This window comes from Enterococcus camelliae, assembly GCF_042685105.1.
Lineage (GTDB): Bacteria > Bacillota > Bacilli > Lactobacillales > Enterococcaceae > Enterococcus_G > Enterococcus_G camelliae.
This window is the reverse complement of the sequence record NZ_JBHUMO010000033.1, coordinates 1-57,671: the sequence shown is the minus strand read 5'-3', so window position 1 is coordinate 57,671 and position 57,671 is coordinate 1. Positions and strand designations below refer to the sequence as shown.

The following is a 57,671-nucleotide window of genomic DNA, read 5'->3' as shown; positions in this document are numbered from 1 at the left end:
TGAGCATCAAATGATACTTTGCTTACTTTTGAATTGGCAAGTTTCTCCATTTCTTCCTCTGGGAATCTTTGATTGAACCAATCTCTTACATAATTGGAAAGTGGCCCACCTTTTAATCCTTCTGGTGTTTTCTGTGGAATTCCTACTAGCAGAATATCAATAACTGCTCCTAGAATACCTGCTGCGGCACAAATAGTAATATCTATTTTATCAAGCTTATGAATGTTATTGTAATCGGCATTCAATGCACGCAGTGCAGCTTGATTCATTCTCAATTCTTCATACGTAAAAAGGGATTCTAAATCTGTTGTTGAACCAACTTTCTGTTCAGCTTGATTGCACAATTCTTCCCACGTAGGAACAACCATAACCCTATTAGGTGTAGGGTTAACTACTTTAGGCAAATTCTCTGTAGAAATGCCTAATTCCTTCAGCAGTGCTTCGCTTTCAGAAATGCAAGCTTCAGCAGACGCCATATCAGGTCTTTTAATCGAGCTTAATTCTTTTGACTGATGATTCAAAACATTATTAAATTGTTGTTCTGCTTCAGTGTATTTGAATTTGCTCATGCCACCTTACCCAAATCCTTCTTTAAATCCTTTATTGCTTGCGTAAGAAGAATATTTAAGCTCTGTAAATAATCAAGACGCTCTTTATCAACATCAGCCTCGGATTTTAATGCTTGAATAATTGCTTCATGCTTTTTCAAGGCCTCTTTATACAAACGTTCTTTTTCTTGCCTCAACTGCTTATTTTTTAAGTGTGCAGCTAATCCAACTCCTCCTGCTGCAAGGGCTGCTACAGGCGCTGCAAGTACGAATACCCCTGCAACCATACCGCCACCAACAATACTACCTGCTGCTGCAAGTCCTGATGTTATACCTGCTGCTGATAATCCTACAACAGAACCCAACCCATAAAGTGCTGCAAAAGACCCAACTCCGCCAATACCAGCACCTAATGCTCCTGCAAGGACTTCAGGGATTGCGCTTTCTCTAATTGTGCGTGATTTATCATTTACAGCAGCCGCTGCTTCATTTACAACGTTAACAACTTGCTGAAGAGATTCTACACTTTGGAATACCATATCTTTTTTCTTTTTTACATATTCGCCCATAATCACACCGCCTTTTATATGTTTTTATAATTCTGAAATATCAATAATTTGATTTGTCGGAATTATCACATCATCTTTTATATATAAGATTGTCATGCCCAAATCGTCATGCGCTCTATCAATAGCGTGTGATAACATCCATTTTTTAAGCTTCATATCGTCATCAAGGTCAAACCAATCCTCGTAAGGAGGGTCTCTATACTCATCCAATTCAAAATTGAATCGGTGAACTTGGTCAACGGTCGCATAGAGATCAACTCTGTAACTCTTTGATTTTGCTCTCCAGAAACTTTCAACTTTTTCTGCCTGTGGAAATAATTCTCCAAGCGTCATTAAGAATTCAGGTCTTTCGTGAATGTTAGTACCATAATTGAATACATTGTCATTTGCCATGAATCCATTTACACAAAAATCATAATAAACTCGATGAGCAACACGGTCTAACTTTTCATCTATTCCCGTCAAGAAATGTCGGCCTTTGTACTTCTCATAATCAATGTCATAACTATTACCTTTATAGCTCACGAGCTTGTTTGGAATATCAAATGTGACACCTGCTTTTTCTAGTAACTTCTTTAAGATGGTTTCTTTAGAAAGAACACTTTGTAAATTCATCAAACCATTTTCTTTAATCTCGCGACATTCATCAAGTGAACCTACAACATGAAATGCCATCAGCCTCAACCCAGAGATATCAACTGATTTTATTCGTTCAATATTTCGGCTCCAAAATGTCTCAAAGTCATTCTCACAATTTATAATTCTCTCTGTGATGTACTCATCAGGAGTCATGCCCATAAAATCAAGAACGAAGTAGTAAGCTGCATCACAAGTTCTTAAATCAAAATCCATGAAAATTCCTCCTTCCATAATATCTAATCCACTGCCTGATTTATTGCCAACGGTTGAGTTGCCGGATTAGAAAGCATCTAAATCACTCACTCAAATTGAGTTTGCACCATAGATAACATCTATTCTAGTGCCACAACCCACGACATCTAATCCACAGTCTAAACCCTCTGACTGTTTTTACAGTAGATATGTTTCAATATAAGAAATACGGACTTTCATGAGCTATTACCTAATCTCAAAAAAGCCCGTAAATACGCTACTTTTCGCTATTTATTTCTCTTTTCTAGACATCAAACAGACCGTCTCCACATGTATCGTTTGTGGGAATAAATCGACTGGTTGGACCTTCTCTAACTGATACCCTTTTTCGGCGAACAACTTTACATCGCGAGCCATGGTAGCTGGGTTGCAAGAGATGTAGACAACCCGTTCTGGTTCCATTTCGCAAGTTGCATCAATAAAGGAGGCATCGAGTCCTTTCCTTGGTGGATCTACGAAAACGACAGTTGGTCGCACATCTTCTCGTGCCCATTGATGCATGATTTTTTCAGCTTTGCCTTCTAGGTAAGTCGCATTGCCGATAGCATTCAACTCAGCATTTTTCTTTGCGTCTTTGACTGCTTCCGCAACAATTTCCATGCCATAAACATGGTCTACATTTTCAGCTAATGATAACCCAATTGTACCAATTCCTGAATAGGCATCTACGACAATATCATTCTTATTTAATTGAGCAAAATCCATCGCAATTTGGTACAGTTTTTCAGTTTGTTCGGTATTCACTTGATAGAAAGATTGCGCTGAAATACGATATGTTTTACCTAGTAACTGATCTTCTATGAAGGATTCACCTAAAATCACGCGATTGGTTGAACCCATAATCACATTGGTCTGTTCTTCGTTAACATTCTGAATGATTGAAACGACTTCGGGAATTTTTTCTTTAATCGCTTCCGCAATTTTCTCTGCTTGGAAAAACTTTTGCTTGCGAGTAACAAGAATGACCATCATTTGATGAGAATAGTGTCCACGACGAATAATAATGTGTCGTAAAAATCCCTCATGCGCTTCTTCGTTATACGCTTTCACACCAAATCGTTGTAAAATGTCGCGGATTTCACGGATGGCCTGGTCGATGGCTGGATCTTGAATATAAAAATCTTCAAGTGGAATTAACGTGTGACTATGCTTACGATAAAATCCCGTAGTTAACTGACCTTTGATTTTTTGAACAGGAATTTGAGCTTTGTTGCGATAATGGAATGGGCTTTCCATTCCAACGGTTGGCAAGACTGGTACATTTGGCATCTTAGCAACCTTTCTTAAGACATTTTCCACTTGATGTTGCTTAAATTCAAGTTGTTTTGGATAGCTCAAATGGCTTAATGGTGCGATGCCGGTGCGTAAAAGTTCCTCTTTTGCGTCTTCAACCCGGTATGGGCTTTCTTTAAGCCACTCCAACACTTTCGCAAAACCAAATTTAGGTCCGACCTTTTCAATACGGATACGGACTTCTTCTTCAGGCAGTGCGTTTTCGATAAATAGTAAATAGCCATCGACTTTCGCAATTCCCATTCCTTCATGTGATAAATCTTGAATAGTCACAATCTGTTCCTCATTTTTTTTGACTGGATAGTCTCTCATACTGTTCTCCTTTAGGCTTCTTTTGCTTTATTCTAGCTTGCTTATCTATTTTTTGGCAAGTGAAACAGGTGAGCAACGCGGTTGTCGTTCGCTCACCTGTGATGATTGCATTATGGTTGGCCAATCATGCCATCACCATCAATGTCTTCGTCATTCAATTTTTCAGCCTCTTTGATAAAATCTCGACTTATTTCCTCGTATTCATCTGGACCAATAACTGCTTCATCTGGAATCGAATCCACATCGGCAAAGAATTCAATATGATTGTGTAAGTTTTCAAATACCATAGGGGCATCGCCGCCGTACTCACCATCTAAGTTAATCATCAAGCGATGACTATTATCTGGAACGTCCACTTCTAAACGTGATGTTTTGGTGTAAATAATGCGATGATCGTTGATATGCTTGCCGCCATTTAACATCAATGAAACAAGATGAATAATCTCAAAGATATTCGCTGTTTTGACAATAATCAACGAAAACTTGCCATCGTCCAATTTTGCATCTGGTGCGATTTGTTCAAAGCCACCGACTGAATTGGTAAGCCCAAGGAAGAACATCGAAGCATTGCCGTAATATTCTCCCTCATCATAAACCAATCGCATTTTGATTGGTTTAATTCGTGGTAGTAGTTCAGCTCCCTTAGCCAAATACGCTAAATAGCCAAAAATACTTTTTAATTCAGACGGTACTTCATAGGTCAACTCGGTCAGGTGCCCACCAGCAGCAATATTAATAAAATAACTTTCAGGCGTCTTACCGATGTCCATTTTAATCGTCTGATTTTTTAAGATTACTTCGGCTGCAGATCTGGGATTATCCCGTGGAATCTTAAGAGCTCGGGCATAATCATTGGTTGTTCCACCAGGAATAATTGCCATTTTAGGGCGTGTTTCTAATGGGGCAATGCCGTTAACAACCTCATTGATTGTTCCATCCCCTCCAGCAGCGACAACTAAGTCAAAGCCTGCCAATGCAGCTCGGGTGGCTTCATTTTTGGCAGAATTCTCCTCGGGCGTGGTCGCAAAGGCACTTGCTTCATAACCAGCTTGTTCCAAAACGTCTAAAATATCAGCCAAGTTTCTTTTCATCGTCTCTTTGCCAGAAGTTGGATTGTAAATTACGCGTGCTTTTTTCATGATTTACCTTCTATCTTTTGGCTAATTCTTCTTGAAGTAACTTGTTGACAACACCTGGGTTCGCTTTTCCTTTTGAGGCTTTCATAATTTGACCTACAAGGAAACCAATCGCCCGATCTTTCCCATTTTTAAAATCTTCAATGGACTGGCTATTCTTATCCAATACTTCATTGATGATTGGTAGTAGTTGTGCTGGATCAGATAATTGTACCAAACCTTTTGCTTCAACCACTTCTTTTGCATGACCGCCATTGGTAATTAATTCACGAAAGACTTTTTTTGCAATCTTTGAGCTAATTGTCCCATCAGCAATCAATTGAATCATGCCCGCTAAATTTTCAGGTGTTAATTTTGTTTGTGGCAATGTTAATTTTTCACTATTTAAATACGCAGAAACTTCACCCATTAACCAGTTTGATGCTTGTTTCGCATCCGCGCCATCTGCAATCGTTGCTTCAAAGAAATCAGACATTTCTTTGGTTTGTGTTAGAACCATTGCATCATATTCAGGAAGTTCCCAATCATGGATGTACCGTTGACGACGTGACTGCGGCATTTCTGGCAGACTTGCTTGAACTTTGCGAATCCATTCATCATCAATCATAAAACGTGGTAGGTCTGGCTCTGGGAAGTAACGATAGTCGGATGAACCTTCTTTTACTCGCATTAAAATCGTTTTGTTGGTTGTTTCATCAAAACGACGAGTTTCTTGTTGAATTTCCCCACCAGATAATAATACTTTTGCTTGGCGTTTTTCTTCAAATGCTAGACCTTTTTTGACAAAGGTCATGGAGTTTAAGTTCTTAAGTTCAGTTTTGGTACCAAACGCTTCTTGGCCATAAGGTCGAATGGAGATATTGGCATCGCAACGCATTGATCCTTCTTCCATTTTTACATCAGAAACATCTGTAAATTGGATAATAGAGCGAAGTGCTTCCAAATAGGCATAAGCTTCTTCCGGTGAACGCATATCTGCTTCAGATACGATTTCAATCAGTGGTGTCCCTTGACGGTTCAAATCGACATAGGAATAACCTCCAATACCATGCATATTTTTTCCAGCATCTTCTTCCAAATGTACCCGTTCAATGCGTATTTTCTTCTTTTTGCCTTCTACCTCAATTTCAAGCCAGCCATCGTGTCCAATTGGTTGGTCAAATTGAGATATTTGATAGGCTTTGGGATTATCAGGATAAAAATAGTTTTTACGATCGAAATGCGTATCTTTTGAAATTTCGCAATTTAAAGCCAGTGCAGCTCGCATACCAAATTCTAATGCACGTTTGTTCATAACTGGCAACACGCCTGGGTAACCCCAGTCAATAATATTGGTATTGCTATTTGGTTCCGCACCAAATTTCGCCGGTGCAGGTGAAAAAATTTTGGAGTTGGTTTTTAATTCAACATGGACTTCTAGTCCAATGACGGTTTCAAAATTCATGCGTTAGCCCCTCCTAGAATAACTGGTTTCTTCAAGTGAAATTCTGTTGCTTGTTCAAATGCAAAAGCAGCTTGGTACATTGTTGCTTCATCAAAGTGTTTCCCAATAATTTGTAATCCGACAGGTAAGCCTTCTACAAAGCCAGCTGGAATCGACATACCGGGAAGTCCTGCCAAGTTCACTGGAATGGTAAGTAAATCTGCTAAATACATAGCCAATGGATCATCAATATTTTCACCAATTCCAAATGCCACAGTCGGTGCTGCCGGGCCAATAATCACATCATAGTTTTCAAAAACTTTGTCAAAATCCTGTTTGATTAAGGTCCGAACTTGTCCCGCTTTTTTGAAATAAGCATCGTAATAGCCCGCACTTAATGAAAAGGTTCCTAACATGATTCGCCGTTTGACTTCATCGCCAAACCCTTCACTACGAGAATTGACATACACGTCTTCTAGGTTGTTGACATTGGCTGAACGATACCCATAGCGGATGCCATCGAAGCGTTGCAAGTTCGAGCTTGCTTCTGATGACGCAATAATATAGTATACTGCTACCCCATATTTCGAATGTGGCAAGCTAACTTCCTCTACTGTTGCTCCTAATTTTCGGTATGTTTCAGCTGCGGCCAAAATGGTTTGTTTCACTTCGGGTGCAATCCCTTCACCTAAGTATTCTTTTGGTAAAGCAATTTTCATGCCTTTTACACCCGCTAATAGATTTTTGGTAAAATCAGGTACTTCGCGTCCAGAAGACGTTGCATCTTTCGCATCATATCCACTAATCGCGTTCAGCACTAAGGCATTGTCTTTTACAGTACGAGTAAATGGACCGATTTGATCCAGTGATGAAGCAAAGGCAATCACGCCAAAACGTGACACCCGTCCGTAGGTTGGCTTCATCCCAACGACTCCATTAAAGGCTGCCGGCTGACGAATTGAACCACCGGTATCTGTACCAAGTGAAACAGGTACTTGCCCCGTTGCAACGGCTACCGCTGATCCACCTGAAGAACCTCCAGGAACTTTCGAATGGTCCCAAGCATTTTTGGTCTTTTTAAAATGCGACGTTTCCGTACTTCCTCCCATCGCAAATTCATCCATGTTCAATTTGCCAACTGGAATCAGGTCTGCTTCATATACTTTATCCATTACCGTAGCATCATAAATCGGGTCAAAGTTGTATAGAATTTTCGAAGCTGCTGTTGTCAATAAATCTTTGGTCACAATATTGTCTTTGATTCCAATTGGTAAGCCAGCTAATACGTTGGCTTCATCAATTCCCTTTAAATCAAGAGCTTCTGCCAATTTCAACGCTTTTTCTTCATTTAAAGTCAAAAAGGCATCTACTTCATTTTCGGTTGCTTTGATTCGTTCAAAAGTCGCACGCGTTAAATCAACCGCACTAATTTCTTTTGAAACGAGTAAGTCATGTAATTCTTCAACTGTTTTATCATAAAATGTTGCCACTATGCACCCGCCTCCCCATTGTCAATGATTGCTGGCACTTTAATAAAGCCATTTTCTGATTCTGGTACATTACGCATTAATTCTGTTCGGTCCCAGCCTGGTGCTGCCACATCTTCGCGCACGACATTGATGGCATCTACCACATGGGAGGTAAATGGTACGTTCGTTGTATCAACTTCTTCTAATGTTTCAAACATTTCAATAATTTTGCCTAGTTGGTTGGTAAACTCATGCAACTCGCTTTCTGAAAATGAAAGCTTTGCTAGTTTTGCTACGTGCAATACTTGCTCTTCACTAATAGCCATAATATCCCCCTCTTAGTTTTTTCCTTTTTTGATTGTAACACTTAATGAACATCTATGAAATATAAAACCTAGGTTTCATGTTTTTTCATCTATTTTTTTAAAGGATTTGCTACTCTTATTTATTATCTTTTGTTTCAAACGCAGCAATCATTTCCTGTTCACTCCAAATTGGTATACCTAGAGCTTGTGCTTTGGTTAATTTACTACCAGCATCTGAACCAGCAACTACCATATCCGTCTTTTTGGAAACACTACCAGTAACCTTACCACCGAGTTGTTCAATTTTTTCTTTCGCATCTTCTCTAGTATACGTTACTAGTTTTCCAGTTAAGACCACTGTTTTCCCTTGAAAAGCGGATTGAATTTGCTCAACATCACGCTTTTTCAATCCCAGATAGGTTGTATTTACTCCTGCTGTGTTTAATTCGGCCATTAATTCATGCACCTCATCGTTAGCAAAGTAAGTCACCAGACTGTCGGCAATGGTTGGTCCTAAAGTGTCGACCGTTAAAATTTCCTCTTGGGTTGCCTTGCTAAGTGCCGCTAATGTTTCAAACCGTTCGGCGAGTAATTTCGCTGCTTTGACACCAACATGACGAATGCCCAGTCCGAATAACAGCTTTTCCAATGAATTTTGTTTACTCGCTTCAATAGCTTGTAACATATTTGTAGCCGATTTTTCCTTCACTTTTTCTAAGTCCAATAGCTGAGGCAATGAGAGATGGTACAAGTCTGCCACATCCGAAACGAACCCATGGTTAAAGAATTGTTCAATCATACGTGGACCAATCCCTTCGATATTCATTGCATCGCGGGAGACAAAATGGCTTAAACCTTCTTTGATTTGTGCTGGACATTTGGGATTAATACACCGTAAGGCCACCTCTTCATCCAAATGAACCAATTCGCTTCCACAAATTGGGCATATCGTCGGAATTTGATAAGGAAGACTTGTTTGAACACGGGCTTCTTCCACTACATGGGCGACTTCAGGAATAATGTCCCCTGCTTTGTAAATAATGACTTGATCATGCAGTCGAATATCTTTCATCTTCATATAATCGGCATTGTGCAGGCTTGCTCTTGACACAGTAGTCCCTGCAATTCTCACCGGTGTCATGACAGCAGTAGGAGTCACAACGCCCGTTCGTCCAACGGTCCATTCAATCGCTTCAATGGTCGTTTGAGCTTCCTCGGGTGGAAACTTATAGGCAACGGCCCATCGCGGTGCCTTTACAGTAAATCCTAATTGATTTTGGTTGGTGAACTCATTTACCTTAATAACAACCCCATCAATTTCATAAGGCAATTGGCTCCGTTTTTCATGGAATGCCTCGATATAGGCCCAAACTTCATCAATAGTGGTACAGGTTTGGCGTTCATGATTCGTCCGAAAACCCAAGTCGTCCAAATGATCAAGGGCTTCTGCTTGATTTCTGACATGGAGAGGGCCAAAGTCAGCCAATGTATAAAGGAATGTACTCAGATTGCGACTAGCCGTAACCTTAGAATCCAGTTGTCGCAGACTCCCTGCTGCAGCGTTTCTAGGATTGGCAAAAATGTCCAAACCATCCTCTTCTCTCTTCTGGTTCAAGTCAAAGAAAGCTTGTTTCGGCATGTAACACTCACCACGGACTTCTATATCAATCGGTTCTTTCAGAACAAGTGGGACGGATTTGACGGTCTTGATATTTTCCGTAATGTTTTCTCCAATCGTTCCATCGCCCCGCGTCGCCCCGCGCACGAAACGTCCTTGTTCATATTTCAATGAAATTGATAACCCATCGATTTTTAACTCACAGATATAAGTTACAGGATGTCCAAGTGTTTTTTGAACACGCTGGTCAAAAGCAATAATATCATTTTTGGAAAAGACATCATTTAAGGAATACAAGGGAATTTCATGAACAACTTTTTCAAAGCCTTTTAAAACCACTCCCCCTACGCGTTGGGTTGGGGAATCGGGCGTTCTATATTCTGGATATTTTGTTTCTAATTCCACAAGTTGTTGATACAGTTGATCGTAATAGGCATCATCTACGACAGGTTGGTCTTTCACATAATAAGCATAAGCATAGTCAATTAATTTTCGTTGTAGTGAATGAATCGTTTCCGCCATCGTCTCTTTCAATGTGCATTCTCCTTTACGATTGTTTTTCAATTGGAGCAAAAGCTGCTAAGAGCCTTTTGACACCTTGTTTGGGGAAAGCAATATCAAGTTCCATCTCTTTTGATGTGCCACTCACACTTACGACGGTTCCTATTCCCCATTTCTTGTGCAACACTTTGTCGCCAGCTTGCCAACGAACTTCCTCCGCACCAGACTGAGTATGACTCGCTACCCCACGTGGAGAGGGTTGTTTGTAAGAAGAGGGCTGACTGTGATTTGCTGAAATTATCGGCCGAACCGGTGTACGCGTACTCGTTGCACTTGTTGGTTGATTGAATTGATAATCAAGTAAAGTATCATCAATTTCCTCTAAAAAGCGTGAGGGCCGATTGTATTGACTGCGCCCATATAAGTTTCGCGTTTGTGCATTTGTTAAAAAGAGTTGTTTTTCAGCCCGAGTGATTCCCACATAAGCGAGGCGACGCTCTTCTTCTAATTCATTTTCATCCATTAGCGTGCGTGATAGTGGAAAGAGATTTTCTTCCATCCCAACGAGAAAGACAATCGGAAATTCAAGTCCCTTTGCTGCATGAAGCGTCATCAACGTCACTTCTGAGTAGTCTTCCTCATAACTATCAACATCTGCTAATAAAGCAAGTTCATTTAGAAAATCAGCCAATTTTTCTGATGGATCTACCTCAGCCCCTTCTGACTGAGCAACATAGCGACGATCAAACTCCTGTGTAACACTGAGAAATTCTTCAATATTTTCCACTCTTGCTTGACTTTCAATCGTCTTTTGATTCTGTAATTCTACTAAATAATTCGTTCGTTTCAAAACTTCTTCGGTAAACTCGGTTAGTGATAGAAACGGAATCATTTGTTGCAAATCAGTCAATGTCATCCCAAACTGTTCTAGTTCACGATTGGCTTTTCCACCAATCGTTGAGACATTTATATTTTGCGTTGCTTCAAAAAGTGACCAATTATTTTCACCTGCGAAGTTCTTTAATTTTTCAACCGTTCCTGGACCAATTCCCCGTTTAGGTGTATTGATAATACGTTCAAAGCTAATCGAATCATCGGGATTAGCTAACACATTTAGATAGGAGAGAAGATCCCGAATTTCTTTTCTAGCATAGAATTTTTGACCACCCACTATTTTGTATGGAATATTGGCCTTCATAAACGATTCTTCCACCACACGCGATTGAGCATTTGTCCGATACAACACAGCAAAGTCCCCAAAAACATGCTCCTTTGTTCGAACACGTTTCATTATTTCAGAAACAACAAAGCGACCTTCATCATGTTCATTATTTCCACGATAATAGACAATTTTTTCACCAGATTCGTTTTCAGTCCATAATTTTTTGGCTTTGCGTTGTTTATTATTTAGAATCACCTGATTAGCTGCAGACAAAATTGTTTTCGTCGATCGATAATTTTGTTCTAAAAGAATGACTTTCGTATTGGGGTAATCTTCCTCGAAAGCCAAAATATTTTGCATATCTGCTCCACGCCAACCGTAAATACTTTGATCGGCATCTCCTACCACACACAAATTTTCAAATCGATCAGCTAACATTCGCACAAGTGTATACTGAGCATGGTTGGTATCTTGGTATTCATCTACATGGATATAATGAAATTTATTCTGATAATACGCCAATACTTCAGGATACTTTTTAAAAATAACAATGGTATTCATAATCAAATCATCAAAATCCATACATTGATTGGCAACTAATTCTTTCTGATACAATTCATAACATTTTGCAACCTGCAATTCAATGAAAGTGGATGCTAATTTTGAAAAATTAGCAGGCGTTTGTAGGTTATTTTTTGCATTGGAAATACCTGCCAAAATTCCCTTGGGATCATATTTTTTGGGATCTATGTTCAACTCTTTTAGAATTCGTTTCATCAATGAAAGCTGATCAGAGGAATCTAAAATTGTAAAATTCCTGGTATAGCCTATCTGTTCGACTTCTCTTCTTAACACACGAACGCACATCGAATGGAAGGTTGAAATCCAAATTGCTTCACTCTCTTCACCGACTAATGCGTGAATTCGTTCCCTCATTTCACGCGCAGCTTTATTCGTGAACGTAATGGCCAAAATATTCCATGGATTGACTTCCTTTTCTTCAATCAAATATGCTACTCGATGGGTAAGCACTCTTGTTTTGCCGCTACCGGCACCAGCCATTAATAATAATGGCCCTTCTGTTGTTAAAACAGCTTCTTTTTGTTGAGGATTCATTCCTCTTAATAATTCCTCACGGGATGACATCATTCAACATCCTTTCTTTGTCAATCTCTTTTATTATAGCATTGAATTAATGGCACATAAATGATATTTTTATTTGGTAGTACCACTAGGTAGCTAGCTCATAAATAATTGGATAACTTAGAAGAGGTGACGAATATGGGACGAGACGAGCTCCAATTTATCGATCGAACCCGTTTAGTTTTTGTTGGAAAAGGTGTAGTGGTTGGTGGTTTGACGGGTGTAGTGGTTAGTCTGTTTCGATTATTCATAGAACATTTTTCCACACTTACTGAAAATCTCTATTTGATGAGTCAACAACAACCAATTTACTTAGCATTCTGGGCCTTTCTTTCAATGGGGGTGGCCATCTTCGTTGGATGGCTAATCAAAACCGAACCTGCTATTAAAGGAAGTGGTATTCCTCAAGTTGAGGGTCAGTTACAAGACGAACTCGATTATCCTTGGTTTCAAGTACTATGGAAAAAATTCATAGGTGGTGCGCTCTCCGTTGGCGCTGGACTATTTTTGGGTCGTGAAGGGCCATCGATTCAACTCGGCGCAACCATTGGTCAAGGTATGGCAGATACCCAAAAAGTGCCTAAATTCGAGCGAAAAATTTTAATTTCAAGTGGTGCAAGTGCTGGCTTAGCGGCAGCATTTAATGCCCCAATTGCCGGTTTACTATTTGTTATTGAAGAAGTGCATCATACTTTTTCTCCTTTGGTTTGGTTGACTTCTTTTGCTTCTGCGCTAACAGCCAATTTTGTTTCTCTATATGTTTTTGGATTACGGCCTGTGCTTTATCTGGGAACTTTGCAAGATATCCCATTACGTCATTACTGGCTATTCATTATTTTTGGGCTTTTTTTGGGTTTATTTGCTCGTCTTTACCAATATGTCTTACTAGGACTGCCGCGAATATTTTACCATTTGCCGTTGCCAAGTTATTTTCATGGCATCGTCCCTTTTCTCTTGGTTATCCCCATTGGTTACTTCTTTCCCCATCTTTTAGGTGGTGGAAATCAAATCATTACTTCGATTGAGCATGCTGACTATAGCATTACTTTGTTAATTGCTCTTTTCGCTTTGCGTTTTCTTTTTTCGATGATTTCCTATGGCTCCTCGTTGCCAGGAGGAATCTTCTTGCCTATCTTGACTCTAGGTGCAATTCTCGGATGCCTATTTGCGACAATTGCAGTGCAGTACTTTGGTTTAGATCCCATCTATATACGCAATTTTATTATTGTTGGCATGGCTGGCTATTTCGCTGCCATTGGAAAGGCTCCACTTACTGCGATTATTTTAATCACAGAAATGGTTGGTTCACTGCATCATTTGATGGCCACGGGTCTCGTTTCGCTTGTTGCCTATTTAGTTGTAGATAGTTTGGGTGGTGCGCCAATTTACGAATCCCTATTGGAGAGACTTTTGAAAAATAAAACAAACCGCATCACTGGCAAACGACAATTGATTGAAATTCCCATCACAGCTGAAAGTATTCTTGATGGGCTTGCTGTTAGAGACTTTCAATGGCCTAAAAACATGTTACTCATCTCTCTGCAACGTGGAACACAAGCTATTTTGACTCATGGAGAAACCATCATGCGTTCTGGTGACATCTTATTAATTATGACCGATAGTTCAGAGGCGAATGAATTACGAAAAAAACTCGCTATCCAAATAAACCAAACAGTTTGAAGAATAAACTGGTATTGAGCAATCAAGAATCATTGATTGCTCTTTTTTTGAATGTTTTTTACCGTTTTTGACCGTTTTTGACCGTTTTTAATTGATTTCTGTCATTGATTATGCTAGACTATCCGGTGAAGAGGTGATTGAAAATGCTTACAGAAGAGAGACATCGCCAAATACTTGCTTATTTAACAACCTCAGAGATTGTTACTATCAATGAGTTAATGAGTCCATTGAAAGCTTCAGAATCCACCATCCGGCGTGACCTTCAAACACTTGAAAATCAAGGTCTTTTAATTCGTATTCACGGTGGGGCCAAACGCATTCATCAACTCACTTTTGAAGCAGATATGACTGAAAAAAGTAAGACACATTTGGATGAAAAACTGAGCATTGCAAAGTATGCTGCTTCTATTATTCAGCCTGATGATATTGTTTACTTAGATGCAGGAACCACGACTCTAGCTATGATTGCTTTTCTACCAACTGACTACCGTTTAAAAGTGGTCACCAATTCGGTCAAACATGCCGCATTACTGATTGATCGTCAGATTGAGACAATCATTTTAGGAGGGCAAATCAAGTTATCCACCAATGCCATCCTAGGAAGTTCGCCAGCTAGGCAATTGGAACGCTACCGCTTCAATCAATCATTTATTGGCATCAATGGCATTCACTTGGTTGCTGGTTATACGACTCCCGATACGGAGGAAGGCTTACTCAAACGAATTGGTTTAAAAAATAGCCAACATAGTTATATTTTGGCAGACCATTCAAAATTTCAACAAATTACTTTTACTCAAGTGGCAACACTATCTGAGGCCGAAATCATTACTGATAACTGCCCCACTGATCTTAAAAAGAAACTCTTACAAAAAACAACTTTAAAGGAGGTAAACAAATGATTTACACAATGACACTCAATCCATCCATTGACTATATCGTTCATGTCGATGATTTAGAAATGGGAGCTGTCAATCGGATGAATTCTGATTTAAAGCTTCCCGGTGGAAAAGGAATTAATGTTTCTCGCATTTTGAAACGAATCCATTCAGATTCCGTTGCATTAGGCTTTTTAGGAGGTTTTACCGGCAACTTTATTAAAGATTGGTTGACACAAGAACAAATTCGTTGTCAATTTACCACGGTTAGTGACGATACTCGTATTAACATCAAATTAAAATCCGTTCAAGAAACGGAAATCAACGGGACCGGTCCTTCACTAACAAATGAAGAAACACAAGCTTTAAAAGAAGCTTTGAGCACGATTCAAGCTGGCGATATTGTCGTTTTATCAGGAAGCACACCAAAAAGTTTGCGTGCAGGATTTTATCAAGAACTTATTACAATCATTAAAGACAAACAAGCCGAATTTGTGATTGACACAACAGGTGCTGACTTACTAGCCTCCCTTCCTGCAAATCCTATTTTAGTCAAACCCAATAACCATGAGTTGGCAGATTTGTACCGTACAGAATTCACGTCCATTCATGATATCCTACCATATGGTCAAAAATTATTGGCTGATGGGGCTCAACATGCCATTATCTCAATGGCTGGTGATGGTGCGTTACTATTTTGTAAAGATGGCATCTACCAATCCAACGTTCTGAAAAGAGAAGTAAAAAACTCTGTAGGTGCAGGTGACTCAATGATAGCTGGCTTTATTGGTCATTACGCAAAAACAAATGATTCTGTTGAAGCCTTCAAATGGGGCGTTGCTTGTGGCAGTGCGACTGCCTTTTCCGATGATTTGGCAACTGCTGCTTTTATTGAAGAACTTTTACCTGAAGTAACGATCAAAAAAATTGAACTATAGGAGGAAGAAAAATGAAAATCAATGATTTACTAGTAAAAGATGCAATGATTATGGATTTACAAGCGACTGAAAAACGGCCGGCGATTGATGAAATGGTTCAAAAATTATACGATACCGGCCGAATCACTGATATTGCTCAATTTAAAGAAGGCATTCTAAATCGTGAAGCCCAAACATCCACGGGATTGGGTGATGGCATTGCAATGCCACATGCAAAGAATTCAGCTGTTAAAGAAGCAACCGTTTTATTCGCAAAAAGCAAAAATGGTGTCAACTACGAATCATTAGATGGCCAGCCTACCTATCTATTTTTCATGATTGCAGCTCCAGAAGGTGCCAATGATACCCACTTACAAGCACTTGCTGCTCTCTCAAGACAATTAATTAACCCTGATTTTGTTGCCAAACTAAAACAAGCGTCCACTCCAGAAGAAGTTCAATCACTTTTTGCAGAAGCTGAAAAAACACGTGAAGAGGAAGAAAAGGCTGAAGCCGAAGCTGAAACTGCACCAGTTAAAGATGAAAGTCGTCCTTATGTCGTGGCCGTTACAGCATGTCCTACTGGAATCGCTCATACGTATATGGCAGAAGATGCTTTAAAGAAAAAAGCAAAAGAATTAGGCATCGATATCAAAGTTGAAACAAATGGTTCAGAAGGGATTAAGCACCGCTTAACTGCTGAAGATATCCAACGAGCAACTGCCGTAATTGTGGCTGCTGACAAAAAAGTTGAAATGAATCGCTTCGATGGCAAAAAATTACTCAATCGACCTGTCAGTGATGGAATTCGAAAAACAGAAGAATTATTAAATTTAGCAGTAGAAGGTAAAGCTCCCGTATACCATGCAGAAGGTACGGATACTGCTGAAACTAAAGAAGAAGCAAAAGGTTCAGTAGGTCAAGAAATTTACAAAAACTTAATGAACGGTGTCTCTCATATGCTCCCATTCGTTATAGCTGGTGGGATTATGATTGCCCTCTCTTTCATGATTGACCAATTTATCGGTGTTCCTAGTGATCAATTAAGTAAGTTAGGGAACTACAATACCGTAGCAAGTCACTTTAATCAAATCGGTGGCGCTGCCTTTGGTTTCATGTTACCAGTCTTAGCCGGATTCATCGCTTCAAGTATTGCGGATCGTCCCGGTCTGATTGTTGGTTTTGCTGCTGGTGCTTTAGCTAATACAGGTGGTGCTGGCTTCCTTGGAGCATTAATCGGTGGTTTCTTAGCTGGTTACGTGATTGTCTTCTTGAAGAAACTATTCAAAAGATTACCAAAATCACTAGAAGGAATTAAAACCATTCTCTTCTATCCATTTTTCGGCTTACTAATTACTGGCTTTTTAATGTTAATTGTGAATGTTCCAATGAAAATAATTAACGATGGTTTGAATGGTTTCTTAAGTGGAATGAGCGGAACAAACGCCGCTTTACTAGGTGTACTACTTGGAGGAATGATGGCTGTCGATTTGGGTGGACCCGTTAATAAAGCAGCTTATGTTTTTGGTACTGGTACGCTAGCAAGTACGGTTGCATCAGGTGGTTCAGTCGTCATGGCTTCTGTTATGGCAGGAGGAATGGTTCCACCATTAGCCATTTTTGTAGCAACTCGTCTGTTCAAGAAAAAATTTGATAAAAGCCAAGTTGATGCTGGCTTGACCAATATTGTCATGGGGCTTTCATTTGTCTCTGAAGGTGCCATTCCATTTGCTGCTGCCGATCCATTACGTGCAATTCCTAGTTTTATTGTTGGATCAGCATTAGCTGGAGGTTTAGTGGGTGCTTTTGAAATCAAACTATTGGCTCCACATGGTGGAATTTTCGTTATTCCTTTAGTTAGTCAACCAATTTTATATCTTGTATTTATCTTGATTGGCTCTGTTGTTTCTGGCGTAATCTATGGCTTATTGAAAAAAGATATAGCGAAATAACGAACCAAAAAAGCGGACTGTAATCAGTCCGCTTTTCCTTTCTGAACTATCGTGGTAAACTTACGTTAAATGGAGGATGATTACATGGGACTTAAATTTCAATATGATGATTCTTTAGATCGTCGTTTCGATGACTTTGCCATTCTTCCTGATGAGTTAAAGAATTCGAATAAACCAAAAGAGGAAGTAGACATTGAACGTTTTTTAAAAACGAAACCTACTTCCACTGATGAACAAGAAGAAAAAAAATAACCAAAAAAGATGTCCTCCTTCGAAAAGGAGTGACATCTTTTTAATTATTCGTTGAACCCAATTGCCTTTTCAATTGCCTTCCATGCGTCGTCTTTCCCATCCTTAGTTATGGATGAAAACAAAATAAACGTATCTTGTTTTTCAAAGGAGAGCGCTTTTTTGATCATACTCTCATGCTTGTTCCATTTCCCTCTTGGGATTTTATCAATTTTTGTCGCTACCACAATCACAGGTATCTCGTAGTATTTTAAAAATTGATACATTTGAACATCCTCGACAGAAGGTTCATGACGAAAATCAATCAATGAAACCACTGCTCTTAACTGCTCTCTTTGCGTCAAATAGGTTTCAATCATCTTTCCCCATTTTGCTCGCTCCGTTTTTGATACTTTTGCATAGCCATATCCAGGTACATCGACAAAATGAAGTGTTTCTTCAATATTGTAGAAATTTAACGTCTGTGTTTTCCCTGGTTTGGAAGAAGTTCTTGCCAAATTTTTTCGGTCGATTAGGGTATTGATAAACGAGGATTTTCCTACATTGGATCGCCCAGCCAGCGCAATTTCAGGTAGTTCAGACTCTGGATATTGCGCTGGCGACACAGCACTAATCACGATTTCTGCGTTGTGCACTTTCATTGCTATTCCTCCTCTTGTCACAAAATTGGTATCAACTGACTGCTATCTATCATGGAAATATCCGAACCACATAGAAAAAGCTCTCACATCTAGTTAGTGATTTTTCATACACCAACTAGTAATGTTACAAGTTTTTCTATATTGCTCGGATATTCTTTCTCATCATTGCCTATTTGTTTCTTTTGAGCTCGTTACCCTGCCTTTTTCTCGGAATACACAATGACTGGTTTTCCTTTTTCTAAGACAGCATCCTTGGTGATAATAACTTTTTCAATTTCGTCTTCAGATGGAACGTCAAACATAATATCCATCATAATTTCTTCAATTATCGACCGTAAACCCCGCGCACCAGTATTACGTTCAATTGCTTTCTGAGCAATCGCCCGTAAGGCTTCGTCTTCAAAAACCAACTCAGTATCATCCAATGACAATAGTTTTTTGTATTGCTTCACTAGCGCATTTTTAGGCTCTGTTAAAATACGTACCAAATCGTCCACGGTTAATTTATCCAGTGCAGCCATTACTGGTAAGCGACCAATAAACTCTGGAATTAAACCGAATTTTAACAAATCTTCAGGGATAATGTATTTCATCGTGCTCTCTTCAATTGGAACCTTGCGATTATTACTACCAAAACCAATTGTTTTTTCTCCCATACGGTTTTTCACAATTGTTTCAATCCCATCAAAAGCACCACCAACAATAAATAAAATATTGGTTGTGTCAATTTGAATCATTTCTTGATGAGGATGCTTTCGGCCACCTTGGGGAGGTACATTGGCAATCGTTCCTTCAAGAATTTTTAAAAGTGCTTGCTGAACACCCTCACCTGAAACATCCCGAGTAATGGAAACATTTTCGCTTTTTCTGGCAATTTTATCGATTTCATCAATGTAAATAATGCCATTTTGTGCATACTCAACATCAAAGTCAGCAGCTTGCAATAGCTTTAATAGAATATTTTCTACATCTTCCCCTACGTAACCTGCCTCTGTTAAACTTGTCGCATCAGCAATAGCAAAAGGTACATTTAAACTTCTTGCTAACGTTTGAGCTAAAAATGTTTTTCCTGAACCTGTTGGACCAATCAAACAAATATTACTTTTTTGTAGCTCCACTTCATCTTCGCTAGCTGTACGATCCAAATTAGCATTGATTCGTTTATAATGATTATAAACGGCTACAGCTAATGCTTTTTTTGCTCGGTCTTGTCCGATGACATATTCATTTAACACTTTCAACAATTCCTGTGGCTTGGGAACATCCAAAAATTCATGAATTGCTTCATCAGTTAATTCTTCTTCGATGATTTCACGACAAAGTTCAATGCATTCATCACAAATATAGACACCAGGTCCTGCAACGAGTTTTTTCACTTCATCTTGAGCCTTGCCACAGAAGGAGCATCTTACTGCATCATTATTGTTTTTATTGTCGTACAAGTAGTTCACCCCTTATGGTATTTAACAAGTTTCCTTCATTTTCTATTCATTAATCATAGCATATTTCTATCAAAAAGGAAAAAACGTCATTTTTTGATAGGTCCTTTTAAAAAAACTGTTCAATAGAAACTATTGAACAGTTTTCTGATTCAAAGACTTATGCTTCAACTGCAGATGATGTAACTAAGTCAACTGCTTTCTTCATTGTTACGTCATGTTTTAACATATCCTCTGTCAATACACGTTTAATTTGTGCTTCTGGCATATTGTATGCTTCAGAAAGTTCTTTGATTTCATTTGCGATTTCTTCTTCAGTTGCTTCAAGTGCTTCAGCTTTTGCAATAGCTTCAATTACAAGGTTCGTTTTAACACGTTCGTCCGCTTCACCTTCAAATTGTTGATGCAAATCTGCTTCTGTTGTGCCAGTTAATTGATAGTACATTTGAGGATCAATTCCTTGACGTTGCATATTGTTTAAAAATTCATCCATTGCACGATGAACTTCATCATGAACCATCACATGTGGTAATTCAACGATTTCAGCATTTGCGACCGCTTGTTTAATCGCACCTTCTTCAACAGCTTCTTTGGCTGCTTTTTCTTTAGACTCTTTGATTTCAGTGCGGTATTTTTCTTTTAATTCTTCTAGTGATGAAACAGTTTCATCAACATCTTTTGCAAACTCGTCATCTAATTCAGGAAGTTCTTTGCCTTTCACTTCATGAACCGTCACTTTGAAAATTGCTTCCTTGCCAGCCAAATCTTCTGCTTGATAGTCTTCAGGGAATGTTACCGTAACATCCAATGCATCGCCAGCTTTATGACCAATTAATTGATCTTCAAACCCTGGAATAAATGAGCCTGAACCTAATTCTAGTGAATAGTTTTCACCTTTGCCACCTTCAAAAGCATCTTCGCCGATAAAACCTTCAAAATCGATTACAACTGTATCACCTGATTCAGCTGCTTCATCTTTTAAAACTAACTCAGCTTGTTGTTCTTGAACAGTTTTCAAACGGTTTTCAACATCTTCCTCTGTTACATCACGATCTTGTTTTGCTACAGTTAAGTTTTTGTATTCGCCTAATTTCACTTCTGGTTTCACAGTTACTTCGGCTTCAATCGTCCAAGCTTCACCTTTATCCATTGATTTTACATCAATCTTAGGTTGTGAAACAGGATCAATGCCAGCTTCTAAAACAGCTGTTTCATATGCTGCTGGTAAGACAGCGTTTAAAGCATCTTCGTATAAAGCTTCTTCTCCGTACATTTTGTTAAAAACTGTACGTGATACTTTTCCCTTACGAAATCCAGGTACATTTAATTGTCCCTTTACCTTGTTAAATGCAGTTGTTAATCCTTTTTGAATTTCTTCATTTGCAATTGAAAAGGTCAATACACCATCGTTGGTGCCTTTTTTTTCCCATTTTGCAGTCATGTAATTCCCTCCGAATATCTAAGTATATTGTTATATGAAATAGTTTCATGCATACCTTTAAATAGTACACTACCGACAAGAAATTGTAAACATATTGAGTAAAAAGTGCAACAAAATTCTCTTACATTAGTGCCTTTGCAAAGTAGTTTCTAATTTTTTGTTTCTTTTCTGCTATCACTTGCCATTTTTCCTTTTGGGTATCATTCTTGGCTAGCGGTACTTGTAAAAAATCCGCCAAATAAACGGTAACCCAATCTACCAATTCATTTTCATCAGGCAGGAATGGAAAGCAATAAGCAAAATGCCCCAATAGTTCTTGCAAAACACTTTCTTCTAAAGATGGCTCTTTCGTCACCTGATCAGCAATAGTTTGTGCAAGTTTCTCAAAAATCGTTGTCTTTTCAAGCAATTCAAGTTTACCAAATTCAACTGATCGCGTTTGATGCGTTAGAATGTCATAAACGCTGATTGTCTCATCTGCACCTATTTTTACGAGAATTTCACAGATTCTAGCGATACAAGAGCTATTGGTTGGCTCTTGTATCGCTGGCACAACAATTTCTCGAAACTGTGTTGACGTCAGACCGACCATCCAGTTGTTAAATGCTGTCGAATGAACGTATTGATCCATTGCCAAAAAATTCCTTAATTGTTCTCGTTTCTCGTTTAAAAATTGGGGAGAATTAGAAGCAAGCAGTTCTTCCATTTTCACTAAAAATTCCCGTTCCTCTCCTAAGTTAAAGCTTGTTGCTAGTGGGTATAGAAAAATCCATCCTTGAAGAAACTGTTGGTTCATTAAGATAACCTGTAGATACAGCATCCTTCCCTGTGTGGTTTCACGGTACTCATCCAGCCATTCTTTCGCATAGGTTAATGCCTCCGTAAAATTTCCTTGCAAAAAGCAAACCTGCACGAGCAGATAATTGAACTGCCAAGTTGGCTGTTGTTCATACCACTTTTTTAAAAAAGGAAAAGCTTCTTGGTATTTTTTTTCAATAATCAAACGATTCGCTAACTGAACTGCTTCTTGATACGCTTGCTCATCTATTTTGTTAGCCATTGTAACTCATTTCCTCATGAGCTATCTGAGAAGATTCATCCGCGGATAACACCTCTTGGCGATGAGAAAATGCAGACAAGGTTGTTAAAGAAACCACTGACGTTTCACTAAAATAATCAGCCAATTGTTGTTTTTTCGTTGTTCCTAAAATAGGGAGATAACCCAATAACCCAACCCAAGGGAAACTTAGGATAAAGCGGCCAACTCCTTCCCTCATCAGCACTGTTTGCCAAGTGAGTTCAGCATCTACTAACGAAACCACGCGAATCCCGAAAATCATTTTACCAATCGTTTGCCCATGATTGTATTTTGTCAGTAAAATAAAATAACCATAGTAAAGTCCAGCAGCTAAAAGACCGTATATGCTTAAAAGAGAATTGTTTGGCTCTAAAATCTGAAAACGAGCAAAGAAGCCAATTGTCGCGACAGTAATGCCTTTGATGCATAGCAAGTCAATGAGAAATGCCCACATACGAATCCAAAAACCAACAAAGAAATAAGTCGGAAAATCGGGTTCTTTGTGGAAGTTTTCTGGATTCAAGCCTGACCATTTTTCTTGTGCTTGTTTGAGTGAAGTACCTTGGATAGGCGCAGGTTTCCGTTTATTTATCAGTTGTTGGTAAAATTCGTTGTTGTCTTCTGATCGATAGCGAGTCATCCTTATTCACCTCCGTAATAATACATTGGTTTGGGTGCTTCTGGCGTTCCAATACTTTCAACAATAGACATGATTCTAGAAGAATCTGATTGTTTCAAGCCTTGCATTTCCGCTAAGCTAGAACCCAACCAACTTGAAGCAAAGCCCGTTGCTGATACATTGTATTGAAAGACTTCTGCATCCTTCAGATTGTTTTCCTTTTTCAATGCTTTTAATGCGTCATCCTGGTAGCCAATTTCATCAACCAAGCCATTTTTTACCGCCTGACTTCCATCGTAAATACGACCATCTGCTATTTTTTTCACTGTATCAACAGGTAAATGACGACCATTTGCCACAATCTCTACGAAACGATTATAGGCACTATCAATATAAGCTTGCATGACGGTTTTATCTTCTTCCGTAGCTGGTCGAACAGAAGAATTCATATCCTTTAATGCACCACTTTTGTATGTTTGATCATTTATGCCTAATTTTTCTAATAATCCACTATAGTTTAAGTTGGAAGAAATCACCCCAATAGAGCCGGTAATGGTTTCATTTGTAGCAAAAATTTTATCTGCAGATGCGGAAATGTAGTAACCTCCACTTGCTGCCATACTCTTCATAGATACATAAAGTCGCTTGCCTTTTTGTTGAACCTTTGCGATTTCTTTAGCAATTTCCGCACTCTCATAAACCCCTCCACCTGGAGAATTAACAACCAACAAAACACCTTTGATGGTGGAATCTTTTTGAATTTCTTTTAATTCATTTAGCAATTGTTGGTGATTGTAAGATGCTGTAGAAAATAAACTACTTGATTCGCCAGTATCCGTAATCGTGCCATCTACCGTCAATTGCACAATTCGTTTCTCTTCATTGCCTTCTTCTAACACACTTTCTTCTAATTGACCGGAACCATAAAGAAGCTGCTCCATATTCGTCAACGTATTTTCTTTATCGGTTTTCTCTTGTTTTTTCAATCCACTCGTTACCAATGACACACCTAATAATGCAGCGGCAATTCCAATCCCAATCCATCTTCTCTTATTCATAACTTCCCCCTTAACTATTTTTTAGTAAAATTGTTCAATGACAATCACTGTTTCATTTTCCCCGACTGTTTGTTGCGTGTGCCGTTTTTCTTCGCGAACATAGCCACCGTATTGCTCTTTGGTTAGGACATCCTCAATTTGAAAAGGCGCAGCTTGGACAACTTTTATTGCTAATGGATCAACTTCTTGTAAACTATCCCACCCTGTATCAATGAATACCTTTGTTTCATTCGTTAGACCGCTTTGTTCTAATTTAGCAACCATCTCTTTTAACTGACCAAACGTCATTGTTTGCAATATTTCCATTTTTTCTCCTTTGTAGAACCATTCAGTGGTTATTTGTATGTGTCGTTGAGGTACGTTAGCAATGAATCCACATGTTTAATGGCTGTCCAATCCTCCGTACTTCCCTCAAACATATTTAGCGTCAGATAATTGTGATTCGCATAATCGTAGGTTAATAAAAAACTGTTCTCAGTTCCACTTGTATCATCCTGGCTTTGCTTGACTTCAGCAGTACCCGTTTTAGCAGCAATGTCAATTCCTAAAGCATTCAGGCTATAGCCAAACGCTGTTGGATCAGTGACATATGCACGTAAGTCTAAACCGATATTGTTCACTGCATTAGCACTGACTACGTTTTCTTTCTTTTTCGTTTCTTGGTTGAGTAACAGTTTAGGATAGACAAGCGTTCCCTCATTTGCAAAAACAGAATACATGGTTGCCTGTTGAATTGGACTAATGAGTAGTTGTCCTTGTCCATAACCTGTATCTGCTAAAAGAACTTCCGTTGAAAAATGGTCTTTGTTCGATATTTGGGCTGGCTCCATCGAAAGTGGCAAATCGAGTTTTTCACCAAAAATAAATTTATTTAGTCCTTCACGGAATTTGTCTTCTCCCATTTTAAGGGTCTGTTGTGCAAAATAGATATTATCCGAATAAATCAACCCATCATATAGATTCACTTGGTCGGTTTCCTTCACTCTAGTTACTTTATAGGAGCCCCACGAGTTATCTTTTTGCCACTTCAATCCTGAAATAGCTAACGACTCATTTGGATCTAGTGTACCAGCATCGATGCCAATAGCACCAGTAATCATTTTAAACGTCGAACCCGGTGCATAACGAGTTGTAAATCGACTGATGAACGGTTTACCTTCATTATTCGCATAAGATTGATATTCAGCTGTTGAAATACCATTTGCCATTTTATTCGGGTTAAAACTAGGTGAGCTAGCTAGGGCTAATAAATCGCCAGTTGTTGGCATGGTTACAACTGTCGCTCCCTTTTGTCCACCAAGATTTTCATAAGCCAATTTTTGTGCATTCGCATCAATCGTTAGCGTAATTGTTTCTCCATCTTTTTTCTCACGTTTCAAAAGAACCGACTTTTCTTTCCCATTTTTGTCAGTAATGGTCAAGCTCCCGCCATCCGTTCCCCGTAGTTTATCATCATAAGTCATCTCTAAACCCGAACGACCAATTGTTTCCCCTGAAACTAGATTACTGTCTTTTTTAATATCCTCAGCGTTAACATCCCCTACATACCCGATTAATTGAGCTGCTGCTTCTCCAAGAGGATAGTATCTACCTGAAACTTGTTGAACTGTCGTCCCCGTTGGCAATGTACTTGGAACGCCATCGTACAAAATCGTTAAAGGAACAAAGGTCTCATCCGTAACCCAACTTTGATTCAATGAAGCTTGAATGGCATCTGGTGTCAAATTAAATTGTGTGGCGATGGCTTGAATGTTCGTCGTCCGTTCGTCCCCTGTACCAAGTTTTCCGGGAATCACACCCAATTGATTTAATTCTTGATTGACTGCTAGTCCTTGTTTATTTCGATCCAGAATTTCTCCCCTAGTAGCGTAATCAGTCGTAATTGCTACTTTATCCTGACCCTCCATTCCTGGAAAGATCAAAGATGGTTTCCAATTGATTTGGTAGATTCCTTCTGTTTTTTGAATCGTCCCCTTGTAAGCTATATCTTTTACTTTCCCTAAATCAGTTGAAAAAGTTAAGACATACTGAAAATCATAGGTATGTTTCTCTGTTTTTTTGACTGATTGATTTTTCGCTGTAACCTTTGACACACCGATGCCGTTGTAGATATTTTGATATTTTTCTTCAACTTCTTTTTTTGTGTACCCGGCTTTTTTTACAGCTGATTCATTAAGCAATGACGTCATTGTCGAAAATTTTTGAGAAGTGAGTGTTTCTACAAAACGAGTCACTTGCTTCTGGCTTTCAGCTAATTCCTTTTTTTGCTCAATGACCTGGTAAACAAAATAGCCACCAACGGCCAAAATCACTAGTAAGACACCAATCACAAGTGAACGTTTTTGTTTTCCACGCATAAATGAAATCCTCCTTTAAAAAAAAGGGTGCAAACAACTGTTTTACACCCTCAATCCATTTTTTATTCAGCTAGACCAATTTCTTCTCGCACCACTTTAGAAATTTTTTCAACGTAATAATGGACCAATTCATCAGTTGGTGCTTCCGCCATTACACGTAGCAATGGTTCAGTACCTGAAGGCCGAACAAGTATTCTACCTTTTCCATCCATTTCGTTTTCCGCTTCCTCGATAACTTTTTTAATTTGCGGATTTTCCAAAGCTCCGTGTTTATCAGACACACGTATATTAACCAATTCTTGAGGATAGATGGTCACTTCACTGGCTAGCTCTGAGAGTTTTTTCCCTGTGTCTTTCATGATATGCAATAATTGAATACCTGAAAGCATCCCATCACCAGTCGTATTGAAATCTAAGAAAATCATATGACCAGATTGTTCGCCACCAAAATTGTAGCCATTTTTACGCATCTCTTCGACAACGTAGCGATCGCCGACTTTTGTAATCACATCTTTTAACCCAATTTCTTCAACTGCTTTATGGAAGCCAAGATTGCTCATAACCGTCGTTACAATCGTATCTTGTTTTAGACGATTTTTTTCAGCTAAATATTTGGCACAAATGTACATAATTTTGTCACCATCAACGATATTCCCTAATTCATCAACTGCGATAACCCGATCGCCATCGCCATCAAAAGCAAGTCCGGCATCGGCCTGTTTTTCAACAACAAATTGCGCCAATTTTTCCGGATGCGTAGAACCAACACCATCGTTAATATTTAAGCCATCTGGCGAAGTGCCCATCGTATAAAAATCGGTTTCTAAATCGGCAAATAAGCGGTTGACACTCGAAGCAGTTGCGCCATTTGCAGCATCGATACAAATTGTCAAACCAGCTAAATCCCCAGGAACTGTCTGTTGTAAAAATTGTGAATATTTAAGAAGTCCTTCTGGGTACTCATCTACTGTACCCAATCCATCAGCTGAAGGTCTTGGCAGCGTATCCCCTTCTTGCTCTAACAGTTCTTCAATTTCAGCTTCTTGTTCATCAACTAATTTAAAACCATCACTACCAAAAAATTTAATGCCATTATCTTGGGCCGGATTGTGGGAAGCCGAAATCATCACACCAGCGCTTGCTTTTTGCATACGTGTCAAATAAGCAACTCCTGGCGTTGAAATCACTCCCAATTGAAAGACCTCAATCCCAACAGATAATAGACCAGCAATTAGCGCATATTCCAATAATTGTCCAGAGATTCGCGTATCACGACCAACCAAAACTCTTGGACGTGTATCGGTGGATTCGTGCTGACTTAAAACGTAGCCCCCATATCTTCCTAATTTAAATGCTAGTTCTGGTGTCAATTCTTTATTTGCTTCTCCTCGAACACCATCAGTTCCAAAATATTTACCCATAATCTTACTGTTCCTCTCCTATTCTAGGGATTCGTTGATTCGCTTGTTGTACTTGAAGTCGTTGATTGTTCATTACTGCTACTTGATTGCGAGCTATTTGACCGTGAGCTACTTGTCGCTGTCGTGGATTCGCTTGTTTGACTGGAATCCGTTGATTGCTTCAGCGTAGGTACAATCGTCACCCAGATTGATTCTGGATTTGCTGTAACACCTTCTTTTACAGGAACAACCACTTCAACCTGAGTGGTTGTTGTGACATTTTGAATATTGACTGGCAATGAAATTCGATCAATTTCATTCAATGAAGCCTGCGTACCGGTTAATTCAACTGTATCATGATCAGTCCGATAGATAATCGTTGATACGTTACTAGCCATTGTCCCCGATGCCACAACGTTCACTGGTACTTCTTTTGTAGGTGCATTGACACTTACGTTTACTGTTACTTGCTCTGGATTAATAATTGCAGGTAACTTTTCCCCATTTTTATCCAAGACAACCACACTTGCCTTAGTTGAAGTATCTTTGTTTAGATTTGCTAAATGACCCAAAGAAGCTTCTACACTAGACAATTCTTTCAAGGTATCTTCACCGGTTGTTACTTCAACTTCACTCGGTTCGACAGTTATTTTACCTAATTCATAGCCTTCTTGCAAATGGTCCTTCGAAATGGAAGCGGAAACTTTGATTTTTTTGGTCACTTTTTTTTCAATGGTGACTGTAATCGTTCTGGTTTCGATCGTTGCTGTCACACCGCTACTTAGATTTTGAACCTTTAACGGCACCTCATGTGTACCGACTGACAGTTTTGATAAATCCGCAACCACTCGAAAATTACGTGTTTCTTGATTCTTTTCTGTATTCAGTTGTACCCGATTATCGCTTGTTAGTTTAACGGAAACCGTTGTATTAAATCCTTGAATAAAATAGGCATCTGAATCATAGATAGGTTGGATAGCAACATCTTTTACCAGTTCTTCATAACTTGTTGATGAAGGAATAATATTTTTTTGTAAGGACGACCCATTTGCATTAAAAAAAAGAACAATTGCAAACAAAAGGGCAATTAGACTATAAAATAGATTGGTTTTTCGCTTTTTGAATAACATTTCACCGATCTCCCTTCTTACTCAATCGGTTTAGTTCTTCGTAAAATGTTTTATAGAAAGGTTTTTTGCCAGCTTTCACTTCTTTTGGTACTAATTCTCTTCTTAAAATTGCCAGATATTCTTCACGTGAAAGTCCTGGTAATAACTGGTTATTCAATGTAATGCTCACATCCCCTGTTTCTTCAGAGACAACAAAGGTAACTGCATCACTTACCTCTGAAACACCTACTGCAGCTCTATGCCGCGTTCCAAATTCTTTAGGAATTAACAAACTTTCAGACAATGGTAAATACGCGCAAGATACACTGATTTTTCCATCTCGAATAATCACTGCACCATCATGCAAAGGTGTGTTCGGAATAAAAATATTAATTAATAATTCGCCGCTTATATCAGCATCTAGCGGAATTCCCGTTTCAATGTATTCTTCTAATCCAGTATTGCGTTCGATTGTTACCAATGCACCAATTTTTCGCTTTGCCATGTATTGAATCGCTTTATCAAAAGCTAAAACCATTTGTTCATCTTGCTTTTTTTCACTCTTTGTTGGGTTAAAAAAGGTTGTACGTCCCAAATGTTCCAAGCCACGGCGAATTTCTGGTTGAAAAATAACAATAGCCGCAATCACACCATAAGTGATGACTTGATCCATTAACCAAGATAGTGTATGTAAACCGATTAATTCCGCCAGGAAACGTGTGGCAATAAACATCGCTACACCTTTGAATAATTGTAATGCCTTAGTTCCTCTAACTAATTGAATAAGTTTGTAGAGAATAAACCAAACAACTAAAATATCTAAAATGTTTACGAAGAAACTCCATGACAGAATGTCAACAGAAAAAAATTGTGCCCAATGTTCTAAATTAAAAATGTTTGATAAGTTGATTGACATACGAAGCCTTCCTTTACTTACAGACTTGATAATTTTAGTATAACACAAGGCTTTTTCAATATTTATGGAAAATGCATCATTTTCAAAAAAACTTAGCAACTCCTCTTTCGCCTTCAATCACAGCAAAAAAACTTCTTCAAAACGAATGCTTGTCGCTCTCAAGTAACCGACTTGAGAACCACAAGCATTCATCTATTTTAAAGAAGTGGCGAATAAGAATTTAAAAAAAATAGTCAGACATTATGCTCGTTTCAACTTTCTGTAAAGAAAATCCATAATTTTACTTGTATGGTTTAAGATAACGAAAAGTATAAAAATAACTAGAAAGACGGTCACTGCTGAAATCAATTGATCTCGAATTATTAATTGATAACTTTGGTCATCCAGATTAGCCCTTGTATAGGACATGACCCACGTAGCTGCAAAGGCACTAAATAAACTAGCAAAAATCGTCAATGGCCATCTTAGTTTGGGGTATAAAATAAACTGATTGCGATTTTCCAAACTTAATTTTGGATAAAGATGGACTGTTGTCTGATATAAGAGGATTATCAAAAGAACTATTCCAAGACTCATGATGCCCCAAGCTTGATAACTTGGATATAAGCCATAGAGATTGCGAACATAATAGTTATCATTTCCAGCCGAACCTGAGTTCAGATAACTCAGATATTCTGTTGCACTATTTACGATCAAAGAAAGACCAAAAATGAAGCCAATCAGCGAACCAATCCCTGTAATGTATTGTCCACAAACAGTTCCAGCCAACAAAGCGATAAAATAGAGTAGCAATCCAATCAGCAGCATGCAACCATGGAAAGCCAGTAAATACGTCAATGAAATATTGATGTATTGATGTGGAATGCGTGCATAAACAATCGCCAAGTTCCCAAGGATTGCTGCAGTCGCTGACAACGTAATAGCGATTGTTCCCATGATAATTTTCGTACGAATGATCCGTTTTCTCGAAAATTTAGAACCAAACAACAGAACAACAAAATTGGTCTTGTAATCAATAAAGCAGTTGATAAAGCCAGCAATAATAAAAAATAAAAAGAAAGGTCTGCCTAGGAATTGATGTAACTCACCGTGACCAATGACAAAATAACCAGAGTTCAATATGTCTTGTGCACCTACAATTTCTCTTGTTTCCCCAGATTTCCCTTCAATCCAGGTATTTGCTTGAAAGAGAGTATCATTAATCGATGAATTAAAGTAATAATCGGACATTTCCTTTAATTCATACTTTTTTTCTTTTTTATTGTAGACAACCTGATCAATGGAAGTGACGGTATTGATATATTGCCAAAAGGCTTGCGTATCACCCAATTCATGATATTTTTGATTGATTTCATCTTCCATTTTTGCGATTTCTTTTTTGACTTGCTCATTTTGTTGTAAGGCCTCTTTGCTATGGGCATACTTGTAATTTGCTTGCCAAGTGTTCGTCTGCGCAACACCCCAAAAAATACCAAACAGCAAAAACAGCCCCCCTATTGCGAGTGATGTTAATTTGGTTCGCTTCCAAATCAATGCCGTTAGCTCATTTTTCATCATTCGTATCCCTCATTTCATTTTCATAATCCTGATGTGAAAACTCTTCAATAAATAAATCCTCTAATGACAACGGTAATTCTTCGATTAAAACAGGGTTTAACGTAGCAACCTGCTCAGCCAATTCAGCAGTATATTCTTTAAAGACAACACATACAACTCGACCTTGAACACTTAAAATGGTTCCGCGTTGCTTGATTATTTCTGGTATTGCCTTTTGACGGAATACAAATTGTACTTTCTTCGTTAATTGCTTTTCGTTTTCCAAATGAACGGTATGAGAAATCCGACCATTTTTTAAAAAAGCGACTTGATCAACCAATTTTTCCAATTCAGCCAAATTGTGGGAAGAAAGGATAATTGATCGTGTGCCCTCACTCACTGCATCTAATAGTAGATCCGTCGCTTCTTTACGAATAATTACATCCAAACCATCGAGTGGTTCATCTAAAATAAGATAATCACAGTTCGAACAGTAGGCTAGAATAACTAGCAACAACCCTTGCATACCTTTCGAGTATTGTTGAAAACGCCGATTTGGTAGTTGATATTTTTGAATCATCTGTTGATAACTTTCCAAATCAAACGAATGATACAACAGGTTATAATACTCTCCAATTATAATTGGGGTCATAAAGTCTAATGGGTGAAATTGAGTATCAACATAAAAAATTTTTTCTTTCATTATTGGATCTATACAAATATTCTTTCCTTCAATAAGCACTTCCCCAGCATCTGATTGATAGTGACCTACAATTGTCCGAAAAAGGGTTGTTTTTCCTGAACCATTTCTTCCAACAATTCCACATATAACCCCTTTAGGAATCGTCAATTGTACCTCATTCAAAATGGGGTGCGATGCTATTTTTTTGCTTAGTTTTTTAATAATCATCATAGGTCCTCCTTAATTCTTCCTTCATCCACTTTTCAATCATTTGACTGGAAACATTGGCATAATGAGCTTCTATGACCCATTCATTTAGTTGTTTACGCAATTTTTCCTCATTTTTGATTGAACGTTCCCTGTTCAGCGTTTCTTTCACAAAAGTTCCTTTTCCTCGAATCGTTACAATCACATCTTGATTTTCTAATTCTTTATATGCTTTGCTAATTGTATTCGGGTTGATGCCCAATAGTTTTGCCTGTTCCCTAACAGAAGGAATTTTGTCACCAGACACATAGACTCCTAACAAAATATCTTTTTTTATTCCCATCACAATCTGTTCATAGATTGGCTTGGGATCATTTACATCAAAGTACATGACCTGTCCCCCTTTCAAAGAATTGTCTACGTGTACTATTATACATAGTACACTAAAGGTGTCAAGAGTATAAAAAAAGAGTAGACAACTTTTCCTGTTGCCTACTCTTTGGAAACTTATTTTGATTTATTCTTCTGATTGCTGATTTCGTTTTGCATGTCGTTCAGCACGTCTTGCTAGTCGTCTAGCCTCTGCTTCCGGATCAACATTTTTTTCCTTACGCGTACGCGTCGGTTTGTGATGCTCTGCTAGAGGTTCTTCGTGAGCTTTCTCTACTTGCGTTTGCTGTTCCATTATTTTCAAGCGAATTTTTTCCCCTTGTCCGCTCATGTCTGCATAGGCAAGGAATCGATTTTGTGCATCTTTTATTGTTTTGGAAAATAACTGGTTCGCCACACTAGGAAACTGTTTTTCTAGTGAAGCAAATCGCACCTGGCTTCTTAAAAAGGCTGGCATCAAGCGGAAATCAGGTTTTTTGAAGTCTAGAGTCAAAGCTGCTTTTTCGTGATCCAGATTTTCAGGATGATAACGATACAAGGACCAATAGCCCGATTGAACGGCATCTTTGGCTTCTTTGAGACTTTGACGCATGCCACCAGCTAATCCATGTGTTATACAAGGTGTATAGGCGATAATTAATGACGGACCAGGAAATTTTTCCGCCTCTTCAAATGCCTTGATGGTTTGCATTGCATTCGCTCCTGAGGAAATTTGTGCAACATAGACATTGCCATAAGTCATTGCCATACGCCCCAAGTCTTTCTTCGACATGTATTTTCCACCAGCAGCAAATTTGGCAATTGCAGCCATCGGTGTTGCCTTGGACACTTGTCCGCCCGTATTAGAGTATACTTCATTGTCTAACACCAACAAATTGACGTCTGCTCCTGAAGCAAGTACATGATCAATTCCACCATAACCGATATCATAGGCCCAACCATCGCCACCAATAATCCACTGACTTGTTTTAACAAACAAATCTTTCTCCTCATATAGCGCTGCAAATTCTGGCACCGTCCAACGTTCTTCTTCAAGGATGGCCATCAGTTTTTTGGCTCTTTGTTGTGTTCCTTCACTCTCAAAGCGGTGTGCAATCCAATCTTCCATCAGTTGAGTGGCCTCATGTGACCCACAATGTTTAACGGCTGCCATCTTTCTTGCCAATGCATCTCTTCTTGTTTGGTTAGCTAAAAACATCCCGTAACCATATTCGGCATTGTCTTCCAATAGTGAATTCGACCAAGCTGGGCCTTCACCAAACTCATTGGTTGTATACGGTGAAACAGGTGCTGCGCCACCCCAAATGGACGAACATCCTGTTGCATTGGCAATCATCATTCGATCACCAAACATCTGAGTCAACAGTTTCACATAAGGAGTTTCTCCGCATCCTGCACAGGCTCCCGAGAACTCCAATAACGGTTTTTCAAATTGAGTGCCAAGTAGTGTACCTGGACGAGCAGGATTTTCTTTTTCTTTTAACGTCATCGCAAAGGCCCAATTGATGGCTTGTTGTTTTTGTTCATCATATGGTTTCATTTCAAGTGCTTTGCCTTTTGCTGGACAAGCTTCCACACATAAGCCACAGCCCGTACAGTCTTCTACTGAAACTTGAATGCGATACAATAGACCATCTTTGCCACGCATCTCTCTGACAATGAATCCAGCTGGTGCTTCTTTCATTTCTTCTTCCTCAGCTAAGAAAGGACGAATTGCTGCGTGGGGACAAACAAAAGCACACTCATTGCACATTGTACACCGGTCACTAATCCATTCTGGAACTTCCAATGCAATGCCTCGCTTTTCAATAGCAGTCGTCCCTAATGGCATATCCCCTCTAGTCATCTGGTTGGCAACCAGTGTGCCGACGGATAAACCATCACCTTTTTGCGCATTAATCGGTTGGACAATTTCTTCTACATACCTTGTTTGATAGGCTTTCCGGGTTTCTTTCAAAGGAGCCGTCTTCCAATGTGCTGGGATCGTTACTTGATGCAACAATTCAATAGTCTGATCAATTGCTGCCCAATTTTTTTCTACAATTTCCCGTGATTTATGACCGTACGCTTTTTCAGCTTCCGCTTTTAATAGCTTCACAGCTTGATCAAATGGAAAATGATTCGTTAATTTGAAAAAAGCGGTTTGCATAATGGTGTTGATGCGATTACCAAGTCCAATGTCCATAGCTAATTGCATCCCGTTAATTGTATAAAAATGGGCATTTTTTTCTGCTAATGCTCTTTTTAAACGACTTGGAAGTAGTTTTTCCAATTGTTCATCGTTCCAGGTTGTATTTAATAAGAAGGTGCCTTGATTTTTTAGCCCTTCGACTAAATCATAATTATGAATGTATGCGGGCGTATGGCAAGCAATGAAATCAGCATGCTCAATCAAATAGGTGGAGCGGATTGGCTCCGGTCCAAAACGTAGATGAGAGACTGTTAAGCCGCCAGATTTTTTCGAATCGTAATAAAAATATCCTTGGACAAACTGTTCGGTATGATCGCCAATCAACTTAATTGCAGCTTTGTTAGCGCCCACCGTACCGTCAGACCCAAATCCCCAAAATTTTGCCTGAAACGTTGATTCAGGAGTCAAATCTAGTTTCGGATAATTTGGTAAAGAAAGATGTGTTACCTCATCTTCAATTCCGATGGTAAACCGTCGTTTTTGAACAGCTTTGTCTTTTTTCAGTTCATCGTATACTGCGATGATTTGATCCGGTGTGACATCTTTTGATCCCAATCCATAACGTCCTCCAATAATCGTTGGGCGGACGTCTGCATCATAAAACGCACTTTGGACATCTAACAACAATGGTTCTCCAGAAGCACCTGGTTCTTTCGTTCGGTCCAATACCGCAATTGATTTGACTGTTTTTGGCATTGCCCTTAACAAGTCTTGTTCAGGAAATGGTCGGTATAAATGAATTTCAACTACTCCAACTTTTCTTCCTTTTCGGTTTAGATAATCAACCGTTTGTTCCACAGATTGAGCTGCGGAACCCATTAAAACAATGACTTCTGTGGCTTGAGTATCCCCATAATAATTGACTAAATCGTAAGATGTTCCACGTAACTGATTTATTTTTTGCATGTAGCTTCTTACAACTTCCCCAACTTGGTTATAGTAAGGATTAATGGTTTCCCTTTGTTGAAAATGGATATCGGGATTTTGGTTAGTCCCACTAACAGTTGGATGATTAGGATTCATCGCACGAGAACGAAATTCCGCCACTTTTTGTTGATTCAGCATTTCAGCCAACTCAGCGTATTCCAAAACATCTATTTTTTGAATTTCATGGCTGGTACGAAAGCCATCAAAAAAATTCAAGAAAGGAACACTGCTCTCAGTCGCGCTTAAGTGAGCAACAGCAGCTAAATCCATAACCTCTTGCACACTGTTTTCAGCTAACATAGCAAAACCCGTTTGCCTTGCTGCCATGACATCTGTGTGATCGCCAAAAATGTTTAACGCGTTCGTTGTCACAGCCCGACTCGCAACATGCATCACAGCAGGTAATAATTCTCCCGCGATCTTATACATATTCGGTAACATCAGTAGTAAGCCTTGCGAAGCAGTATAAGTAGTTGTTAAGGCACCTGTTTTTAAAGAGCCATGTACGACACCTGCCGCACCTGCTTCTGATTGCATTTCAACCATTTTTACGGGATTACCAAAGATATTTTTTTTCTCATGCGCAGACCACTGATCAACCAGTTCAGCCATTGGTGAACTAGGCGTTATCGGATAAATTGCAGCCAAATCAGTAAAAGCATAAGATACATATGCTGCTGCTGTATTGCCGTCCATTGTTTTTCTTCTTCTCACGATTTTCATCACCTTCATTTATTCTCACTCACTAGTATAATAGATTGTGAATTTTTTATAAAGAGAAATAAAGATATTTTTTCACAAACTTAAAAAAATCCCTTCTAAATGGAAAACCGTTGCACTCCTATGACGAACAGTTTTCTCAAAATAGCCAGTCTTTTTCTGACGTAACACAATTATTGCACTAACGCACAATACTGTACCGAAAACGCTGAAATAACTTTCTTCTAACTAGTTCTTTTTTTGAGCATATCAAGTAGTGGCAAAAGACTAAAAAGCGCCCCACGTAGAAAATCGATCTGCAAAAATAGGTAAAAAAGCTATCCAAACAAATGAGATAAATCCCGTTTCTGCCTAGATAACTTTTTTCGTTCTATTGTTTCCCACTGCGTAATTGTTCAGCAAAATCATTGATTTTACGAATTCGGTGATTAATACCCGATTTTGAGATTGCACCAGAAGGAATCATATCTCCCAACTCTTTTAAACTCACTTCTGGATTTGCTAAGCGTAACTCAGCGATTTCTTGCAATTTTTCTGGCAAGGCTTGTAAGCCAACTCTTGCCTCAATGTATTCAATATTTTCCAATTGCTTGCTGGCCGCATCAATTGTTTTATTCATATTTGCTGTTTCGCAATTGACTAAGCGATTAACGGAATTACGCATATCACGAACAATTCGGACATCCTCAAATTTTAGCATAGAATTTGTTGCACCAATTAGAACTAAAAAATCGGCAATCTGTTCTGCTCCCTTTAAATAGGAAATATACCCATTTCGCCGGGTCAATGTTCGGGCGTTCAAATCAAAATAATTCAACATCGCGCATATATCTTGATTGTGTTCTTCATAAATGGAATATATTTCAAGGTGGTAGCGACTTGTTTCTGGATTATTCACAGACCCTGAAGCCATAAAGGCCCCTCTTAGATAAGAACGCATTTTTTGACTATTGCCCATAATTTCATCTGATATATGCGTATGGAACATGATACCATCCATAATATCCAAATCTAGCAAAATCGCCTTAGTTTCCTGCTTTAAGCGTACAATATACACATTGTTCTTTTTTAATTTCATCTTTCTTCTAACCAATAGCTCACTTTTTACGCCATAATGGTCTTTTAAAAGTGAATAAATTCTTCTGGCTATGGCCGCATTTTCGGTTTGAACGTTTAAAACAAATTGTTGGTTGGCAATACTTAATGACCCATTCATGCGAATTAGGGCTGCCAATTCCGCCTTTGCATGTTCTCGGTGTACTTCCAAAGAGGTTAGTTCTTTTTTTACATCTGCCGCAAAAGACACACTATCCCTCCTTTCTTAAAAACTTAGACTCGGGCTTCATAAACAATTCGTAATAGTTCATCAACAACTTTTTCACCATCATGAAATACGCCGCCATTTCTCAACTCTAAAAAATCAGTTGAAACGACTCGGCAGCCCTCTTCTCTAAGTCCGTTAAAATCGTGTTTCACTTGTACAAGGTATTCATCATAAATGGAGAAATCCATATATCCTTCTGGAACTTTCTCAATATTTACCAGAACCGTATCAATAAATTGATGCCCCAAATGACGATGCAAGACACGAACATGATCGGCATCAGTAAAATGTTCCGTTTCACCTTTTTGGGTCATAATATTGCAAATATACACTTTCTCAGCTTGACTTGCCTGAATTGCTTGACCGATATCGTGAATCATTAAATTTGGTAGAATACTTGTAAAAAGGCTCCCCGGACCAAGAACAATCACGTCAGCTTCCAAGATAGCTTTTACCACTTTTCTAGCTGCTTTGGGTTCTTCTTGATTTTCTTGATTGGTGACATAGACATGCTCGATAGTTTTACGCTCTTTGGCAATACTTGATTCACCTATCGCCGTGGTCCCATCTTGAAACACAGCATGGAGAATCAAGGGTTTTTCCGACGAAGGATAAATATGCCCATCGACATGCATCATTTTAGCTAACAGTTGGACAGCATCATACGTACTTCCTCGCATTTCAGAAATGGCCGCAATAATCAAATTTCCTAAGGCGTGATTCGCTAAAAAATGATCCTCTTGTTTAAACCGATACTGAAAAATATCTTCATACAGTTTGGGCATATCTGATAATGAAACCAAAACATTGCGCAAGTCTCCCGGTGGGGCCATGGTTATTGATTTCCGAATTTCGCCGCTACTGCCACCGTCATCAGCTACTGTTACCACAGCGGTAATATCCATGCCTTGATTGCGCAAACTTTTCAGAATAACTGGTAAACCAGTTCCTCCACCGACAACAACAACACGTGGTTTTTTTAAACGATACGTTTTCATTGTCATGAACGATTCACCGTTTCCTTTCGTTTGTCTTTGTCGCGATGCGTGATGTTGACATGATAGTCTTTTGCAAGTAAGTCGCCAATACGTTTGGTAAGTGCTACGGAGCGATGTTGCCCTCCAGTACAACCAATTGCAATGGTTAAACTACTTTTGCCTTCTTTGACATACCCTGGCATGATTGTCAGCAAAAGTTTACTAAATTGTTGATAAAAATCCTCGGTTTCTTGAAAAGCCATTACATAATCATAGACCGGTTTATCAAGGCCAGTTAGCGGTCGTAATTCTGGTACATAATGGGGATTTGGTAAAAACCTAACGTCCATTACAATATCTGCGTCAATTGGTAGTCCGTATTTGAAACCAAATGAAACCATTTCAATCCGAAAGCCGGTTCCACTTGCCGCACGAAATTCTTCATTAATTTTTTCGCGCAATTGTCTTGGTGTCAGTGTGGTTGTGTCAATTACTAACGTGGCCTGAGATTTAAAATCAGCTAATAATGAGCGTTCTTTTTTGATGCCTTCAGTGATTAACCCATCCATAGCCAAGGGATGCGCCCTTCTAGTTTCTTTGTAGCGAGAGACAAGCTCTTCATCAGTGGCATCCAGAAAAAGAATTTTCGTATTAATAAATTTTGTATTTTCAATGTCAATTAACATTCCTTGTAATTCTTCAAAAAAAGAGCGAGAACGCATATCAATAACTAGCGCAATTTTTGTAATTTTTCCTGATTCCTTAATGAGTTCCCAAAATTTTGGAATTAAAGAAGGAGGCATATTATCGATACAAAAATAACCCATATCTTCAAAACTTTGAACGGCAACTGTTTTTCCAGCTCCACTCATTCCTGTGACTATAACCAGTTCTAAACTATCTACCATTATGTTTCTCTCCCTTCTTTTGTTCAATTATACCATTATATCATTCCGGGCGTATCATTGCTATTTTTTTCCATAAAAAAACGAATTTCCCGGCTATAGATAGGAAATTCGTATTGTTTTATTGATTTAACACATTTTTTAAATAATAGCCTGTGTAGCTTCTATCGTTTTCGGCTAGTTGTTCAGGTGTACCTGTCCCGATGATTGTTCCTCCTCCAGCGCCACCTTCAGGACCCAAATCAATTAGATAGTCGGCCGTTTTAATCACATCTAAATTGTGTTCAATGATTAACACGGTATTTCCAGCATCTACTAACCGTTGCAGAACCGTAATTAATCTAGCAATATCTTCACTATGCAATCCAGTGGTTGGCTCATCTAAAATATAAAAGCTCTTTCCTGTAGAGATTCGGTGCAACTCACTGGCTAATTTCATTCGTTGAGCTTCGCCACCTGATAAAGTGGTAGCTGGTTGTCCAAGTGTGACATAACCTAAACCAACATCCACAATCGTTTGTAATTTCCGATGAATTTTTGGAATATGTTGGAAAAACGCCACCGCATCTTCCACAGTCATAGCAAGAATATCAGCTATATTTTTCCCTTTATAATGAACTTCTAACGTTTCAGAATTGTATCTCTTACCTTGACATACTTCACAAGGAACATACACATCTGGCAAGAAATGCATTTCAATTTTAATAATGCCGTCTCCTCGACAAGCTTCACAACGTCCACCTTTTACATTAAAACTAAAGCGGCCTTTTTTGTATCCCCGAACCTTTGCTTCATTTGTTTGTGCGAATAAGTCACGGATGTCATCAAAAACGCTTGTATAGGTGGCTGGATTGCTTCGTGGTGTTCTTCCAATCGGACTTTGGTCAATATCAATAATTTTTTCAATTTCTTCATATCCAGTAATTCGTTTATACTTACCTGGTTTTGCACTATTCCGATTAATTTTTTGTGCCAAAGTTTTCTTAAGAATTTGATTGACCAGTGTTGATTTTCCTGATCCAGAAACACCTGTAACAACTACTAATTCTCCCAATGGAATTGCGACATCAATTTCTTTTAAATTATTCTCAGCCGCACCGTAAATCGTTACTTTTTTCCCGTTTCCTTTTCTACGTTCAGTTGGAACAGGAATCTTTCGCTTGCCCGATAAATATTGACCTGTTAAAGAATTGGGATTTTTTTCTACTTCTTCAGGTGTTCCTGCAGCAACTACTTCTCCACCCATGGCACCCGCACCCGGACCAATATCAATCAAATAATCAGCCGCTCTCATCGTGTCCTCATCATGTTCAACAACAATTAGTGTATTGCCCAAATCACGCATTTCTCTTAGTGAATGGAGCAATCGATCATTGTCTCTTTGATGCAACCCAATGGACGGTTCATCTAAAATGTATAAAACACCAGACAGATTGGATCCGATTTGCGTTGCTAGTCGAATACGTTGAGCCTCGCCACCTGACAAAGTACCTGAAGAACGACTAAGGGTTAGATAATCCAAGCCAACATTTCGCAAAAAGCTTAACCGGTCAAGAACTTCTTTCATAATTGGTTTGGCAATCGTTTGTTCTTGTTCAGACAATTGTAACTGTTCAATAAAATTTAGCGTATCGTTGATTGGTTTTTCACTCAATTGACCAATGTGAATGCCCCCTACTTTGACACAAAGGGCTTGTTCATTTAAGCGATAGCCATGACAGGTTTGGCAAGTCAATTCCGTCATATAAAGCTTCATTTGCTCACGCGTGTAATCACTTGAAGTTTCCTGATATCTTCTTGCGATATTCGTCACAACACCTTCAAAAGGAACATCTACATCACGTATGCCGCCAAAATCATTTTGATAATGGAAATGAAACGGTTTTTCACCTGAACCATATAAAATAATATCTTGCTGTGCTTGCGGTAGCTCTTGAAACGGTGTATTCATATCAATGGAAAAGCTTTGGCATGCTTGTTCTAACATTTGAGGATAATATTGAGAGCTAATCGGATTCCAAGGTATAATTGCCCCTTCATTCAATGTTTTTGAAAAATCAGGGATTACTAAATCCAAATCAACTTCTAATTTCATTCCTAACCCATCACAATCCGGACAAGCACCAAATGGCGCATTAAATGAAAATAATCTTGGCTCAAGTTCCCCTACTGTAAAGCCACAATAAGGACAAGAATAATGTTCACTGAATAATAATTCCTTTTCGCCAATCACATCAACAATCGCATACCCTTCAGATAATCGCAAAGCGGCCTCAAATGAATCAAATAGTCTTGAACGTATCCCATCCTTGACAACTAAGCGGTCAATGACAATTTCAATTGAATGTTTCTTATTTTTCTCTAAATCAGGAATTTCTGAAATATCAAAGGTTTCTCCATCCACTCGCACTCGAACATATCCTTCGCGTTGAATTCGTTCAAATACTTTTTTGTGTTGCCCCTTTTTTTCATGAATGACTGGAGACATTACTTGAATTCGCGTTTTTTCGGGTAAAGCCAATACTTCATCCACCATCTGTTCGACAGATTGACTGGTTATTTCAACATGATCATTTGGACAAATAGGATGGCCAATGCGGGCAAACATCAGTCTTAAATAATCATTAATTTCAGTGACTGTTCCAACTGTTGAACGAGGATTTTTGCTTGTCGTTTTTTGATCGATTGAAATGGCTGGACTCAAACCATCAATACTATCTACATCTGGTTTGTCCATTTGCCCCAAAAATTGCCGAGCATAAGCCGAAAGACTCTCAACATACCTTCTTTGGCCCTCAGCATACAACGTATCAAACGCTAACGAACTCTTTCCCGAACCGGATAATCCCGTAATAACCACTAATTTGTCTCGTGGAATTGTCACATCGATATTTTTTAAATTATGCGCTCGTGCACCGTGTATCACTATTTTATCGTTAGCCACCAACGGGGTCCTCCTAACTTAATTCAGCTTTTAATTCTAAGATGGTATCTCTTAATGTAGCCGCCGTTTCAAAATGTAACGCTTTGGCTTCTTCTCGCATTTCTGCTTCTAATTTTACAATTAATTCACGTTTTTCTTTCTTCGTTAAGTCACTCAATTTCGCCGTATTGTAGGCTGGCACTTCTTCTGCTACTTTAGAAATACGAATCAAATCGCGGATTTCTTTCTTAATGGTCACCGGTGTGATGCCATGTTCCCGGTTATATGCTTCCTGAATCCTACGTCTACGGGCCGTTTCCTCAATGGCTAAGGCCATCGAATCGGTCATTTTGTCGGCGTACATAATAACTTTCCCTGATGCATTTCGAGCGGCTCGACCAATGGTTTGGATCAGCGAACGTTCACTCCTTAAAAAGCCTTCTTTATCGGCATCAAGAATTGCTACCAATGAAACTTCAGGAACATCTAATCCCTCACGTAACAAATTAATGCCGACAAGAACATCAAATTCCCCTAGACGTAAATCGCGAATAATTTCTGTTCGTTCTAATGTTTTGATGTCACTGTGTAGGTATTTTACCTTGATTCCTAATTCTTTTAAGTAATCTGTCAAATCCTCAGACATTTTTTTCGTCAATGTTGTGACAAAGACCCGCTCATTTTTTTCAACTCGTTCGTTAATTTCTCCAACAAGGTCATCAATCTGTCCCATGATTGGTCGAACTTCTATTTCTGGATCTAACAAGCCAGTTGGTCGAATAATTTGTTGGATGACCGTATCGGTATGTTCGTATTCGTAAGGACCAGGAGTCGCTGAAACATAGATAATTTGATGAATGTGCTCTTCAAACTCTTCAATTCGAAGGGGCCGATTGTCTAAAGCAGACGGTAAGCGAAAGCCATAATCAATTAGCATTTGTTTGCGCGCACGGTCTCCGTTATACATGCCTCTGATTTGAGGCATCGTCACGTGTGATTCATCGATGACCATCAAGTAATCCTTTGGAAAAAAATCCAGAAGCGTATATGGGGGTTCACCTTCCTTGCGTCCATCCATATGACGAGAATAGTTTTCAATCCCTGAAGTATACCCCATTTCTCTAAGCATCTCGATATCGTAATTGGTTCGCTGTTCCAACCGTTGCGCTTCAAGTAACTGATCGTGTTCTCGAAGAAATGCTAAGCGCAACGCCAGCTCCTCTTGAATTTGCTTGATAGCCGTTTCCATGTGATTCTCATCGGTTACGAAGTGAGTGGCCGGGAAGATTGAGACATGCTCTGTATCGTTAAAAACTTCGCCAGTTAATGCATCCACTTCCCGAATCCGATCAACTTCATCACCAAAAAATTCAACACGTAACGCTCGTTCATCTCTTGAAGCAGGAAATATTTCAACGACATCACCGCGTACCCGAAATCGTCCTCGTTGAAAGTCGATATCGTTTCGTTCAAACTGAATATCAATTAAGCGCCGTAACAACTCATCTCGTGAAATTTCCATTCCTTCACGAATCGAGACAACTTGTTTTTGATACTCAAAAGGTGATCCCAAACCGAAGATACAAGAAACAGACGCTACAACCACCACATCGTTTCGTTCTAATAATGAACTAGTAGCAGAATGCCGTAATTTGTCTATTTCATCATTTATGCTAGCATCTTTCTCAATATAGGTATCACTTGAGGGTACATAGGCTTCAGGTTGATAGTAATCGTAATAACTTACAAAGTATTCCACCACATTATCCGGGAAAAACTCTTTAAATTCCCCATACAACTGGCCTGCTAATGTTTTATTGTGTGCCAGTATCAAGGTTGGCTTATTTGTCTGTTGAATCACATTCGAAATCGTATACGTCTTTCCAGTACCAGTTGCACCCAGAAGAATTTGCTCTTTCTTGCCAGCCTTAATATTATTTACCAGTTGCTTAATTGCCTCTGGTTGATCTCCGGAAGGCTGATAAACGGATACTAATTTAAATTGATTGGTTGTGATTCGATCGATCATAAACAACGCTCCTCTTTCTATCACTGCATGCACCTAGTGTACCATAGCGAACATAGTTTCGCTATTTTTCCGAATGATTTTTTAACAAGAACTAGCATTCACCAACCAACTTTATTTTGTCACTTTTCCTTACATGGTATGTCAGAAAATATTTTGAAAATCTTTCACTTCTTGTTATAATTAACCATCTATTAAAAACATTTACATTTTTTTGATGTTTTTAAGAAAATAAGGGGGAATTATTTAATGAAAAAAAGGTTATTTTTCTTAACACTCTTTTCTATCATGACGACGCTTTTTTTAGTTTCTACAAAAACCGTCTCAGCCGAGGAAAAGACCTATCAAATAGGAACTGATGTTACATTTGCTCCTTTTGAATTTCAAAATGACGCGAAAAAGTATGTTGGAATTGATATTGATTTACTAAATGCAATTGCCAAAGAGCAAGGATTCAAAGTCAATATCCGTCCTTTGGGATTTGACAGTTCCATTCAAGGTGTTCAGTCAGGTCAATTAGATGGTATGATTGCCGGCATGAGTATTACGGACGAACGCAAAAAAAGTTTTGATTTTTCAGATCCCTATTTCGATAGTGGCATCCAAATGGCCGTTAAAAAAGACGAGTCAAGCATTCAATCTTATAATGATTTAAAGGGCAAAACGGTTGGGGCAAAAGTTGGAACGGAAAGTGCCACATTTCTTGAAGCAAACAAAGATAAATATGGATTTTCCGTCAAGACATATGATGACGCAACAGGTTTATACGGTGCGAGTGACAACGGAACCGTCCAAGCAATTTTTGACGACTATCCTGTCTTAGGCTATGCAATCACCAAAGGGCAAAACTTAAAATTAGTCGGTGAACCTGAAAAAGGAAACTCGTATGGCTTTGCTGTAAAAAAGGGGAAAAATAGCGAATTATTAAAACAATTCAACGATGGTTTAAAAAAGTTAAAAGCATCGGGTGAGTATGATCAAATTGTTGCAAATTACATTACCTCAAACACCGATGATAAGAATTCAACCAACAGCGAGGAAATGAAAAAGATTACACCTAAAAAAGCTACCTATGTTATTGCAAGTGATTCGGCATTTGCGCCGTTTGAATTTCAAAATTCAGCCAACGAATATGTTGGAATTGACGTTGATCTGATGAAGCGAGCTGCCGAACTACAAGGTTTTACTATTCAAATAAAATACATCGGTTTCTCAGCGGCAGTGCAAGCAGTGGAGGGAAATCAAGCCGATGGTATGATCGCTGGTATGACCATGACCGACGAACGGAAAAAGTCCTTTGATTTCTCAAATGCTTATTTCCAAAGCGGCATTCAAATTGCTGTGAAAAAGGACAATGCAACTATTAAAACTTATAAAGATTTGAAAGGAAAAAAGGTTGGGGCAAAAGTTGGAACGGAGAGCGCCGATTTTCTAAAAGAAAATCAAGACAAGTATGGATACAAGATCAAAAATTATGATGCAGCAGATCAATTGTATGAAGCGGTAAAAGTTGGCGCCGTTGATGCCATTATGGATGACTATCCTGTCATTGGCTATGCTATTTCTCAAGGTCAAGAACTTGCAACACCTATTGCGAAAGAAACTGGTGGTGAATATGGCTTTGCTGTAAAGAAAGGGCAAAATCCAGAACTAATTGAAATGTTTAATGAAGCCTTGGCTGAAATGAAACGTACCGGTGAATATGATAAGATTGTTAACTCTTATATTTCTGAAGGTAGTGAGTCTTCCGAAGAAAAAACGGAAAAAGCAGATAATTCTACTATGTGGGGCATTCTGAAAAACAATTACAAACAACTCTTAACTGGCTTAGGAAAAACCATGATTCTTGCGTTGGTGTCCTTCGCTCTTGCATTAGTTGTCGGGGTGATTTTCGGATTAATGAGTGTTGCACCTGTTAAAGCACTAAGGGTGGTTGCTTCAATCTATGTTGATATTATTCGAGGAATACCGATGATGGTACTTGCCTTCTTCATTTTCTTTGGGTTATCAGGCGCGACTGGTATTACGATTCCTGATTTTGCCGCTGGTATTATTACATTGACCTTAAACGCCAGTGCCTATATAGCTGAAATTGTTCGAGGTGGAATCAACGCTGTCCCTATTGGTCAAATGGAGGCTTCACGGAGTTTAGGTCTCTCTTATGGTCGGACAATGCAAAAAATTATTTTACCTCAAGCTGTAAAAATTATGATTCCATCTTTTGTCAATCAATTTGTCATCTCATTAAAAGACACAACGATTATTTCTGTTATCGGAGTGGTAGAACTTTTGCAAACTGGAAAAATTATTGTTGCCAGCACATTGCAAAGTACGTATGTCTACTTTATTATTGCGGTTATGTATCTGATTGTTATTACCGCTTTAACCCGACTAGCAAAAGTTTTAGAAAAGAAGGTGAACTAAATGGCTGAAAAAATTCTAGTTGAAAACTTAGTAAAACAGTATGGCGATAACACTGTTCTCAATGACATCAATGTCTCTATTAATGAAGGGGAAGTAGTATGTATCATCGGCCCTTCTGGTTCAGGTAAATCCACCTTTCTACGTTGCCTGAATCGTTTAGAAGACCCATCAAGTGGAGCAATTATCGTTGACGGTGCTGATCTAACAGATAAAAATACGGACATTAACCTTGTTCGTCAACATATTGGTATGGTGTTTCAACATTTTAATTTGTTTCCTCATCTCTCAGTTCTAGAGAATATTACTCTTGCCCCAACCGATTTAGGAAAACTGAGCAAAACTGAAGCGGAAAAACGTGCAATCAAACTACTGGAAACAGTTGGTTTAAGCGAAAAAAAAGATATGTACCCCGAAAGTTTATCTGGTGGTCAAAAACAACGGGTAGCTATCGCACGCGCATTGGCCATGAATCCAGATATTATGTTGTTTGATGAGCCAACTTCGGCACTTGATCCAGAAATGGTAGGTGACGTCTTAAATGTTATGAAAAAATTAGCCAAACAAGGCATGACCATGGTCATTGTAACGCACGAAATGGGCTTTGCAAAAGAAGTTGCTAACCGGGTCATGTTCATAGATGGTGGCAATTTCTTAGAAGATGGTACCCCACAACAAATCTTTGAAAATCCTCAAAATGAACGAACAAAAGATTTCTTAAACAAAGTATTAAATATTTAAATGAAGAAAAAGGACACTGCACAACTTTTCTTGCAGCGTCCTTTTTTTTGAAACAATTTCGTCTTTCTTCTTTTCATGAATTTCGAGTAGAATTTTTGGCTATTTTCTACTTCGATACACTTAAGATAGTATCACTTGCGAACAGTACAAATGACTTTTTTAAATCTCTAGCTTACTTTTACAATCAGCGATCACAAAAAAGTTGATATCCTTATTCATTTCGAGTAACAATATCAACTATTCTAGAGTCTAAAACACTCAGCCATTCCCGAGGAATCACTGAGCAATTGTTTCGCTTATTTGGTTGGATTTGTATAAAGGTCAATAATCAGATCACCTAATTCTTTGTCTGCATTGAAGGGCGCCAAATAACGGTACTCCACTCCACCTGCATTGAGAAAATAGTGACGATTTTCATCCCCTAATTCTTCAATTGTTTCTAAACAATCAACAACAAAACCAGGCGCAACGACTAGAATTCTTTTCACTCCCTCGCTTGGCAAAGCCTGCAAACAATCAGAAGTTGCAGGTTGAAGCCATTTTCCAGGGCCAAATTTGGACTGAAATGATAGATAGGTAGCCAATTCAGGTAATTGTTCCACAATTAAATCCGTCGTCTTTTGACATTCCATTCGATAATTATCTCCATCTTTTTCATACCGTTCAGGTATACCATGATAGGAAAAAAGTATCCCATCCACTGGCGACTCTGCGATGGCTGCTTTGATTTTTTTTACATAGTAATTAATATATATCGGATGACTATAATATGACCGGAAAAAAGTAAAATTGACAATTTTATCACTTTTTAAGAAATACTGTGCAACTGTATCAAATATTGAACCGACCGTTGTGCCAGAGTATTGAGGATACAACGGTACGATTGTTAAAAATTCCGTTTCATTTTCAATAAAGGAATCCAGGACATCGTTGATGAATGGTGTACTATAAGACATGGCATATTCAACTTGTACATCTGGTAGTTGTTGCTGAATATACTTTGCTTGCGCTTTGGTATATTCAAGTAAAGGTGAGCCATCCTTTGTCCAAATTTTTTTATAAAGTTCAGCCGACTTTTTGGGTCTAACTCTTAAAATAATTGCATGTAAAATCATCTTCCAAAATAGTTTTGGCATCTTTATTACTCGGCTGTCACTTAAAAAATAGGCCAAAAACTCTCTTACTTTTTTAGGATTCGCTTCATCTGGAGTCCCAAGGTTAACAATCATCAATCCTTTTTTCAAAAGAACACTCCTCATTGCTATATGCTATTTTTTGATTTTCTTCCAAAAGAAAAAATCTAACCAAATAATAGATGTTAAGATCCTCAACACTCATTTATGGTTAGAATTTTCTTTAAATGACCCGATTTCGTTTTTTACTTTTTCTTTCCGCCAAACGCATCTTTTACCTTATCAAAGAATCCTTCAGGTTGTTGTTCTGAAGTGCTCAGTCCTGACGCTTTCGCAAAGGATCGCAGGGCTTCCTTTTGCTCTTCATTTAGATTTTTAGGTGTAATAATTTTGACGGTTACTTGTTGGTCACCCGTTCCATTACCTCTTAACTTCGGTGCACCCTTTCCGCGTAATCGGAATTTTGCACCTGTTTGTGTTCCCGCAGGTATTTTCAGTTTAATTTCCCCATGAACAGTTGGAACAAGTACCTCATCCCCCAAGGCAGCTTGAACAAAATTAAGCGGCATTTCATAATATATTTCTGATCCGTTTCGATCAAAAATATCTGAAGGAGCAACTCGAAAGACAACGTATAAATCGCCGTAAGGTCCACCATTAGTCCCAGCTTCTCCTTGGTTGGCTAAACGCATTTGTTGGTCATCTTCAACTCCGGCAGGAACATTTACTTTCACTTTATGGGTTTGTTTTTCACTACCTGTACCATGACATGTTTCACAAGGATGAGCAATTTCTTTCCCAGTACCATGACAAACATCACATGTTTGACGACTCATTACTCTACCAAGTGGCGTTTGTCTCTCAACATTAATCGTACCTGAACCATGACATTTATGACATGTTTCAGGGTGAGTTCCTGGCTTAGCGCCATTTCCCCCGCAAGTATGACAGACTTCTTCGCGTTTGTATTTGATTTCTTTTTCTACGCCAAATACTGCCTCTTCGAATGTAAGATCGATAATGTATTGTAAATCGGCTCCTTGTCTAGGTGCATTAGGGTTGGCACTTCTTCCACCACCGCCGCCACCAAAGAACGACTCAAATATATCTTCGAAACCACCAAAGCCTGCACTCGAAAAGCCACCATTACCAAACCCGCCAAAGCCACCACCAGCTCCACCATAATTGGGATTCGTACCAGCATGTCCATATTGATCATAAGCTGCACGTTTTTGCGGATCACTTAAAATCTCATAGGCCTCGGATAATTCTTTAAATTTTTCTTCGGCATCTGGCGCTTTATTGATATCTGGATGATATTTTTTGGAAAGCTTGCGATACGCTTTTTTGATTTCATCGTCCGAAGCCCCTTTTTGCACTCCAAGGACTTCATAATAATCACGTTTTGTTGCCATTGGCTTCCCTCCATCTTTCTATTTCATACTGTAATAGTTTACCATATTTTTCTATACAATGGCATGCAAATTAATTCAAAGAAAGAGCCAAAGTGAATGACTTTGGCTCCCTCAATAACAATATTATTTATCGTTATCTACTTCTTCAAAATCCGCATCAACCACGTCATCCGCGCCGCCTTGAGCTGCTTCTGGATTTTCTTGTGCTTGTTGTTGAGCAGCTTGTTCATACAATTTTACTGTTAAGTTTTGGACGATTTCATTCAAAGCATCGCGTTTTGCCTTCATGTCTTCAATATTATTGGCTTCAACCGCAGCTTTTAATTCATCGCGAGCTGTTTCTGCTTTCTTTAATTCTTCTGCATCAACTTTGCCTTCTAATTCTTTCGTTGTTTTATCAACAGTGAACAATAGGGAGTCAATTTCGTTACGTAAATCAACTTCTTCTTTTCTTGCTTTATCAGCTTCAGCATTTGCTTCCGCATCTTTCACCATACGATCAATTTCTTCATCTGTTAAACCTGAAGAAGATTTAATAGTGATTTTTTGTTCTTTTTGCGTACCTAAATCTTTGGCTGATACATTTACGATACCATTTTTGTCAATATCGAACGTTACTTCAATTTGTGGAATACCTCTTGGTGCAGCTGGTATATCTGTTAATTGGAAACGACCTAATGTTTTGTTATCCGCTGCCATTGGACGTTCACCTTGTAATACATGAATATCTACAGCAGGTTGATTGTCTGCCGCTGTGGAGAAGACTTGTGATTTACTCGTTGGAATGGTTGTGTTACGGTCAATTAATTTTGTGAACACGCCACCCATTGTTTCAATCCCTAGAGAAAGAGGTGTAACATCTAATAAAACGACATCTTTTACATCACCAGTAATCACACCGCCTTGGATCGCAGCACCCATCGCAACCACTTCATCTGGGTTTACAGATTTGTTTGGTTCTTTACCAGTTTCTTTACGTACAGCTTCCACAACCGCTGGAATACGAGTTGATCCACCGACTAAAATTACTTCATCAATTTCTGATTGAGAAAGGCCAGCATCTTTCAACGCTTGACGTACAGGCACTTTTGTCCGTTCAACTAAGTCAGCTGTTAATTCATCAAATTTCGCACGAGTTAACGTCATTTCTAAGTGAAGTGGTCCTGCAGCTCCTGCTGTGATAAATGGCAAGCTAATTTGTGTACTTGATACACCAGACAAATCTTTTTTCGCTTTTTCAGCAGCATCTTTCAAACGTTGAACCGCCATTTTATCAGAACTTAAATCAATGCCATTGTCTTTTTTGAATTCAGCAACCATGAAGTCGATAATTTTGTTATCAAAATCATCCCCACCTAAATGGTTATCACCAGCCGTTGATAATACATCAAAAACACCATCGCCAAGTTCAAGTACGGACACGTCAAATGTACCGCCACCTAAGTCAAAGACTAAGATCTTTTCATCACGATCTGTTTTATCCAATCCATATGCTAACGCAGCAGCAGTTGGTTCATTGACAATCCGTTCAACTTCTAAACCAGCAATTTTACCAGCATCTTTGGTTGCTTGACGTTGTGCATCGTTAAAGTATGCAGGAACAGTAATTACTGCTTTCTCAACTTTTTCCCCTAGATAATCTTCAGCAAACCCTTTGATGTATTGTAGAATCATTGCTGAAACTTCTTGTGGTGTATAAGTTTTGCCTTCAACTTCAACTTTGTAGCCAGCTTCGCCCATGTGGCGTTTGATTGATGAAATCGTGTTAGGGTTTGTCACTGCTTGACGTTTTGCTACTTCACCTACTTGAATTTCTCCATTTTTAAATGACACAACAGATGGTGTTGTTCTATTTCCTTCTGGGTTTGTAATAATTTTGGCTTCTCCGCCTTCTAAGACTGCAACTGCAGAGTTTGTTGTTCCTAAGTCAATTCCGATAATTTTACTCATAATTTATTCTCTCCTTTAATCTACTTCATTCATTTATCTATATCATTACTTCTATTGAGCAACAATCACCATGGTCGGTCTTAAAACACGATCATGTAATTTGTAGCCCTTTTGTAAAACTTCAACAATCGTATCTGGCTCTTGTCCTTCTTCTAATGGTACTGTTTGTACTGCTTGATGCAAAGTCGGATTAAAAATTTCCCCTTTTGCAGGGATTTCTTCAATTCCTTCTTCAGTTAAAGCATGACGCAAACTTTCTAAAACCATTTCAATCCCTTTTTTTAAGTTTTGACTATGTTCATCTTCTGATTCAATAGCCATCGCTCGTTCCAGGTTATCTAACGAAGGTAATATTTTTTTTGCTAAATCTTGTGAACGGTACTTTTGTAACAACTCGCGTTCATTACGATTGCGTGAAGTAATATTTGCAATTTCAGCTGAAGCCCTTAAAAATTTATCTTCCATTTGATCAACTTGTTCTTTTAGGCTTTCAACCTCTGATAAAATTGGATCAACTTCTTCTTGCATAGCATTGTCATCAGTTGATTCAGCTTGTTGTTCATCAGTTGCAAGATTTTTTTCTTCTAGTTCTTGTTCTTCTGCTTCTTGTTTTTTCTGTTCTGCCACTTTTTAAACTTCCTTTCAACTGTTACTGATTTGATCGATCTAGTTCTTGATAATAGCCTATTAACTTTTGCGAGAGCTCTTTGCTGAATGTTTCCAACAAACCATACATTTTTGAATATGGCATACTCGTTGGACCTAATAAGGCAATTGTTCCTAACCCGTGATCTTTTATTGGGTAATTTGCTTGGATTAAGCTCATATTATGAAGTACTTTTACTCCAATTTCATCACCTATTCGGATTTGGAAGTTTCCCTCTCTTGAGGCAAAGAGTTGTGTCAACTCTTCAGAATTTTTCATAAATGAGTACATTGACTTAATGGCTGATGAATCTTGATTGGCTTCATAATCCAATAAATTCATCCGTCCACCTACGTACACTCTTTCTTCGAAGGCTTTACTTAGCACGTGTTCGAAAAAGTCTAGGATCCCATCTGTCGACTGGAAATAACGGTTCATAGTCATAGGTATCTCTGTCCGTAGCCGCTGATAAACGGTCCATAATGACTCATTTACCATTCGATCATTAATAATTTGAACAATTTTTTCAATGTCCGTTGACTGAAAACTAGCTGGCACCGTATAAACTTGACTTTCAACATTACCTTTATCGGTAACAATGATTGCTACGATTTGTCGATTGTTCAAAGGAACAATTCGAAAACCAGTTAATACACGATCAGTTAGGTCTGGACCCAGCGAGAGAGCAGTATAATTTGTCAGTTTTGACAAGATGGTAGCCGCATATTGAATCACATCATTAATCTCGTGAAATTCACGATTCAATCCACGTCTAATCTGCTCTACATCCTTTTTTGATGAGGTCATCGGCTCTAAAAGATGATTGATGTAATATCGATATCCTTCGATGGAAGGGATACGTCCAGAAGAAGAGTGCGTTTTCGCTAATAAACCAACTTCTTCCAATGCTTTCATCTCATTTCGAATTGTAGCAGAACTTGCTTCAATTCCCGACGCCATCAACTTTTTTGAACCAACCGGGATTTCATTCTCGGTATAGTTCTGGATGATAAGACGTAAAACGTCCTGTTGTCTTTTTGTAATCATTTCATCACCCCTTGTTAGCACTCGATATACCTAAGTGCTAATACAATTATAAATATACCACATCTCTATAGAATGTCAAGAAATTCCCCTTAAAAAATTAGCACTCTTAACAAAAGAGTGCTAATCGGTTTTTTGTTTCTATTTTAGACTGTTCGTTGCATCAATTTATTTCCTTGTCTAACAAAAATTTCTCAAAGACATCATTTCCGACATACATTCCTTGCTTTGTTAGAGCGACGCGTTGATCATCTGTTAGTAACCAGCCTTTTGCTACAAGACTGGTCACGACATCTCCATAGATTTCATCAAACGATTGGCCAAATTTTTTTTCAAATGCCTGCTTTGATACACCAGCTAACTTTCGTAAACCTAAAAATAATTCTTCTTCTATTTGTTCTTTTCTTGATACAGACTCACTCTGATAGATTGGTAATGTTCCTTCGCGTAAAGGCTTCAAATAATGCTGGATTGGCCCAAAATTCCGATATCTCTTTTGATCAACATAGCCACTTGCCCCCGCACCAAAACCGTAATATTCTTCATTGTCCCAATACATTAGATTGTGCTGAGACTCATAACCCGGTGTAGCAAAATTACTGATTTCATATTGAAATTTGCCCGCTTTGGTCATTGCGTCAATTGTCTCTTCAAACATTTGCAACTCGACTTCCTGTGAAGGTAGGACCATATTACCTTTTCTCACCCAATTCATAAACATTGTTTTATTCTCCAAAATCAAGGAATAAAGAGAATAATGGGGCAAATCAAAGGCCAGTGCTTGCGTTAGTGTTTGGCGGAAATTATCCAGTGTCTGTCCAGGTAGGGCATAAATCAAATCAATACTCACATTCGAAAAATCCTTCGCTTCCAGTAAATGCAAGGTTTCTGTCACATCTTGCGCCGAATGTTTGCGACCGATTTTTTTTAATAAGCGATCATCAAAAGATTGTACACCCATCGATACGCGATTTACGCCATAGTTTCGAATGACTGCCAGTTTTTCCTCCGTCAAATCGCCTGGGTTGGCTTCAATCGTAAATTCTTTGGTGTCTTTTAGCGATACTCGCTCGGTAATTCCCGCTAACAGCTTATCAAGTTGGGTGGCCGTTAAAGATGTTGGTGTACCTCCGCCAATATAGATTGTCGGAAAAGAGGTGGTTTTGTTTTTTGTTCCCCATTCAATTTCGTCAAGTAAACGATCAACATATTCATCTACTGGCTGCCCTTCGAGAAATACTTTGTTGAAGTCACAGTAGTAACAAATGTGTTCACAAAATGGGATATGGATATACATTGATTTTTGTTTGTTGGTGTTCATTATGCCATTCCTTTGGTCTTATTTGCACAGAAAAAGAGAAAGCCATTTGACTTTCTCAAATTTTTGCTACTTTCTTTATTGGAACCTAGTGTACCATTAATCACGCAGATAATCGAATGATTGGAATTTTTTAATTCGTTAAGCTCAATAAATGCCGTAATTCTTTGACTGTTTCTTTGTTACCTGTAAAAATCAGGTGATCACCCAGTTCGATAACTGTATTTCCACGGGGGGCAATGAATTCATTGTTGCGGTAAATACGACTGATGGTAATCGCTTCAATAAATGGCAACGATTTGATAGGAATCCCTGTGTATCGGCGATTGTTTACCGATACTTCATATAGACCTGACTCCGTATCTGTCAGCATTTTCAGTGTGGATGGTGAGTCGATCATTTCCCTTAGTAAACTAATATTTACATCGAACGTATTAAACAACTCCGCCCCCTTGGCTTGAAGCTGCTCGTACTTAGTATCAGTTAAGTCATGTGACTCTAGGCGGACAATCACTCGTGGGACTTCATATTTTGCTGCAAGCTGAGCTATTTCATAATTAATGGCATCGTCACGATACCCAAGCACCAATACATCAGCATCGAAGATTTGTTTGTCAATCAATGTCTGTTCTTCGCGATTTTCCAAAAATAAGACATGATCCATCGCACTGCGAAACGTTTCATAATGCTCGCGATCGTCCGTCACCATTTGAATATCATACCAGCCTTTTGCAAGTTGTTGAGCAACAGGGATTGTTAACACATTGGTGCCAAAAAAAGTCACTTTGGTTAATTGCTCTTCTTCTTCGGTTGATTGATAAAATTTATTAAAGAAAATAGGTGCAAGAATACAACAAAGGACCGCCGCTAACGTAAATTCGCCTACTTGGACTTCCGTAATTTGATCCAAGTGTGCTGCTACCTCTAGCGTTGGTAACACCAACGTAATAGTTGTCGCAGAAATACACGCGCCGGCCAGTGCATTGGTGCGATTGAAGGCCTTTTGCATAGTAAAAAAGAGTCCTGCTTTGGCTACCATAAAACAAACAAATAATAATAAAATCATCAACCATGCTTCTGGTTGGATAAGCAGACTTCTTAGCTCCAACTTGGCCCCGGTCATAATAAAGAATACTGGAATAAAAAAGCCGTAGCCGACTGAGGTTAACTTTTCTTGCGTACTTTCACTTGGTTGCAAGAGCTTCATCACAATCCCGGCCAAAAATGCCCCTAAAATATTTTCTGCGCCGACTGTTTCAGCCACAGTAACCAAAGTAAAGACGATAAAAAATGCCAAGCGGATATCGAGTTGAGTCGTCGATTTATCAACCTTTGCAAAAAAATCATAAATCCCACGAAAACGCCACAGTAACAGGATGGCTACCAAGAAAATCACTAGAATCAGCCAGATTTGCTCCGACTGTCCGCCATTCAATGCAGCATATGCCGATAAGGCAAGCAAAGGAATGATTTCACCTAAAACGGCAATTAGCAATAGCGTTTGTCCATAAGGTTTGCTTAATAACTCTTTTTCCTTTAGTGCCGCAATCACGACACCTAAGGCAATCGTTGAAAACAAAATTGTCGAAAGCATTATATTATCAAACATACCAAGAAATTTCACGACAAATGCCAATAGCACGGATGTCCCGAGTATCACAACAAACGAGAGTATCGCCATTGGCAACGGCTGCGTTCCTTTTTCTTCAGATGATTTACTTTTAAATAAGCTAAAATCAATTTCCATACCGGATAAAAAAATTAAAATAATCACCCCTAAGCTAGAGAGAAACGATAAATTATTCGTCGTTTCAACGAATTGAAACCCCGTTTTTCCGATAATAATTCCTACAATAATTTCCGCAATTGCTGTTGGCACAGCTGTAATCTTAAAGCGCGCCATCGCAAGTGGAATCATTAATGCAGCAAATAATACAATTAAAAGTGACATTGGTTTGACTTCCTTTCCAACCTTATTGTTTTATTATATCCTGAATTATTCATGAAATACTTTTTCCGTCGTTTCATAGGCAGTTGAGTCAATAAAAAGATCAGAAAAACGAGCGAGATCCTCTCATGACGTGCCACTAAATA

General features: G+C 38.7%; 44 protein-coding genes (1 of these 44 running past the window's edge). 7 read left to right on the top strand and 37 right to left on the bottom strand.

All coding sequences use genetic code 11. The annotated features are described in order from the left end of the window. The 10 genes from ACFSR0_RS04730 to pcrA form a co-directional block, all read right to left on the bottom strand. On the bottom strand, window positions 1-569 hold the start of the coding sequence (locus ACFSR0_RS04730; protein ID WP_379980426.1) for a hypothetical protein. Its footprint begins 793 nt before the window's first position; 569 of the gene's 1,362 nt are visible here — the first part of the coding sequence; the start codon lies at window positions 567-569; the stop codon falls past the left edge of the window. Further along, window positions 566-1,117: a hypothetical protein gene (locus tag ACFSR0_RS04725; protein ID WP_379980424.1), complete on the bottom strand. Its 552-nt coding sequence runs from the start codon at window positions 1,115-1,117 to the stop codon at window positions 566-568. Before ACFSR0_RS04725 ends, ACFSR0_RS04730 begins: the two co-directional genes overlap by 4 nt. 24 nt (window positions 1,118-1,141) lie before the next feature. Next, window positions 1,142-1,969, bottom strand: a complete 828-nt coding sequence (locus ACFSR0_RS04720) for a hypothetical protein (RefSeq protein ID WP_379980423.1) — start codon at window positions 1,967-1,969, stop codon at window positions 1,142-1,144. Window positions 1,970-2,239: 270 nt separating this feature from the next. Continuing rightward, on the bottom strand, window positions 2,240-3,613 hold the full coding sequence (rlmD, locus tag ACFSR0_RS04715; RefSeq protein ID WP_379980421.1) for a 23S rRNA (uracil(1939)-C(5))-methyltransferase RlmD: 1,374 nt from the start codon (window positions 3,611-3,613) through the stop codon (window positions 2,240-2,242). A gap of 110 nt (window positions 3,614-3,723) precedes the next feature. Next, window positions 3,724-4,752, bottom strand: a complete 1,029-nt coding sequence (locus ACFSR0_RS04710; protein WP_379980419.1) for a diacylglycerol kinase — start codon at window positions 4,750-4,752, stop codon at window positions 3,724-3,726. 10 nt (window positions 4,753-4,762) lie between these two features. Then, a complete protein-coding gene (gene gatB / locus ACFSR0_RS04705) occupies window positions 4,763-6,193 on the bottom strand; it encodes an Asp-tRNA(Asn)/Glu-tRNA(Gln) amidotransferase subunit GatB (protein WP_379980417.1) in 1,431 nt (476 codons plus the stop codon). Continuing rightward, entirely contained in the window at window positions 6,190-7,662 is a 1,473-nt protein-coding gene (gene gatA, locus ACFSR0_RS04700; RefSeq protein ID WP_379980415.1) for an Asp-tRNA(Asn)/Glu-tRNA(Gln) amidotransferase subunit GatA, read from the bottom strand. Before gatA ends, gatB begins: the two co-directional genes overlap by 4 nt. Then, window positions 7,662-7,967, bottom strand: coding sequence for an Asp-tRNA(Asn)/Glu-tRNA(Gln) amidotransferase subunit GatC (gatC, locus tag ACFSR0_RS04695; protein WP_379980413.1), 306 nt, complete (start codon window positions 7,965-7,967; stop codon window positions 7,662-7,664). Before gatC ends, gatA begins: the two co-directional genes overlap by 1 nt. A 115-nt stretch (window positions 7,968-8,082) precedes the next feature. After that, window positions 8,083-10,086, bottom strand: a complete 2,004-nt coding sequence (gene ligA / locus ACFSR0_RS04690) for an NAD-dependent DNA ligase LigA (protein WP_379980514.1) — start codon at window positions 10,084-10,086, stop codon at window positions 8,083-8,085. A 25-nt stretch (window positions 10,087-10,111) separates the two neighbouring features. Further along, window positions 10,112-12,373 carry a DNA helicase PcrA gene (pcrA, locus tag ACFSR0_RS04685; RefSeq protein WP_379980411.1) on the bottom strand — a complete coding sequence of 754 codons (2,262 nt, stop codon included), beginning with the start codon at window positions 12,371-12,373 and terminating at the stop codon, window positions 10,112-10,114. Window positions 12,374-12,508: 135 nt separating this feature from the next. Between pcrA and ACFSR0_RS04680 the strand changes: the two genes are divergently transcribed. The 5 genes from ACFSR0_RS04680 (at window position 12,509) to ACFSR0_RS04660 (ending at window position 18,046) form a co-directional block, all read left to right on the top strand. Then, window positions 12,509-14,050 carry a ClC family H(+)/Cl(-) exchange transporter gene (locus tag ACFSR0_RS04680; protein ID WP_379980409.1) on the top strand — a complete coding sequence of 514 codons (1,542 nt, stop codon included), beginning with the start codon at window positions 12,509-12,511 and terminating at the stop codon, window positions 14,048-14,050. Between the two features lie 143 nt (window positions 14,051-14,193). Further along, a complete protein-coding gene (locus tag ACFSR0_RS04675) occupies window positions 14,194-14,949 on the top strand; it encodes a DeoR/GlpR family DNA-binding transcription regulator (RefSeq protein WP_379980407.1) in 756 nt (251 codons plus the stop codon). Further along, window positions 14,946-15,863, top strand: a complete 918-nt coding sequence (pfkB, locus tag ACFSR0_RS04670; RefSeq protein ID WP_379980405.1) for a 1-phosphofructokinase — start codon at window positions 14,946-14,948, stop codon at window positions 15,861-15,863. Before ACFSR0_RS04675 ends, pfkB begins: the two co-directional genes overlap by 4 nt. 11 nt (window positions 15,864-15,874) lie before the next feature. Next, window positions 15,875-17,794 carry a PTS fructose transporter subunit IIABC gene (locus ACFSR0_RS04665; protein WP_379980403.1) on the top strand — a complete coding sequence of 640 codons (1,920 nt, stop codon included), beginning with the start codon at window positions 15,875-15,877 and terminating at the stop codon, window positions 17,792-17,794. 84 nt (window positions 17,795-17,878) lie between these two features. Beyond that, window positions 17,879-18,046 (top strand): SPJ_0845 family protein, encoded by a 168-nt coding sequence (locus ACFSR0_RS04660; RefSeq protein ID WP_379980401.1) that lies wholly within the window; start codon window positions 17,879-17,881, stop codon window positions 18,044-18,046. A gap of 44 nt (window positions 18,047-18,090) precedes the next feature. On the opposite strand, the gene yihA is transcribed toward ACFSR0_RS04660, so the two are convergent. The 20 genes from yihA to uvrB form a co-directional block, all read right to left on the bottom strand. Then, window positions 18,091-18,684, bottom strand: coding sequence for a ribosome biogenesis GTP-binding protein YihA/YsxC (gene yihA / locus ACFSR0_RS04655; RefSeq protein ID WP_379980399.1), 594 nt, complete (start codon window positions 18,682-18,684; stop codon window positions 18,091-18,093). A 191-nt stretch (window positions 18,685-18,875) separates the two neighbouring features. Beyond that, window positions 18,876-20,126 carry an ATP-dependent Clp protease ATP-binding subunit ClpX gene (gene clpX, locus ACFSR0_RS04650; RefSeq protein ID WP_379980397.1) on the bottom strand — a complete coding sequence of 417 codons (1,251 nt, stop codon included), beginning with the start codon at window positions 20,124-20,126 and terminating at the stop codon, window positions 18,876-18,878. A gap of 157 nt (window positions 20,127-20,283) precedes the next feature. After that, complete coding sequence (tig, locus tag ACFSR0_RS04645) at window positions 20,284-21,564, bottom strand: trigger factor (protein ID WP_379980395.1); 1,281 nt, start codon at window positions 21,562-21,564, stop codon at window positions 20,284-20,286. Window positions 21,565-21,685: 121 nt separating this feature from the next. Further along, window positions 21,686-22,624 carry a hypothetical protein gene (locus tag ACFSR0_RS04640; RefSeq protein ID WP_379980393.1) on the bottom strand — a complete coding sequence of 313 codons (939 nt, stop codon included), beginning with the start codon at window positions 22,622-22,624 and terminating at the stop codon, window positions 21,686-21,688. Further along, window positions 22,617-23,282 carry an RDD family protein gene (locus ACFSR0_RS04635; RefSeq protein WP_379980391.1) on the bottom strand — a complete coding sequence of 222 codons (666 nt, stop codon included), beginning with the start codon at window positions 23,280-23,282 and terminating at the stop codon, window positions 22,617-22,619. Before ACFSR0_RS04635 ends, ACFSR0_RS04640 begins: the two co-directional genes overlap by 8 nt. A gap of 2 nt (window positions 23,283-23,284) precedes the next feature. Beyond that, window positions 23,285-24,319, bottom strand: coding sequence for a signal peptide peptidase SppA (gene sppA, locus ACFSR0_RS04630; RefSeq protein ID WP_379980389.1), 1,035 nt, complete (start codon window positions 24,317-24,319; stop codon window positions 23,285-23,287). A 21-nt stretch (window positions 24,320-24,340) separates the two neighbouring features. Further along, window positions 24,341-24,625 (bottom strand): hypothetical protein, encoded by a 285-nt coding sequence (locus ACFSR0_RS04625; RefSeq protein ID WP_379980387.1) that lies wholly within the window; start codon window positions 24,623-24,625, stop codon window positions 24,341-24,343. 29 nt (window positions 24,626-24,654) lie between these two features. After that, complete coding sequence (gene pbp4 / locus ACFSR0_RS04620; protein ID WP_379980385.1) at window positions 24,655-26,676, bottom strand: penicillin-binding protein PBP4(5); 2,022 nt, start codon at window positions 26,674-26,676, stop codon at window positions 24,655-24,657. 62 nt (window positions 26,677-26,738) lie between these two features. Further along, entirely contained in the window at window positions 26,739-28,097 is a 1,359-nt protein-coding gene (glmM, locus tag ACFSR0_RS04615; protein ID WP_379980383.1) for a phosphoglucosamine mutase, read from the bottom strand. A 23-nt stretch (window positions 28,098-28,120) separates the two neighbouring features. After that, on the bottom strand, window positions 28,121-29,206 hold the full coding sequence (locus tag ACFSR0_RS04610) for a CdaR family protein (protein WP_379980381.1): 1,086 nt from the start codon (window positions 29,204-29,206) through the stop codon (window positions 28,121-28,123). A 1-nt stretch (window position 29,207) separates the two neighbouring features. Then, the gene (cdaA, locus tag ACFSR0_RS04605; RefSeq protein WP_379980379.1) at window positions 29,208-30,101 is read right to left on the bottom strand and encodes a diadenylate cyclase CdaA; all 894 of its coding nucleotides are present in this window, start codon (window positions 30,099-30,101) and stop codon (window positions 29,208-29,210) included. 240 nt (window positions 30,102-30,341) lie between these two features. After that, entirely contained in the window at window positions 30,342-31,658 is a 1,317-nt protein-coding gene (locus ACFSR0_RS04600) for a hypothetical protein (RefSeq protein WP_379980377.1), read from the bottom strand. Further along, the gene (locus ACFSR0_RS04595) at window positions 31,645-32,547 is read right to left on the bottom strand and encodes an ATP-binding cassette domain-containing protein (protein WP_379980375.1); all 903 of its coding nucleotides are present in this window, start codon (window positions 32,545-32,547) and stop codon (window positions 31,645-31,647) included. Before ACFSR0_RS04595 ends, ACFSR0_RS04600 begins: the two co-directional genes overlap by 14 nt. Beyond that, window positions 32,537-32,917, bottom strand: coding sequence for a GntR family transcriptional regulator (locus ACFSR0_RS04590; protein WP_379980373.1), 381 nt, complete (start codon window positions 32,915-32,917; stop codon window positions 32,537-32,539). The genes ACFSR0_RS04595 and ACFSR0_RS04590 overlap by 11 nt, the downstream gene beginning before the upstream one ends. Window positions 32,918-33,043: 126 nt before the next feature. Beyond that, window positions 33,044-36,748, bottom strand: a complete 3,705-nt coding sequence (gene nifJ, locus ACFSR0_RS04585) for a pyruvate:ferredoxin (flavodoxin) oxidoreductase (RefSeq protein WP_379980371.1) — start codon at window positions 36,746-36,748, stop codon at window positions 33,044-33,046. Window positions 36,749-37,124: 376 nt separating this feature from the next. Beyond that, window positions 37,125-38,060, bottom strand: a complete 936-nt coding sequence (gene whiA / locus ACFSR0_RS04580; RefSeq protein ID WP_379980369.1) for a DNA-binding protein WhiA — start codon at window positions 38,058-38,060, stop codon at window positions 37,125-37,127. Between the two features lie 23 nt (window positions 38,061-38,083). Continuing rightward, complete coding sequence (locus ACFSR0_RS04575) at window positions 38,084-39,082, bottom strand: gluconeogenesis factor YvcK family protein (protein WP_379980367.1); 999 nt, start codon at window positions 39,080-39,082, stop codon at window positions 38,084-38,086. Then, window positions 39,079-39,963, bottom strand: a complete 885-nt coding sequence (rapZ, locus tag ACFSR0_RS04570) for an RNase adapter RapZ (RefSeq protein WP_379980365.1) — start codon at window positions 39,961-39,963, stop codon at window positions 39,079-39,081. The genes ACFSR0_RS04575 and rapZ overlap by 4 nt, the downstream gene beginning before the upstream one ends. A gap of 118 nt (window positions 39,964-40,081) precedes the next feature. Then, a complete protein-coding gene (gene uvrA / locus ACFSR0_RS04565) occupies window positions 40,082-42,904 on the bottom strand; it encodes an excinuclease ABC subunit UvrA (RefSeq protein ID WP_379980363.1) in 2,823 nt (940 codons plus the stop codon). Window positions 42,905-42,917: 13 nt separating this feature from the next. Continuing rightward, entirely contained in the window at window positions 42,918-44,912 is a 1,995-nt protein-coding gene (gene uvrB / locus ACFSR0_RS04560) for an excinuclease ABC subunit UvrB (RefSeq protein WP_379980361.1), read from the bottom strand. Between the two features lie 246 nt (window positions 44,913-45,158). On the opposite strand from uvrB, the gene ACFSR0_RS04555 reads away from it, so the two are divergent. Then, the gene (locus ACFSR0_RS04555) at window positions 45,159-47,333 is read left to right on the top strand and encodes an amino acid ABC transporter substrate-binding protein/permease (RefSeq protein WP_379980359.1); all 2,175 of its coding nucleotides are present in this window, start codon (window positions 45,159-45,161) and stop codon (window positions 47,331-47,333) included. Then, complete coding sequence (locus tag ACFSR0_RS04550; protein WP_379980357.1) at window positions 47,334-48,071, top strand: amino acid ABC transporter ATP-binding protein; 738 nt, start codon at window positions 47,334-47,336, stop codon at window positions 48,069-48,071. A 296-nt stretch (window positions 48,072-48,367) separates the two neighbouring features. On the opposite strand, the gene hemH is transcribed toward ACFSR0_RS04550, so the two are convergent. From hemH to ACFSR0_RS04515, 7 genes are all read right to left on the bottom strand, one after another. Then, window positions 48,368-49,330: a ferrochelatase gene (gene hemH, locus ACFSR0_RS04545; protein ID WP_379980355.1), complete on the bottom strand. Its 963-nt coding sequence runs from the start codon at window positions 49,328-49,330 to the stop codon at window positions 48,368-48,370. A 119-nt stretch (window positions 49,331-49,449) separates the two neighbouring features. Then, complete coding sequence (gene dnaJ / locus ACFSR0_RS04540; protein WP_379980353.1) at window positions 49,450-50,619, bottom strand: molecular chaperone DnaJ; 1,170 nt, start codon at window positions 50,617-50,619, stop codon at window positions 49,450-49,452. A gap of 123 nt (window positions 50,620-50,742) precedes the next feature. Continuing rightward, window positions 50,743-52,569 (bottom strand): molecular chaperone DnaK, encoded by a 1,827-nt coding sequence (gene dnaK / locus ACFSR0_RS04535; RefSeq protein ID WP_379980351.1) that lies wholly within the window; start codon window positions 52,567-52,569, stop codon window positions 50,743-50,745. 51 nt (window positions 52,570-52,620) lie between these two features. Beyond that, window positions 52,621-53,196 carry a nucleotide exchange factor GrpE gene (grpE, locus tag ACFSR0_RS04530; RefSeq protein WP_379980349.1) on the bottom strand — a complete coding sequence of 192 codons (576 nt, stop codon included), beginning with the start codon at window positions 53,194-53,196 and terminating at the stop codon, window positions 52,621-52,623. Between the two features lie 22 nt (window positions 53,197-53,218). Beyond that, window positions 53,219-54,262 (bottom strand): heat-inducible transcriptional repressor HrcA, encoded by a 1,044-nt coding sequence (hrcA, locus tag ACFSR0_RS04525; RefSeq protein ID WP_379980347.1) that lies wholly within the window; start codon window positions 54,260-54,262, stop codon window positions 53,219-53,221. Between the two features lie 160 nt (window positions 54,263-54,422). Next, window positions 54,423-55,580, bottom strand: a complete 1,158-nt coding sequence (hemW, locus tag ACFSR0_RS04520; protein WP_379980345.1) for a radical SAM family heme chaperone HemW — start codon at window positions 55,578-55,580, stop codon at window positions 54,423-54,425. Window positions 55,581-55,710: 130 nt separating this feature from the next. After that, entirely contained in the window at window positions 55,711-57,528 is a 1,818-nt protein-coding gene (locus tag ACFSR0_RS04515) for a monovalent cation:proton antiporter family protein (RefSeq protein WP_379980343.1), read from the bottom strand. Between the last annotated feature and the right edge of the window lie 143 nt (window positions 57,529-57,671).

What these genes read in the sequence shown, in the direction of transcription:
- ACFSR0_RS04725 (WP_379980424.1), bottom strand. Translation starts at nt 1,117, where the DNA reads ATGGGCGAATATGTAAAAAAGAAAAAAGATATGGTATTCCAAAGTGTA.
- ACFSR0_RS04720 (WP_379980423.1), bottom strand. Translation starts at nt 1,969, where the DNA reads ATGGATTTTGATTTAAGAACTTGTGATGCAGCTTACTACTTCGTTCTT.
- rlmD (WP_379980421.1), bottom strand. Translation starts at nt 3,613, where the DNA reads ATGAGAGACTATCCAGTCAAAAAAAATGAGGAACAGATTGTGACTATT.
- ACFSR0_RS04710 (WP_379980419.1), bottom strand. Translation starts at nt 4,752, where the DNA reads ATGAAAAAAGCACGCGTAATTTACAATCCAACTTCTGGCAAAGAGACG.
- gatB (WP_379980417.1), bottom strand. Translation starts at nt 6,193, where the DNA reads ATGAATTTTGAAACCGTCATTGGACTAGAAGTCCATGTTGAATTAAAA.
- gatC (WP_379980413.1), bottom strand. Translation starts at nt 7,967, where the DNA reads ATGGCTATTAGTGAAGAGCAAGTATTGCACGTAGCAAAACTAGCAAAG.
- ligA (WP_379980514.1), bottom strand. Translation starts at nt 10,086, where the DNA reads ATGGCGGAAACGATTCATTCACTACAACGAAAATTAATTGACTATGCT.
- pcrA (WP_379980411.1), bottom strand. Translation starts at nt 12,373, where the DNA reads ATGTCATCCCGTGAGGAATTATTAAGAGGAATGAATCCTCAACAAAAA.
- ACFSR0_RS04680 (WP_379980409.1), top strand. Translation starts at nt 12,509, where the DNA reads ATGGGACGAGACGAGCTCCAATTTATCGATCGAACCCGTTTAGTTTTT.
- ACFSR0_RS04675 (WP_379980407.1), top strand. Translation starts at nt 14,194, where the DNA reads ATGCTTACAGAAGAGAGACATCGCCAAATACTTGCTTATTTAACAACC.
- pfkB (WP_379980405.1), top strand. Translation starts at nt 14,946, where the DNA reads ATGATTTACACAATGACACTCAATCCATCCATTGACTATATCGTTCAT.
- ACFSR0_RS04665 (WP_379980403.1), top strand. Translation starts at nt 15,875, where the DNA reads ATGAAAATCAATGATTTACTAGTAAAAGATGCAATGATTATGGATTTA.
- ACFSR0_RS04660 (WP_379980401.1), top strand. Translation starts at nt 17,879, where the DNA reads ATGGGACTTAAATTTCAATATGATGATTCTTTAGATCGTCGTTTCGAT.
- yihA (WP_379980399.1), bottom strand. Translation starts at nt 18,684, where the DNA reads ATGAAAGTGCACAACGCAGAAATCGTGATTAGTGCTGTGTCGCCAGCG.
- tig (WP_379980395.1), bottom strand. Translation starts at nt 21,564, where the DNA reads ATGACTGCAAAATGGGAAAAAAAAGGCACCAACGATGGTGTATTGACC.
- ACFSR0_RS04640 (WP_379980393.1), bottom strand. Translation starts at nt 22,624, where the DNA reads ATGGCTAACAAAATAGATGAGCAAGCGTATCAAGAAGCAGTTCAGTTA.
- ACFSR0_RS04635 (WP_379980391.1), bottom strand. Translation starts at nt 23,282, where the DNA reads ATGACTCGCTATCGATCAGAAGACAACAACGAATTTTACCAACAACTG.
- sppA (WP_379980389.1), bottom strand. Translation starts at nt 24,319, where the DNA reads ATGAATAAGAGAAGATGGATTGGGATTGGAATTGCCGCTGCATTATTA.
- ACFSR0_RS04625 (WP_379980387.1), bottom strand. Translation starts at nt 24,625, where the DNA reads ATGGAAATATTGCAAACAATGACGTTTGGTCAGTTAAAAGAGATGGTT.
- pbp4 (WP_379980385.1), bottom strand. Translation starts at nt 26,676, where the DNA reads ATGCGTGGAAAACAAAAACGTTCACTTGTGATTGGTGTCTTACTAGTG.
- glmM (WP_379980383.1), bottom strand. Translation starts at nt 28,097, where the DNA reads ATGGGTAAATATTTTGGAACTGATGGTGTTCGAGGAGAAGCAAATAAA.
- ACFSR0_RS04610 (WP_379980381.1), bottom strand. Translation starts at nt 29,206, where the DNA reads ATGTTATTCAAAAAGCGAAAAACCAATCTATTTTATAGTCTAATTGCC.
- cdaA (WP_379980379.1), bottom strand. Translation starts at nt 30,101, where the DNA reads ATGTCAATCAACTTATCAAACATTTTTAATTTAGAACATTGGGCACAA.
- ACFSR0_RS04600 (WP_379980377.1), bottom strand. Translation starts at nt 31,658, where the DNA reads ATGATGAAAAATGAGCTAACGGCATTGATTTGGAAGCGAACCAAATTA.
- ACFSR0_RS04595 (WP_379980375.1), bottom strand. Translation starts at nt 32,547, where the DNA reads ATGATTATTAAAAAACTAAGCAAAAAAATAGCATCGCACCCCATTTTG.
- ACFSR0_RS04590 (WP_379980373.1), bottom strand. Translation starts at nt 32,917, where the DNA reads ATGTACTTTGATGTAAATGATCCCAAGCCAATCTATGAACAGATTGTG.
- ACFSR0_RS04575 (WP_379980367.1), bottom strand. Translation starts at nt 39,082, where the DNA reads ATGACAATGAAAACGTATCGTTTAAAAAAACCACGTGTTGTTGTTGTC.
- rapZ (WP_379980365.1), bottom strand. Translation starts at nt 39,963, where the DNA reads ATGGTAGATAGTTTAGAACTGGTTATAGTCACAGGAATGAGTGGAGCT.
- uvrB (WP_379980361.1), bottom strand. Translation starts at nt 44,912, where the DNA reads ATGATCGATCGAATCACAACCAATCAATTTAAATTAGTATCCGTTTAT.
- ACFSR0_RS04555 (WP_379980359.1), top strand. Translation starts at nt 45,159, where the DNA reads ATGAAAAAAAGGTTATTTTTCTTAACACTCTTTTCTATCATGACGACG.
- ACFSR0_RS04550 (WP_379980357.1), top strand. Translation starts at nt 47,334, where the DNA reads ATGGCTGAAAAAATTCTAGTTGAAAACTTAGTAAAACAGTATGGCGAT.
- hemH (WP_379980355.1), bottom strand. Translation starts at nt 49,330, where the DNA reads ATGAGGAGTGTTCTTTTGAAAAAAGGATTGATGATTGTTAACCTTGGG.
- dnaJ (WP_379980353.1), bottom strand. Translation starts at nt 50,619, where the DNA reads ATGGCAACAAAACGTGATTATTATGAAGTCCTTGGAGTGCAAAAAGGG.
- dnaK (WP_379980351.1), bottom strand. Translation starts at nt 52,569, where the DNA reads ATGAGTAAAATTATCGGAATTGACTTAGGAACAACAAACTCTGCAGTT.
- hrcA (WP_379980347.1), bottom strand. Translation starts at nt 54,262, where the DNA reads ATGATTACAAAAAGACAACAGGACGTTTTACGTCTTATCATCCAGAAC.
- hemW (WP_379980345.1), bottom strand. Translation starts at nt 55,580, where the DNA reads ATGAACACCAACAAACAAAAATCAATGTATATCCATATCCCATTTTGT.
- ACFSR0_RS04515 (WP_379980343.1), bottom strand. Translation starts at nt 57,528, where the DNA reads ATGTCACTTTTAATTGTATTATTTGCTGCATTAATGATTCCACTTGCG.